The organism is Pseudomonas sp. GD03862, from assembly GCF_029840855.1.
Classification (GTDB): Bacteria; Pseudomonadota; Gammaproteobacteria; order Pseudomonadales; family Pseudomonadaceae; genus Aquipseudomonas; species Aquipseudomonas alloputida.
The window spans coordinates 57,672-114,613 of sequence record NZ_JAOCDI010000011.1; the positions used below are offsets into that span (position 1 = coordinate 57,672).

At 63.7% G+C, this 56,942-nt stretch carries 50 protein-coding genes (2 of these 50 cut by a window edge); 24 read left to right on the top strand and 26 right to left on the bottom strand.

Annotated elements, in window-relative coordinates; genetic code table 11:
- The 5 genes from fabB to N5D53_RS09960 all read right to left on the bottom strand — a co-directional run.
- A protein-coding gene (gene fabB / locus N5D53_RS09940; protein ID WP_010954940.1) for a beta-ketoacyl-ACP synthase I crosses the window boundary here: on the bottom strand, window positions 1–334 show its 5' end (the start). 887 nt of this gene lie to the left of the window's left edge; the window shows 334 of its 1,221 coding nt (coding positions 1–334); it begins with the start codon at window positions 332–334; its stop codon lies beyond the left edge, outside the window.
- Between the two features lie 11 nt (window positions 335–345).
- The gene (fabA, locus tag N5D53_RS09945; protein WP_003251509.1) at window positions 346–861 is read right to left on the bottom strand and encodes a 3-hydroxyacyl-[acyl-carrier-protein] dehydratase FabA; all 516 of its coding nucleotides are present in this window, start codon (window positions 859–861) and stop codon (window positions 346–348) included.
- Between the two features lie 207 nt (window positions 862–1,068).
- Window positions 1,069–3,000 (bottom strand): response regulator, encoded by a 1,932-nt coding sequence (locus tag N5D53_RS09950; protein WP_104961122.1) that lies wholly within the window; start codon window positions 2,998–3,000, stop codon window positions 1,069–1,071.
- On the bottom strand, window positions 2,997–3,887 hold the full coding sequence (locus N5D53_RS09955; RefSeq protein WP_104961123.1) for an ABC transporter substrate-binding protein: 891 nt from the start codon (window positions 3,885–3,887) through the stop codon (window positions 2,997–2,999). The genes N5D53_RS09950 and N5D53_RS09955 overlap by 4 nt, the downstream gene beginning before the upstream one ends.
- The gene (locus tag N5D53_RS09960; protein WP_129933163.1) at window positions 3,887–6,001 is read right to left on the bottom strand and encodes a TonB-dependent receptor; all 2,115 of its coding nucleotides are present in this window, start codon (window positions 5,999–6,001) and stop codon (window positions 3,887–3,889) included. The genes N5D53_RS09955 and N5D53_RS09960 overlap by 1 nt, the downstream gene beginning before the upstream one ends.
- 226 nt (window positions 6,002–6,227) lie before the next feature.
- On the opposite strand from N5D53_RS09960, the gene N5D53_RS09965 reads away from it, so the two are divergent.
- The 14 genes from N5D53_RS09965 to N5D53_RS10030 all read left to right on the top strand — a co-directional run bounded on the left by N5D53_RS09965 (window position 6,228) and on the right by N5D53_RS10030 (window position 20,490).
- A complete protein-coding gene (locus N5D53_RS09965; protein WP_010954935.1) occupies window positions 6,228–7,253 on the top strand; it encodes an NAD(P)H-dependent glycerol-3-phosphate dehydrogenase in 1,026 nt (341 codons plus the stop codon).
- 36 nt (window positions 7,254–7,289) lie between these two features.
- A complete protein-coding gene (locus N5D53_RS09970) occupies window positions 7,290–7,637 on the top strand; it encodes a DUF4389 domain-containing protein (protein WP_003251499.1) in 348 nt (115 codons plus the stop codon).
- Window positions 7,634–8,092 (top strand): phosphohistidine phosphatase SixA, encoded by a 459-nt coding sequence (sixA, locus tag N5D53_RS09975; protein WP_129933165.1) that lies wholly within the window; start codon window positions 7,634–7,636, stop codon window positions 8,090–8,092. Before N5D53_RS09970 ends, sixA begins: the two co-directional genes overlap by 4 nt.
- A gap of 162 nt (window positions 8,093–8,254) precedes the next feature.
- The gene (locus N5D53_RS09980) at window positions 8,255–8,629 is read left to right on the top strand and encodes a hypothetical protein (RefSeq protein ID WP_017148204.1); all 375 of its coding nucleotides are present in this window, start codon (window positions 8,255–8,257) and stop codon (window positions 8,627–8,629) included.
- Window positions 8,630–8,721: 92 nt separating this feature from the next.
- Window positions 8,722–9,510 (top strand): alpha/beta hydrolase, encoded by a 789-nt coding sequence (locus N5D53_RS09985; RefSeq protein ID WP_049588223.1) that lies wholly within the window; start codon window positions 8,722–8,724, stop codon window positions 9,508–9,510.
- Window positions 9,507–10,361, top strand: coding sequence for an alpha/beta hydrolase (locus N5D53_RS09990; protein ID WP_279840238.1), 855 nt, complete (start codon window positions 9,507–9,509; stop codon window positions 10,359–10,361). The genes N5D53_RS09985 and N5D53_RS09990 overlap by 4 nt, the downstream gene beginning before the upstream one ends.
- 109 nt (window positions 10,362–10,470) lie before the next feature.
- Entirely contained in the window at window positions 10,471–11,265 is a 795-nt protein-coding gene (locus tag N5D53_RS09995; RefSeq protein WP_279840239.1) for a DUF4892 domain-containing protein, read from the top strand.
- Between the two features lie 12 nt (window positions 11,266–11,277).
- Window positions 11,278–12,330, top strand: a complete 1,053-nt coding sequence (locus tag N5D53_RS10000; RefSeq protein WP_104961128.1) for an AI-2E family transporter — start codon at window positions 11,278–11,280, stop codon at window positions 12,328–12,330.
- 238 nt (window positions 12,331–12,568) lie between these two features.
- Window positions 12,569–12,658 (top strand): K(+)-transporting ATPase subunit F, encoded by a 90-nt coding sequence (kdpF, locus tag N5D53_RS10005; protein ID WP_003251485.1) that lies wholly within the window; start codon window positions 12,569–12,571, stop codon window positions 12,656–12,658.
- Window positions 12,659–12,667: 9 nt separating this feature from the next.
- The gene (gene kdpA / locus N5D53_RS10010) at window positions 12,668–14,362 is read left to right on the top strand and encodes a potassium-transporting ATPase subunit KdpA (protein WP_190869583.1); all 1,695 of its coding nucleotides are present in this window, start codon (window positions 12,668–12,670) and stop codon (window positions 14,360–14,362) included.
- A 9-nt stretch (window positions 14,363–14,371) separates the two neighbouring features.
- On the top strand, window positions 14,372–16,426 hold the full coding sequence (kdpB, locus tag N5D53_RS10015; RefSeq protein ID WP_279840241.1) for a potassium-transporting ATPase subunit KdpB: 2,055 nt from the start codon (window positions 14,372–14,374) through the stop codon (window positions 16,424–16,426).
- Between the two features lie 10 nt (window positions 16,427–16,436).
- Window positions 16,437–16,994 carry a potassium-transporting ATPase subunit KdpC gene (kdpC, locus tag N5D53_RS10020; RefSeq protein ID WP_003251480.1) on the top strand — a complete coding sequence of 186 codons (558 nt, stop codon included), beginning with the start codon at window positions 16,437–16,439 and terminating at the stop codon, window positions 16,992–16,994.
- A gap of 149 nt (window positions 16,995–17,143) precedes the next feature.
- A complete protein-coding gene (locus tag N5D53_RS10025; protein WP_279840242.1) occupies window positions 17,144–19,798 on the top strand; it encodes a sensor histidine kinase KdpD in 2,655 nt (884 codons plus the stop codon).
- A complete protein-coding gene (locus tag N5D53_RS10030) occupies window positions 19,795–20,490 on the top strand; it encodes a response regulator (protein WP_003251475.1) in 696 nt (231 codons plus the stop codon). Before N5D53_RS10025 ends, N5D53_RS10030 begins: the two co-directional genes overlap by 4 nt.
- Before the next feature lie 60 nt (window positions 20,491–20,550).
- Here the strand turns inward: N5D53_RS10030 and N5D53_RS10035 are convergent, their stop codons facing one another.
- Window positions 20,551–21,456, bottom strand: coding sequence for a LysR family transcriptional regulator (locus N5D53_RS10035; RefSeq protein WP_104961134.1), 906 nt, complete (start codon window positions 21,454–21,456; stop codon window positions 20,551–20,553).
- 77 nt (window positions 21,457–21,533) lie between these two features.
- On the opposite strand from N5D53_RS10035, the gene N5D53_RS10040 reads away from it, so the two are divergent.
- Entirely contained in the window at window positions 21,534–22,769 is a 1,236-nt protein-coding gene (locus N5D53_RS10040) for an FAD-dependent oxidoreductase (RefSeq protein WP_266024370.1), read from the top strand.
- Window positions 22,770–22,772: 3 nt separating this feature from the next.
- Here the strand turns inward: N5D53_RS10040 and N5D53_RS10045 are convergent, their stop codons facing one another.
- From N5D53_RS10045 to gloB, 8 genes are all read right to left on the bottom strand, one after another.
- Window positions 22,773–25,703: an aminotransferase gene (locus N5D53_RS10045; protein ID WP_190869580.1), complete on the bottom strand. Its 2,931-nt coding sequence runs from the start codon at window positions 25,701–25,703 to the stop codon at window positions 22,773–22,775.
- Window positions 25,704–26,110: 407 nt separating this feature from the next.
- On the bottom strand, window positions 26,111–27,718 hold the full coding sequence (locus N5D53_RS10050; RefSeq protein WP_190869579.1) for an ABC transporter ATP-binding protein: 1,608 nt from the start codon (window positions 27,716–27,718) through the stop codon (window positions 26,111–26,113).
- A 1-nt stretch (window position 27,719) separates the two neighbouring features.
- The gene (locus N5D53_RS10055) at window positions 27,720–28,739 is read right to left on the bottom strand and encodes an ABC transporter permease (RefSeq protein ID WP_003251467.1); all 1,020 of its coding nucleotides are present in this window, start codon (window positions 28,737–28,739) and stop codon (window positions 27,720–27,722) included.
- Window position 28,740: 1 nt separating this feature from the next.
- Complete coding sequence (locus tag N5D53_RS10060) at window positions 28,741–29,814, bottom strand: microcin C ABC transporter permease YejB (RefSeq protein ID WP_010954918.1); 1,074 nt, start codon at window positions 29,812–29,814, stop codon at window positions 28,741–28,743.
- A 1-nt stretch (window position 29,815) separates the two neighbouring features.
- On the bottom strand, window positions 29,816–31,651 hold the full coding sequence (locus N5D53_RS10065) for an extracellular solute-binding protein (RefSeq protein ID WP_019437936.1): 1,836 nt from the start codon (window positions 31,649–31,651) through the stop codon (window positions 29,816–29,818).
- The gene (locus tag N5D53_RS10070) at window positions 31,648–33,477 is read right to left on the bottom strand and encodes an extracellular solute-binding protein (RefSeq protein ID WP_190869578.1); all 1,830 of its coding nucleotides are present in this window, start codon (window positions 33,475–33,477) and stop codon (window positions 31,648–31,650) included. Before N5D53_RS10070 ends, N5D53_RS10065 begins: the two co-directional genes overlap by 4 nt.
- Before the next feature lie 220 nt (window positions 33,478–33,697).
- Window positions 33,698–35,128 (bottom strand): lytic transglycosylase domain-containing protein, encoded by a 1,431-nt coding sequence (locus N5D53_RS10075; protein ID WP_104961139.1) that lies wholly within the window; start codon window positions 35,126–35,128, stop codon window positions 33,698–33,700.
- 100 nt (window positions 35,129–35,228) lie between these two features.
- The gene (gloB, locus tag N5D53_RS10080) at window positions 35,229–36,008 is read right to left on the bottom strand and encodes a hydroxyacylglutathione hydrolase (RefSeq protein ID WP_279840247.1); all 780 of its coding nucleotides are present in this window, start codon (window positions 36,006–36,008) and stop codon (window positions 35,229–35,231) included.
- 85 nt (window positions 36,009–36,093) lie between these two features.
- On the opposite strand from gloB, the gene N5D53_RS10085 reads away from it, so the two are divergent.
- The 4 genes from N5D53_RS10085 to N5D53_RS10100 all read left to right on the top strand — a co-directional run bounded on the left by N5D53_RS10085 (window position 36,094) and on the right by N5D53_RS10100 (window position 40,653).
- Complete coding sequence (locus N5D53_RS10085) at window positions 36,094–36,867, top strand: methyltransferase domain-containing protein (protein ID WP_003251461.1); 774 nt, start codon at window positions 36,094–36,096, stop codon at window positions 36,865–36,867.
- A gap of 15 nt (window positions 36,868–36,882) precedes the next feature.
- Entirely contained in the window at window positions 36,883–37,329 is a 447-nt protein-coding gene (rnhA, locus tag N5D53_RS10090; RefSeq protein ID WP_003251460.1) for a ribonuclease HI, read from the top strand.
- A gap of 50 nt (window positions 37,330–37,379) precedes the next feature.
- Window positions 37,380–38,138 (top strand): DNA polymerase III subunit epsilon, encoded by a 759-nt coding sequence (gene dnaQ, locus N5D53_RS10095; RefSeq protein ID WP_010954912.1) that lies wholly within the window; start codon window positions 37,380–37,382, stop codon window positions 38,136–38,138.
- 265 nt (window positions 38,139–38,403) lie between these two features.
- On the top strand, window positions 38,404–40,653 hold the full coding sequence (locus tag N5D53_RS10100) for an Orn/Lys/Arg decarboxylase N-terminal domain-containing protein (RefSeq protein WP_049588234.1): 2,250 nt from the start codon (window positions 38,404–38,406) through the stop codon (window positions 40,651–40,653).
- Here N5D53_RS10100 and N5D53_RS10105 read toward each other — a convergent pair.
- Window positions 40,637–40,855 carry a hypothetical protein gene (locus N5D53_RS10105; protein ID WP_010954911.1) on the bottom strand — a complete coding sequence of 73 codons (219 nt, stop codon included), beginning with the start codon at window positions 40,853–40,855 and terminating at the stop codon, window positions 40,637–40,639. The two genes, N5D53_RS10100 and N5D53_RS10105, sit on opposite strands and share 17 nt — an antisense overlap.
- Window positions 40,856–41,011: 156 nt before the next feature.
- On the opposite strand from N5D53_RS10105, the gene chrR reads away from it, so the two are divergent.
- On the top strand, window positions 41,012–41,572 hold the full coding sequence (gene chrR, locus N5D53_RS10110) for a class I chromate reductase ChrR (protein WP_003251456.1): 561 nt from the start codon (window positions 41,012–41,014) through the stop codon (window positions 41,570–41,572).
- Between the two features lie 103 nt (window positions 41,573–41,675).
- On the opposite strand, the gene N5D53_RS10115 is transcribed toward chrR, so the two are convergent.
- Complete coding sequence (locus N5D53_RS10115) at window positions 41,676–43,739, bottom strand: TonB-dependent receptor (protein ID WP_279840251.1); 2,064 nt, start codon at window positions 43,737–43,739, stop codon at window positions 41,676–41,678.
- Window positions 43,740–43,959: 220 nt separating this feature from the next.
- Between N5D53_RS10115 and N5D53_RS10120 the strand changes: the two genes are divergently transcribed.
- Genes N5D53_RS10120 through N5D53_RS10130 form a run of 3 tightly spaced genes read left to right on the top strand, consistent with a single transcriptional unit; the run spans window position 43,960 to window position 44,922 of the window.
- Complete coding sequence (locus N5D53_RS10120) at window positions 43,960–44,208, top strand: helix-turn-helix domain-containing protein (protein WP_003251454.1); 249 nt, start codon at window positions 43,960–43,962, stop codon at window positions 44,206–44,208.
- An 11-nt stretch (window positions 44,209–44,219) separates the two neighbouring features.
- Window positions 44,220–44,567 carry a head completion/stabilization protein gene (locus N5D53_RS10125; RefSeq protein WP_064493164.1) on the top strand — a complete coding sequence of 116 codons (348 nt, stop codon included), beginning with the start codon at window positions 44,220–44,222 and terminating at the stop codon, window positions 44,565–44,567.
- A complete protein-coding gene (locus N5D53_RS10130; protein ID WP_014590308.1) occupies window positions 44,560–44,922 on the top strand; it encodes a hypothetical protein in 363 nt (120 codons plus the stop codon). Before N5D53_RS10125 ends, N5D53_RS10130 begins: the two co-directional genes overlap by 8 nt.
- On the opposite strand, the gene N5D53_RS10135 is transcribed toward N5D53_RS10130, so the two are convergent.
- Window positions 44,919–45,299, bottom strand: coding sequence for a helix-turn-helix domain-containing protein (locus N5D53_RS10135; RefSeq protein WP_014861245.1), 381 nt, complete (start codon window positions 45,297–45,299; stop codon window positions 44,919–44,921). The genes N5D53_RS10130 and N5D53_RS10135 overlap by 4 nt on opposite strands.
- Window positions 45,300–45,478: 179 nt before the next feature.
- Here N5D53_RS10135 and N5D53_RS10140 point away from each other — a divergent pair, with 179 nt between their 5' ends.
- Complete coding sequence (locus N5D53_RS10140; protein WP_004576942.1) at window positions 45,479–45,742, top strand: ogr/Delta-like zinc finger family protein; 264 nt, start codon at window positions 45,479–45,481, stop codon at window positions 45,740–45,742.
- A 90-nt stretch (window positions 45,743–45,832) separates the two neighbouring features.
- On the opposite strand, the gene nuoN is transcribed toward N5D53_RS10140, so the two are convergent.
- The 9 genes from nuoN to nuoF form a co-directional block, all read right to left on the bottom strand.
- A complete protein-coding gene (gene nuoN, locus N5D53_RS10145; protein WP_279840253.1) occupies window positions 45,833–47,302 on the bottom strand; it encodes an NADH-quinone oxidoreductase subunit NuoN in 1,470 nt (489 codons plus the stop codon).
- 7 nt (window positions 47,303–47,309) lie between these two features.
- Window positions 47,310–48,842, bottom strand: a complete 1,533-nt coding sequence (nuoM, locus tag N5D53_RS10150; RefSeq protein ID WP_020190104.1) for an NADH-quinone oxidoreductase subunit M — start codon at window positions 48,840–48,842, stop codon at window positions 47,310–47,312.
- A 40-nt stretch (window positions 48,843–48,882) separates the two neighbouring features.
- Window positions 48,883–50,736 carry an NADH-quinone oxidoreductase subunit L gene (gene nuoL / locus N5D53_RS10155; RefSeq protein ID WP_014590311.1) on the bottom strand — a complete coding sequence of 618 codons (1,854 nt, stop codon included), beginning with the start codon at window positions 50,734–50,736 and terminating at the stop codon, window positions 48,883–48,885.
- Window positions 50,733–51,041, bottom strand: coding sequence for an NADH-quinone oxidoreductase subunit NuoK (gene nuoK, locus N5D53_RS10160; protein ID WP_003251446.1), 309 nt, complete (start codon window positions 51,039–51,041; stop codon window positions 50,733–50,735). The genes nuoL and nuoK overlap by 4 nt, the downstream gene beginning before the upstream one ends.
- 3 nt (window positions 51,042–51,044) lie before the next feature.
- Window positions 51,045–51,545: an NADH-quinone oxidoreductase subunit J gene (gene nuoJ / locus N5D53_RS10165; protein WP_019438098.1), complete on the bottom strand. Its 501-nt coding sequence runs from the start codon at window positions 51,543–51,545 to the stop codon at window positions 51,045–51,047.
- A 10-nt stretch (window positions 51,546–51,555) separates the two neighbouring features.
- Window positions 51,556–52,104, bottom strand: a complete 549-nt coding sequence (nuoI, locus tag N5D53_RS10170) for an NADH-quinone oxidoreductase subunit NuoI (protein WP_003251442.1) — start codon at window positions 52,102–52,104, stop codon at window positions 51,556–51,558.
- An 11-nt stretch (window positions 52,105–52,115) separates the two neighbouring features.
- On the bottom strand, window positions 52,116–53,123 hold the full coding sequence (gene nuoH / locus N5D53_RS10175) for an NADH-quinone oxidoreductase subunit NuoH (RefSeq protein WP_003251440.1): 1,008 nt from the start codon (window positions 53,121–53,123) through the stop codon (window positions 52,116–52,118).
- Window positions 53,120–55,834, bottom strand: coding sequence for an NADH-quinone oxidoreductase subunit NuoG (gene nuoG, locus N5D53_RS10180; RefSeq protein ID WP_020192001.1), 2,715 nt, complete (start codon window positions 55,832–55,834; stop codon window positions 53,120–53,122). Before nuoG ends, nuoH begins: the two co-directional genes overlap by 4 nt.
- A gap of 132 nt (window positions 55,835–55,966) precedes the next feature.
- Window positions 55,967–56,942, bottom strand: the 3' portion of a protein-coding gene (gene nuoF, locus N5D53_RS10185; RefSeq protein WP_020192000.1) for an NADH-quinone oxidoreductase subunit NuoF. Its footprint extends 386 nt past the window's final position; only the last 976 of its 1,362 coding nucleotides appear in the window; its start codon lies beyond the right edge, outside the window; its stop codon occupies window positions 55,967–55,969.

Sequence of the window (56,942 nt, forward strand, 5' to 3'; positions counted from 1 at the left end):
GGTTCAGGGTCGAGGCGCCGCCGGAACCCGCCACCAGGCCGGTACGCGGGTTGGAAACCTGCTCTTCGGTCAGGCCAGCGTCCTTGATCGCGTCCTGCATGGCCAGGTAGGCGTAGGCAGCCGCATGGCCGACGAAGCGGTAAACCTTGCGGTCGATCAGTTCTTCGAGGTTGAGGTCGATGGACCCGGAAACCTGGCTACGCAGCCCCATTTCCTTGTATTCCGGGTTGAAACGGATACCCGGACGGCTGTTGCGCAGGTTTTCGGTGACGGTAGCTTTGTCATTGCCCAGGCACGATACGATGCCCAGACCAGTGATAACGACGCGGCGCATGCGAATAACCCTTAGAAATTGTCAGTGGAGGTGAACACGCCGACCCGCAGGCCTTCGGCAGTGTAGATCTCGCGGCCGTCGACGCTGACCGAACCATCGGCGATGGCCATGTTCAGCTTGCCCTTCAGGACGCGCTTGATGTGAATGTTGTACGTGACTTTCTTGGCTTCAGGCAGTACCTGGCCAAAGAATTTCACCTCGCCCGAACCCAGGGCGCGGCCACGGCCCGGCAGGCCCTGCCAGCCGAGGAAGAAGCCAACCAGCTGCCACATGGCGTCGAGGCCCAGGCAGCCCGGCATTACCGGATCGCCTTCGAAATGGCAGGCGAAGAACCACAGGTCCGGGTTGATATCCAGCTCGGCGACCAATTCACCTTTGCCGTACTTGCCGCCTTCTTCGCTGATATGGGTGATGCGATCGACCATCAGCATGTTCGGCGCGGGCAGTTGCGCATTACCTGGGCCGAACAGCTCACCGCGACTGCAGCGCAGCAGGTCTTCCCGAGTAAAGGCGTGTTGTTTGGTCATGCGAGCTCCTCAATAACCCCCTGCGGCAGGGGATGAATCTTCCCGGCCGGCCCGAAAACAAAGCGCTTCGAGACGGCAGCCTACAGGTAGACTATTGCGTTGTGGTGAAAGTCACAGCGCACCTGGTGAAAGAAGTACAGGTGTGCACTGAAACGTCTATTTTCAGGTCCGATGAAGGTCCTGTCCAGTGTTTAAGACTGCCGCACTTTAGCATTTATCGCCAGTCGCGGTTGTCTGACCGGGTAACCAGCGCTGCAGCACCTGCTGCAATTCGGTACGGCGCAAGGGTTTGCTCAGGTAATCGTCCATACCGGCGGCCATGCAACGTTCACGGTCGCCCTGCAACGCGTTGGCGGTTAGGGCGATGATCGGTAGCCCGGCGCCGTTGGGCAACTGGCGGATGCGTCGGGTGGCTTCATAGCCGTCCAGGTGCGGCAGGCGGCAATCCATCAGCACGGCAGCAAAGCGCTGCTGGCCGACCAGCTCGACGGCTTCAAGGCCATCTTCTGCCGTGCATACTGCCAGCCCCAGGCTGCGCAGCATGGCTTCCACGACGCTCCGGTTGACCGGATTGTCCTCCACCAGCAGTACCTGATCATTGTCCGGCACCGTCGTTCGTACAGTCGTTGGCGGCGTCAACGGGACGGGGGCAGGATTGGCAAGGGCCAACGGCATCTCCAGGGTGAAGGTCGAACCCAGGCCCTCACGGCTTTCACCGCGTAGCTTGCCGCCCATGCGCTCGGCCAGGGTACGAGCGATCGACAGCCCCAGCCCGGTGCCGCCATAACGACGGGAAATCGAGCTGTCGGCCTGCTGGAAGGCGACGAACATCATTTCCAGGCGGTCGCTGTCGATGCCGATGCCGGTGTCGCGCACGCTGCAGGTCAGCCAGATCAACTGCCGGTCGAGCACCTGCCAGCGTGCGTCGACTTGCACCTGGCCGCGTTCGGTGAACTTCAGGGCGTTGCCTATCAGGTTCAGCAGAATCTGGCGGATGCGCGTGGGGTCGCCGTTCACCTGCAACTGCTCGATGCCGGCCGGCAGTTGCAGGTGCAGGCCCAGGCCGCGTTGCTGGGCGCTGTGCTGGAACGACTGGACACTGTTGGTGATCAGCTCGCCCAGGTTGAAGTCGATGTGCTCCAGCTGCAGCGCGGCGCGTTCGATGCGCGAAAAATCGAGGATGTCGTTGATGACCTTGAGCAAATGCCCGGTGGACTCGCTGGCCACTGCCGTGTAATCGGCCTGTTCACTGCTCAGCGGTGTGGTTTCCAGCAGTTGCAGCATGCCCAGCACGCCATTCATCGGGGTGCGCAACTCATGGCTCATCATCGCCAGGAAATCCGATTTGGCACGGTTGGCCTGTTCGGCCTCCTCGCGGGCCTGGATCAGTTCGGCGATGGCCTGCTTCTGTTCATCGCTGGCCTGTTCCAGGGCGCTGGCCAGGTTATTGATGTGGCGGGCCAAGTGGCCCAGCTCGCTGTCGTCGACGACCGGCAAGGGGGTGTTGTACTCGCCTTGCTGAATCGCCTTGACCGCATGGCCCATGTCGCTGATCGGCTTGGCCAGGCTCAGGGCCAGGCGGCGTGCCAGCAAGAAGGTGAACAGCAGGGCGAACAACGCCAGGATCCCGGCCTTGATCACGATTTCCTGCTGGCGCTGACTGAAGGCGTCATCGGACATGCCGACGATCACGCGGCCCAGGTAGTCGTCACCGATGGCCGGGGTGGTGGCTTTGCCCTGTTGCAGGAAGTCGTTGTCCAGGCGGATTTGCTGCAGGCGAATGGGCGCCTGGAACACCTCGACCTGTTGCGCACGGTTGGCACTTTCGTCGGACTGCTCGACGTACACCAGAATGTGGTTGCGGCTGTCCTGCACTTCCAGAAAGCGCACGTGCGGGATGCTGAGGGTGGCACGCATCAGCCCTTCAAGCACTTCGTTGTTGCCCGAAATCACCCCATATTCCGACGCCGGTGCCAACTGGTTGGCGATCAGTTGCCCGGTGTGGTTGAGTTCCTGGCGCAGGTCCTGGATGCGTACGAAGGTAAAGAAGCTGATCAAGAGCAAGGTCAGTAGCAGGGCGGGGCCGAGACTGATGATCTGCGTGCGGGTATGAATGTCCCAGCTCAAGCGTTTGCTCATTGGGTGGGTTCTCCCTCGGCCAGGGCCTTGACGGCGGCGTTCTGATCGATTGGTTCAAGACCCAGGGCACGGGCCACCTGCTGGTTGCCACTGACGCCGTAACGCACCGGGTACAGGCTTCGCGGCCAGCGCGTCGGCGGCTGGTCGAGCAACTGGTCGAGCACCCACAGCCAGTCGTCCTGGTCGCTGTAGGTACTGGCCAGGGCGCCGGCGCGAACGAAGCCGGCGTTCGGGCCGATCAGTGCCATCTGCCGGCCATAACTGCTCAACAGCAGGTTCTTTGCAGTCTTGGAGTTGTACAAGTCAGGGTCGTCCAGGCCCAGGAGCACATCGCTGTTGCCCAGCAGGTGCTGCAGGGGCCTGTTGTCACGCGGGTCGGACCAGTCCTGGGCCACGATCTCCAGGCCTAGCGGCCGCGCAGCATGGCGCAGTTCGTCCAGCAGAAAGCTGCTGTGCTCGCCGTACAGCACGCCAACGCGCCTGGCCTGCGGCAACAGGTAACGTGCCAGGCGCAGTTGCCGTCCCAGCGGTGCGTCGCTCCACAGCAGTGTGAGGAACGCGGGGCGCGACTTTCCCAGGCGCTGTTCAGCCTGTACCCGGCTGACCCGCATGACCAGCGCCGGCGGGCCGGCGGTTTCCCCCAGGCGCCATTCCAGTGCTGCGTTGTCGAGCAGGATCAGGCGTTGGTCGGCTTTGAGCTTGCCTGGGCGCGGCAGGTTGGCGGTGGTTTGAAACTGCACATGATCGTGCGGCCGGCGGCTTTCCAGGGCGGCGATGAAGCTGCGGACACCGGGCTGGTCCTCAGCCCCCACCAGCAGGACTTCGCTGGCGGACAAAGGCCCCAACGGCCACAGGCAGAGCAGCAACAGGCGCAGCAGCAGGGCCATCAGAACTCCAGCTCCGCGCTCACGCTCAGGCGGTGACGGCTGTCGTAGCGGTTCTGCAGGGCCGAGGTGGGTTCATCGTCCAGGCGCTGCTGCCACAGCGCCGCCAGCTCCAGGGTGCTGCCATACACCCGAAAACGCTTGGCCAGGCGCAGGTCCAGACGCTCGTAGCGGTACTGGTTGAGGGCATCGTCGCCGTAGTAGAACAGCGCGCTCGACCAGCCGGCACCCCATTCGCGCATCCACCCGGCCGAGCCGCTGTTACGGGCGCTAAGGCGACGGTCGTCGGGGTTGCTGGCCCAGGCATCGACGTAGGCATAGGTCAGGCGCAGGCGGTCGCGCAGGGTGGGGCGCCAGTCCATTTGCGCCTCGCTGCCGCTGAAACGGGCCTTGTTGGCGTTGCTGGCGATGTACTGGTTGTTCCTCAGAGGCTCGCTGATCATGCCGGTGATCTCGTCGTAGAACAGCTTCACATCCAGGCTCAGGTCGAGGTCGCTGAAGTAGCCGTTGTAGCCTAGCTCGCGCGAGCGCATGCGCTCCTGTTCAAGGTCGCCAGGGCCACGGGTCTTGACGAAGTACTCACCGTTTTGCAGGCCGAATGAATTGGGGGTGAGGTTCTTGACCGTGTAACTCCAGTTGACGTTGTTCTCGAACATGTCGGGCGAGCGCACCGCTTCGGAGTACACCGCACGCAGGCCGTGGCGCGGGGTGATCAGGTAGTTGACCGCAACGCGCGGGGTCAGCGAACTGCCAGACAGGCGCGAGTCTTCGAACATGGCCCCACCTTGCAGTATCCAGTGCTCGTCGGCCCGCCATTCCAGCTGGCCGAACAGGCGCCAGGTCTGGTCGTCGATGCTGCCGTTGAAGTAGGTCTGCGAGTCGGCGCGATCATAGCGGTAGTTCATGCCACTGAGCAGACGCAGGCTGTCGGTCAGGCTCAGGGTGTCCTGGATTTCCAGGTCATAGCGGGTTTCACGGGTGCTCTGATCGACATCGCCGCAGACCTGCTCCTGTCCTCCCTGCTCCCATTGCTGCTGCACTTTCTGCAGAAGCCCTTTCAGGGCAGGGTCGTCAGTGGAAAGGGGGGCGCCAGTCGCAATGCCGCGCGCCACTTTTTCGGCGAAGTCGGGGTTCATCTGCCAGAGCTGGGTCAGTTCGGGGCTGAACGACTGCAAGGCATCACAGGCGCGCCACACTTGCTGGCGATCAAAATGCTGGGCTGAACCCTGGATATAAAGGCTGTGTTCAGCGCTGAAGTCCTTGGTCCAGCGCAACGAGCCCGCATAGTCCTTGGCGTTGACGTCGGCATTGTTCCCGGACTCGTACTGCTGGAACACCGGCTGGTAGGTGTAGGGCCGCTGATTGCTGCCTTCCTTGGCCGCCAGTTGCCACTCCAGGGTCTGGTCGACTGCCAGGTTGTGGTTGGCGCTGAGGTTGAAGCGGGTCAGGCGGCGGCTGTCGCGGTAGTCCTGGCCGAACTGGTTCTCATCGAAGCCGTCGTCCTGTTGGCCCGACAGCGACAGGCGCATGTCGCCACCGTCCCAACCCAAGCCGTGGCTGGCATAGAAGTCGTTGATACCGTCCTGGCCGCGTGTCACTTTCAGCCGCGTACCATGGCTGTCGGCGGGTTTGCGGGTGAGGATGTTGACCACCGCCATCAGCGCGTTGGCGCCATAACTGACGGTGTTCGGGCCGCGGAACACCTCGATGCGCTCGATGTCCTCCATGGCCAAGGGGATGTCGCTCCAGTCCACCGTGGCCAGGCCTGCGCGGTATACCGAGCGGCCATCGATCAATACCTGCATGCGCCGTGCGTCGTTGACGTTGCTGCCGTGGTAGTTGACCGTGGGTTGATTACCGGCACCGTAGCCGATCATCATGCCCGGTACCAGGCGCAGCAGTTCGGGGATGTCACGGGCACCGCTGGCGCGAATCAGTTCGCTGTCGAGTACGGTCATGCTGCCCGGGACAGCGGCGGGGGATTGTTTCAGGCGTGTGGCGGTCAGAACCTGTGGCAGGTCGGTGTTGTCGATGAACAGGTCGTCGGCCACGGCCTGACCGCCGAGCAGGGCGGTCAATAACAGCAGGCGCGGGTACGGGGGCGTGCCAGGGAACACGGAGCGGCCTTTGTTTCAGGATTGAAACAGGCATGGTAACTGACCGTGGGGGTTTTGCCAGTGGGTGTCGGGCGTACGTCTTGAAAAGTACCGCGTGGCGGCGCTCGATCTCGACGGCTCCGAAAATGCCATGGCAAATACTGCAAACGCCCAGACACTGGTTCTGTAGCAGGCGAGCCGTATAATGGCGGGGTCGCCACTTACTTTTGGCTTTAATGGATTGGATATGACTGAACAGCAACCTGTTGCGGTTCTGGGCGGCGGCAGCTTCGGCACCGCCGTGGCGAACCTGCTGGCGGAAAACGGTGTGCCGGTGCGCCAATGGATGCGCGACCCGGCGCAGGCCGAGGCCATGCGTGTGAATCGCGAGAATCCGCGCTACCTCAAGGGTATCCGCCTGCACGATGGGGTTGAGCCGGTCAACGACTTGCTGGCCACCCTGCAGGCCAGCGAGCTGATCTTCGTTGCCCTGCCATCGAGTGCCTTGCGCAGCGTGCTGGCACCGCATGCCGAGCTGCTGCGCGGCAAAGGCCTGGTCAGCCTGACCAAGGGCATCGAAGCGCAAAGCTTCAAGCTGATGAGCCAGATCCTCGAAGAGATCGCCCCCGAGGCGCGCATCGGCGTTTTGTCGGGGCCCAACCTGGCGCGCGAAATCGCCGAACATGCGCTGACTGCCACAGTGGTGGCCAGTGAGCACGAAGACCTGTGCCAGCAGGTACAGGCCGTGCTGCACGGGCGCACCTTCCGCGTCTACGCCAGTGCCGACCGTTTCGGTGTCGAACTGGGCGGTGCACTGAAGAACGTCTACGCGATCATCGCCGGCATGGCGGTGGCCTTGGGGATGGGCGAGAACACCAAGAGCATGCTGATTACCCGGGCCTTGGCCGAGATGACCCGTTTCGCCGTCAGCCAGGGCGCCAACCCCATGACGTTCCTCGGCCTGGCCGGTGTCGGTGACCTGATCGTCACCTGCTCCTCGCCCAAGAGCCGCAACTATCAGGTTGGCTACGCACTGGGGCAGGGCCAAAGCCTGGAAGAGGCGGTCAACCGCCTGGGCGAAGTGGCCGAGGGGGTCAACACGCTCAAGGTGCTCAAGACCAAGGCCCAGCAAGTGCAGGTGTACATGCCGCTGGTGGCTGGCCTGCATGCCATCCTGTTCGAAGGGCGCACGCTGAACCAGGTGATCGAGCACCTGATGCGCGCCGAGCCCAAGACCGATGTCGATTTCATTTCCATCAGCGGTTTCAACTGAGCCCTTGGCGGCTCTGACACGAGCAAGGAGCAACACATGAACGATACGCCCGAACGCGCCCAGCGCGAGTCGATCATCCTGCGGGTGCTGTGGATGCTGGTGTTCCTGGTGGTCTGGCAACTGGCCGAGTTGCTGTTGGGTGGCCTGGTGCTGGTACAGCTGATCTACCGACTGGTGTATGGCGCGCCCAGCGCCAGCCTGATGAACTTCGGCGACAGCCTGAGCCAGTACCTGGCACAGATCGGCCGCTTCGGCAGTTTCCACAGCGACCAGAAGCCGTGGCCGTTCGCAGACTGGCCGGCCCCGCGTGCGCCGGAAGGTGAAGCAGCGCACGCCGTGGCACCGGCCGCGCATCCGGTGCGTGACGAGGAACCCAAGCTGTGAAGCTGTGGGTGCTGCGCCACGGTGAAGCTGAGCCGCGGGCCAAGACGGATGCCGAGCGCCGTCTGACTGCCCATGGTCGCGAGCAGGTGCTGCACAGTGCGGCTTACCTGATCGGGCAGCCATTGCAGGCTATTGTTGCCAGCCCTTACGTACGCGCCCAGCAGACCGCCGCGCTGGTGCATGACACCCTGGGCTTCGCCGAACCGGTGCGCACCGTGCCCTGGCTGACGCCCGAGGGTGATGTACAGCAGGTCATCGGCGAAATCGAGCGACTGGGGCTTGAGCATGTGCTGCTGGTCAGCCACCAGCCGCTGGTAGGTACCTTGGTCGGTGCGCTGGAGCACGGCCACAGGCAACAGCCGGCAGCCATGAGCACTGCCAGCCTGGCAGAGATGGAAGGGGAGTGGCCGCTGGCCGGGTTGATGACGCTTCGGGCCATCCACTCACCCGCGTGAACCTCCCATGGCTTGTGCAGGCCACTGTTTCGCTCGCGTCTGAATGCTGGCATGGGTAAAGAGCAATAAGGCAACTGGCATTTTTGTCAGTTGTCGCACTTCACCACCGCTTGTTAGCGTTGCCACATGGCAAACATCAGGGAACGGCGAATGAGGGGTGAAATGCTGGAGCTGTTGCGCTCCCTGGACCTGCAACCCACCCTGGAACAGGTTGACCAAGGTACTTCGCTGGATTTCGCCCAATACAGCCTGCTGCGTGAATCGGCCGATGCCAAGCTTTACCACCTGATGCGCAAGGTGAACGACAACCCCGGGCTGGACCCTGTTGCGAGGCAACAATGCGAGCAGGACCTGCGGACGCTGCAGGACGCCTGCCTGCGGGTCTCGCACCTGCTGCAAACCAGTTGTCTGGCCTTGCGCCGCCTGCAACTGGACTACCAGGACCAGCGTCTGGCCCGCGAGGCGCTGGAGAGCCAGGTGGCCTACATGCAGGCCTGCCTGCGTCGGTCGCTGAGCAGTTTCGACCGCTCGGCATGACCTGATCCCCCTCGCCGATGACCTTTATGGACATTGCCGAACCGCCCCGCGATGCCGACAATGGGCCATCATTCCGGTCCGGACCAGGCGCCATGTCGCAGCAGATCTTCTTCGCCCATGCCAACGGTTTCCCATCGGCCACCTACGGCAAGCTGTTTGCAGCGCTGGCGCCGGACTATCAGGTGCAGCACCTGGCCCAGCACGCGCATGACCCGCGCTTTCCCGTGGACGAAAACTGGCAAAGCCTGGTCGATGAATTGTTGCATCACCTGGCGCAGCAGGACCAGCCGGTCTGGGGCGTTGGCCATTCGCTGGGTGGCGTGTTGCATCTGCACGCGGCATTGCGCTGCCCCGAGTACTACCGGGGGCTGGTGATGCTCGACTCTCCGGTGCTCACCCGCGCTGATCAATGGCTGCTGCGCACAGCCAAGCGCTTTGGTTTCATCGACCGCATCACACCGGCCGGGCGCACCCTGGGGCGTCGCGAAACGTTCAATGACCGCGACAGCGCCCGTGACTATTTCGCTGGCAAATCACTGTTCCGCCATTTCGATCCCGATTGCCTCGACGCTTATGTGGAACATGGCCTGCAGGTGGTGGGGCAAGGGCTGCAGTTGCGCTTCGACCCTGCCACTGAAATCAGCATCTACCGCAGCATCCCGCATACCAGCCCCGCCCCCGCGCGCCAGTTGCAGGTGCCGCTGGCCATGGTGCGCGGCAACCGCAGCAACGTCATTCGTCGCCACCACACCTTGGCTGTGCGCGGTATGCCCAAAGGTGAATACCACAGTGTACCGGGTGGGCACATGTTCCCGCTGGAGCGCCCGGCCGACACTGCCAGCCTGATCAAGGGCCTGTTCGACCGCTGGAGCCAGGCATGAGCGCACACGTTGAGGAAATTCGTCTGAGCCTGGGCCATATCGAACTGGCTGCACACCTGTTCGGCCCCGAAGACGGGCTGCCGGTGATTGCCCTGCATGGCTGGCTGGACAACGCCAACAGCTTTGCTCGCCTGGCACCGCAACTGAAAGGTCTGCGCCTCGTCGCCCTGGACCTGGCCGGCCATGGTTATTCGGAGCACCGCCCGCTCGGCGCCGGGTATGCCCTGGCCGACTATGCCCATGACGTGCTGCGCGTGGCCGAGCAACTGGGTTGGCCGCGTTTTGCCCTGCTGGGGCATTCGCTGGGCGCGATCATTTCGGTGCAACTGGCCGGTGCATTGCCCGATCGGGTCAGTCACCTGGCGCTTATCGATGGCGTCATCCCGCCGACCGGTGCCGAGCAGGACGCAGGCGAGCGTTTGGGGATGGCGCTGCAAGCCCAGTTGCGGCTGGATGGCAAGCGCAAGTCGGTGTATGCGACATTGGAAGCAGGGGTGCAAGCCCGGATGAAAGGCATGGTCGCGGTCAGCCGTGAAGCGGCCGAGCTGCTGGCCCAACGTGGCCTGATGCCGGTGCCCGGTGGCTACAGCTGGCGCAGCGACAGCCGGCTGACCCTGCCCTCGCCGGTGCGCCTGAGCGAGGCCCAGGCCATGGCCTATGTGCGGCGGGTGAGTTGCCCGGCGCTCTTGGTGGTGGCCGCCGACGGTATGCTGGCGCGCCACACCGGGTTGCTGGAGCAGCTACCCTTTGAACAGGTGACGCTGCCCGGCGGCCATCACCTGCACCTGAACGATGCGCAGGGCGCGTCCCTTGTTGCAGACTGTATCAATCGCTTCTTTGGCTTTGCTTGACTTGCACCGGACAAGTGTCGAGGCTTGGCGGGTTGAACAGGGAGACAACCATGCAACTGCCAGACATCCTGGAGCTTCAATTCGGCGCTGAGCGCCGCCTGGTTCGCCAATGAGCGTGCCTGATTCCATTCGCACTGCCTTGGCTGCCTGCCTGGTGCTCGCCACCCCCGTGTCGTGGGCCGGCAGCCTGCCGGTCCCGCAGGACGCCAAGGTGGTCGATCAACGCCCGGCGACGGAACAGGAGCGGGTCTACCCGATGGGCCCGCTACGCAAGATCAGTGGCCGCCTGCGGGTCGATGACAAAGTCGAGAGCCGCGGTCAGGTCAGCTCGGTGACCTACGAATTGCCCGTCGAGCGGACTGCACGCGAGGCCTTCACCAGTGCCCGCGAAGCACTTGTACGCGAGGGTGGCTACCCGTTGTTCTGGTGTCAGGGGCGTGATTGCGGTGAGGCCAGCCTGTGGGCCAATGATGTGTTCGCCAATGCCCGCCTCAACGGAGGCGACGAGCAGCAGGCGTTCATCCTGCTGCGCCGCTCGGCAGACGAGGCCGACACCCTGGTCGCGCTGTACAGCGTTACCCGTGGCAACCGTCGTGCCTATCTGCATGTGGAAGAGTTCATCTCAGGCAGCCCGCTGGGCGAGCTGCTGCCAACCGCCGCTACGGTGCTGCGCGAAATGCGTGACACCGGCAAGCTCGACTACCCTGACCTTGCTGCACCGCAAGACGCCTGGGTAAACCTGCTGGCCCGCAGCCTGAACCTTGACAGCACCTTGCGCGTCAGCCTCAGTGGCGCCCAGGCTGAGGCCTGGCGCGAGGCGCTGGTCAAGGCCGGGGTGCGCAATCGCCGTCTTGAAGTCGGCAGTGCGCCTACAGACGGCCTGCACCTTGAACTGATCCCTTGAACGAGCACCCTCATGGTTAACAATGATCGCCTGCTGGTCCAGATTCTGCTGGTGGCATTGCTGGGGGCCGGCCTGTGGGTGATGGCACCGTTCATATCGGCATTGCTGTGGGGGGCCATCCTGGCCTTTGCCAGTTGGCCGTTGATGCGCTTTCTTACGCGCCTGCTGGGCGGTCGCGAGACGCTGGCCGCCGGCCTGCTGACCATGGCCTGGATCCTGATCGTGGCACTGCCGCTGGTGTGGCTGGGGTTCAACCTGGCCGATCACATTCGCGACGCTACGGCGTTCGTGCGTGACGTGCAGGTCGACGGCCTGCCCGATGCACCGGCCTGGCTGGGTGGCATTCCTTTCGTTGGCGAGCGTCTGGTCAACGGTTGGCAATCGCTGGACCAGCAAGGCGCAGCCTTGCTTACCTCGATCAAGCCTTACTTTGGGCAGGTGGGCAACTGGTTGCTGGCGCGCAGCGCGCAGATCGGCAGCGGCGTGCTGGAACTGACCCTGAGCCTGGTGTTCGTGTTCTTCTTCTACCGCGACGGGCCACGCTTGGCGGCATTCGTGCTGCGTTTGCTGCACCGGCTGGTGGGCGAGCGCGCCGAGTATTACCTGGACCTGGTAGCCGCTACCGTGCAGCGGGTGGTCAACGGGGTGATCGGCACGGCGGCCGCGCAGGCCCTGCTGGCACTGATCGGCTTCCTGATCGCCGGGGTGCCCGGGGCGATCGTGCTGGGGTTGGTGACCTTCATGCTCAGCCTGATCCCCATGGGGCCGCCACTGGCCTGGATCCCGGCCACCGCTTGGCTGGTGTGGAAGGGCGAATACGGCATGGCGGTGTTCCTGGGTGCGTGGGGCACGTTCGTCATCAGCGGCGTGGACAACGTGCTCAAACCGTACCTGATCAGCCGTGGCGGCAACCTGCCGCTGGTGATCGTGCTGCTGGGCGTGTTCGGCGGCTTGCTTGCCTTTGGCTTCATTGGCCTTTTCATCGGGCCGACCTTGCTGGCGGTAGGCTACAGCCTGCTGCTGGACTGGAGCCGTAACGCGGCGCAGCAGCCGCCACAACAATAAGCCTGTAACGGCCCTTTCGCGGGCTTGCCCGCTCCCACAGGTACCACACAGGCCTTGAAGGCTGTGCAGTACCTGTGGGACCGGGCAAGCCCGCGAAGAGGCCGTTACAGGCAGACCACAACGCTGATTTTTACGCATTCTTTATACCCACCCCCACCCCCCGATCTCGCCCCTTTACGCCTCTCCCTCGGACAATTTCACCAAAGCGGCCCAAGCCGTAACACGGGGAGATCCACACATGAACATGCTCGACGGGCTGTCACTGCTGCTGGCAGTGGCATTGGCGTTTTATCTGCTGGTGGCGCTGCTGCGCGCCGATCGCAGCTAGGGAGCGGCCATGCACAGTTACGATTTCGCCTTGCTCTTGGCATTCTTTGTCATCGTGCTGCTACCGGCACCCTGGCTCGGGCGGTTCTACTACAAGGTCATGGAAGGCCAGCGTACCTGGCTGACCCCTGTGCTGGGGCCGGTCGAGCAGGGCTGTTACCGGCTGGCGGGTGTGAACGCCAGCCAGGAGCAGAACTGGCGGCAATACGCCCTGGCCCTGTTGGCGTTCAACCTGGTCGGTTTCCTGCTGCTGTTCGCCGTGCTGCTGTTGCAGGGCTACCTGCCACTCAACCCTCAGCACCTGCCTGGCCAGGAATGGTCACTGGCGTTCAACACCGCCGTCAGTTTCGTTACCAACACCAACTGGCAGGCCTACAGCGGTGAGGCGTCGGTCAGCTACCTGAGCCAGATGCTTGGCCTGACCGTGCAGAACTTTGTCAGCCCTGCCACCGGTCTGGCCGTACTGGTTGTCCTGTGCCGCGGTATCGCTCGGCGCAGCGCGACGACGCTGGGCAACTTCTGGGTCGACATGACCCGTGCCACCCTCTACGGCCTGCTGCCGCTGTGCTTGCTGCTGGCGCTGCTGCTGGTATGGCAGGGCGTACCGCAGACCTTTGCCGACTACGCCCACGCGCTGACCTTGCAAGGGGCCGACCAGACCATTCCGCTGGGGCCGGCCGCCAGCCAGATCGCCATCAAGCAGCTGGGTACCAATGGCGGTGGCTTCTTCGGCGTCAACTCGGCGCACCCGTTCGAAAACCCAACGGCCTGGAGCAACCTGTTCGAGGTGGCATCGATCATCCTCATTCCGGTGGCATTGGTGTTCACCTTCGGTCACTACGTGAAGGACCTGCGTCAGAGCCGCGCCATCCTCGCCTGCATGCTTGCCCTGTTCCTGATCGGTGGCAGCACGGCGCTGTGGTCCGAGCATCAGCCGAACCCGGCCCTGGAAAGCACGCAGGTGCAACAGACCGCCCCTCTGGAGGGCAAGGAAAGCCGCTTCGGCACCACTGGTTCGGTGCTGTGGGCGGTCACCACCACCGCCGCCTCCAACGGTTCGGTCAACGCCATGCACGACAGCCTGAACCCGCTGACCGGTATGGTGGCGATGGTCAACATGATGGTCGGCGAGGTGATATTCGGCGGCGTCGGCGCGGGCCTCTACGGCATGCTGCTGTTCGTCCTTATCGCGGTGTTCCTGGCCGGACTGATGATTGGCCGTACACCGGAATACCTGGGCAAGAAGCTGCAGGCCCGTGAAGTGCAGCTTCTGGTGGCAACCCTGCTGGTGATGCCGGTTGGCGTGCTGGTACTTGGCGCCATCGCCGCCAGCCTGCCCGGCCCGGCCGGGGCGGTCACCAACCCGGGGGCGCATGGTTTCAGCCAGTTGCTGTACGCCTATACCTCGGGCTCGGCCAACAACGGCTCTGCTTTTGCCGGCTTTGGCGCCAACACCGTGTACCACAACCTGATGATCGGCCTGGCCATGCTCATCGGCCGCTTCGGCTACATCCTGCCGATACTGGCGTTGGCCGGCAGCCTGGCGGCGAAAAAAAGCGCGCCGCTGGGGCAGAACAGCTTCCCGACTCACGGCCCGCTGTTCACCGGCCTGCTGCTGGTGACCATCCTGCTGGTCGGTGGCCTGACCTTCCTGCCGTCCCTGGCCCTTGGGCCAATCGCCGAACACCTTAGCCTGGGTTTTTGAGGACCGATCATGAACATGCCCATCCCTGAAGTGAATAGCCGGCACAGTGCCAAGGACCAGACCCGCTTCGCCGCGCTGTGGCGCCCGGCGCTGGTGCAGGCGTTCGTCAAGCTCGACCCGCGTCAGCTCAAGCGCTCCCCGGTAATGCTGGTGGTGGCCCTGACCGCGGTGCTGACCACCGTGCTGTGTTTTGCCCCCGGCGGCGGCGTGAGCACCGGTGTTGCGGTGCAGATTGCCCTGTGGCTGTGGTTCACCGTGTTGTTCGCCAACTTCGCCGAGGCGTTGGCCGAAGGCCGTGGCAAGGCCCGCGCCGACAGCCTCAAGGCCGGCAGCCAGGGCCTGACCGCCCAGCGTCGTCTGCGTGATGGCAGCTACGAGACGGTAGCTGCCAGCGCGCTGCGCAAGGACGACGTGGTACGTGTGGTCGCCGGCGAAATGATCCCCGGCGACGGTGAGGTGATTGAAGGCATCGCGGCCGTCAACGAGGCCGCCATTACCGGCGAATCCGCGCCGGTAATACGCGAATCAGGTGGCGACCGCTCGGCGGTGACCGGTAATACGCGGCTGGTCTCCGACTGGCTGCTTGTCCGCATCACCAGCAACCCGGGCGAGTCGACCCTGGACCGCATGATCGCCCTGGTCGAAGGTGCCAAGCGGCAGAAGACGCCGAACGAAATCGCCCTCGACATCCTGCTGATCGGCCTGACCCTGATTTTCCTGATCGTGGTGGTGACCTTGCAGCCGTTCGCCCACTTCGCGGGTGGCAGCCTGCCGCTGATCTTCCTGGCCGCGCTGCTGGTGACGCTGATCCCGACCACCATCGGCGGCCTGCTATCGGCCATCGGTATCGCCGGCATGGACAGACTGGTACGGCTGAATGTCATTGCCCGCTCGGGCCGCGCCGTCGAGGCGGCCGGGGACGTGCATACGCTGATGCTCGACAAGACCGGCACCATCACCTTCGGTAACCGCCGCTGCAGCGCACTGCATGCTGCACCGGGCATTACCGCCAAGGAACTGGGGGAGGGCGCCTTGCTGGCCTCGCTGGCCGACGACACCGCCGAAGGCAAGTCGATTGTCGAATACCTGCGCCAGTTGCACGACTTCGTCGACCCGCCTGCCGGGCAGTTCGAAGCGGTGGCTTTCAGTGCCGAGACACGCCTGTCGGGTATCGACTTCGAGCAGCACCGCTACCGCAAGGGCGCCGTCGATGCGGTGCTGGCATTCGTCGGTATGCAACGCCTGGAAATGCCGGCGGCGCTGGCCCGTGAAGTCGAACGCATCGCGCAGAGTGGCGGCACACCGTTGCTGGTGTGCGTCGACAAGCGTTTGCTTGGCGTGATCCACCTCAAGGACGTGGTCAAGCCTGGTATCCGCGAGCGCTTCGCCGAGCTGCGCAAGCTGGGCATCCGCACGGTGATGGTGACCGGCGACAACCCGTTGACTGCGGCCGCCATCGCCGCCGAAGCGGGGGTCGATGACGTGCTGGCCGAGGCCACGCCCGAGAAGAAGCTGGCGCGCATTCGCCAGGAGCAGAATGAAGGCCGCCTGGTTGCCATGTGTGGCGACGGTGCCAACGACGCCCCGGCACTGGCCCAGGCTGACGTAGGCATGGCCATGAACGACGGCACTCAGGCTGCGCGGGAGGCCGCGAACATGGTCGACCTGGACAGCGACCCGACCAAGCTGCTGGACGTAGTCCAGGTCGGCAAGGAGCTGCTGGTCACCCGCGGTGCGTTGACAACGTTCTCCATTGCCAACGACGTGGCCAAATACTTCGCCATCCTGCCGGCGCTGTTCGCTGCCATCTACCCGCAACTGGGTGTGCTCAACCTGATGCAACTGGCCAGCCCGCAGAGCGCGATCCTGTCGGCGATCGTGTTCAACGCGCTGATCATCATCGTGCTGATCCCGCTGGCGCTGCGTGGGGTGCGCGTGCAGGCGGCCAGTGCGGCGCACCTGTTGCGGCGCAACCTGCTGATCTACGGGCTGGGTGGCATTGTGGTGCCGTTTGCCGGGATCAAGCTGATCGACCTGCTGCTCAACGCCCTGAACCTGGTCTGAGGAGGCCGCCATGACTGCTTATCTACGCCCGGCATTGAGCCTGGCTTTGTTGATGACCCTGGTGACGGGCGCCCTGTATCCGCTGGCGGTGACCGGTATTGCCCAAGTCGCTTTCCCGAACCAGGCCAACGGTAGCCTGGTACGCGATGCGCAAGGCCAGGTGCGGGGTTCGGCATTGATCGCCCAGGACTTCCAGGGCGATGGCTGGTTCCACTCGCGGCCCTCGGCAGGTGCCTACGCGACCGTGGCCAGCGGCGCCAGCAACCTGTCGCCGAGCAACCCGGCGCTGGCTGAGCGGGTAAAGGGCGATGCGGCCACGTTGTATCAGGCGCAGCAGGGGCCAGTGCCGCAGGCGCTGCTGACCACCTCGGGCAGCGGCCTGGACCCGCACTTGCCACCGGAGGCCTTGGCCTATCAGATCCCGCGAGTGGCGGCGGCACGGCAGCTGCCGGTCGAGCGCTTGCAAGCCTTGCTGGAACAGGCCACCCTCCACCCATTGATCGGCCCGCCGGTGGTCAACGTGCTGGCGTTGAACCAGGCCTTGGAAAAGCTCGCCATTGTCAGGTAATCGAAGCGCTGGCAGGAAGCCTGTAGGAGCGGGTTCACCCGCGAATGCGGTGGTGGTGCCACTGACGTATTCGCGGGTAAACCCGCTCCTACACGTTAAGGGGGCTTTCCCTGAAGTGGCCGACTGTTGGACAAAGTAAAGGATGAAACATGAGTGACTCCGCCCGCGCCGATGCGCTGTTGGCCAACCTCCCACGCACCGGCCGGGGCCGGCTGAAGGTGTTCCTTGGCGCTGCCCCCGGCGTCGGCAAGACCTTCGCCATGCTCCAGGCCGCACACGCCCAGCAACGCCAGGGCGTGCAGGTGTTGGCCGGGGTGGTCGAAACCCATGGCCGCGCCGAAACCGAAGCGTTGCTCGGAGGGCTGCATCAGCAGCCCTTGTTGCGTAGCCAGTACCGTGGCGTCACCCTCGAGGAAATGGACCTTGACGGCCTGCTGCGTGCCGCGCCGGCCTTGGCCCTGGTGGACGAACTGGCCCACACGAACGCCCCCGGCAGCCGCCACGCCAAACGCTGGCAGGACGTGCAAGAACTCTTGGCCGCGGGCATCGACGTGTACACCACGGTCAACGTCCAGCACCTGGAAAGCCTCAACGACAAGGTCCGCGACATTACCGGCGTGCAAGTGCGCGAGACCCTGCCGGACTGGGTGCTGCAGGAAGCGTTCGAGCTGGTGCTGATCGACCTGCCTCCGCGAGAGCTGCTCGAACGCCTGCGTGAAGGCAAGGTGTACGTGCCCGAGCAGGCTAGGGCGGCCATCGATGCGTATTTTTCACAAACCAATCTCACCGCCCTGCGCGAGCTGGCCATGCAGACCGCCGCTGCTCAGGTCGATGCCGACCTGGCCCACGGCTATCGTCAGCGCGGCCAGGAGGCGCCGGCCTTGCGCGGCCGGTTGCTGGTGGGCATAGACGGTGACGACCAGGCCGAACGCCTGGTGCGCCATGCCAGCCGCGTGGCCCAGCGCCGCCACCTGCCCTGGAGCCTGGTGCATGTGGACAACGGCCGCCTGCGTGACGAAACCGCACGGCATCGTTTGCAAGCCGCGCAGCAACTGGCCGAGCGACTGGGCGGGGAGGTGGTGCTCCTGCGGGCTGGGGAAGTGGCCCGCACGCTGATCCAGCATGCTGTCGAGCGGCGGGCCAGCCTGGTGCTGGTCGGGCAATCCCGCAACCGCCTGCATCGGCGTTTGTTCGGCGCGGGTGTGGCGGCGCGGCTGCTGCGCGAAAGCCGTGGCCTGGAAATCAACGTGCTGGACCGCGACGTGCAGCCGCCAGCGCCGCGTTCAGCCGTGCGGCGGGTGTGGGTGTGGCGTCATTACCTGCTGGCGCTGCTGGCCACCGTGATGGCTGCGGGTCTGGCCTGGGCGGTGTCCAGTGTGCTCGCGTTGCCCAATATCTCGCTGGTGTTCCTGGCGGCGGTGTTGCTGGTCGCGGTGCGCAGTAGCCTGGGACCTGCGCTGGCTTGCGCCGCGCTGTCGTTCCTGGTCTATGACTTCCTGTTCATACCGCCCAACTTCTCGTTCACCATCCAGCGCGAAGAAGACGTGCTGACACTGGTGTTCTTTCTGTTGATGGCTGCGCTCACCGGCAACCTGGCCGCGCGCCAGCGTCGCCAGTTGCAGGCGCTGCGCGAGACCCAGGCGCAGACCAGCCAGTTGCTCGACCTGTCGCGCCGGTTGACGGTAGCCACCGACCGCCAAGCCATATTCAAGGCTGCCGGCCAGCACCTGGACGGCTGGCAGGACGCCCAGGTGTGCTTGCTGGAGCGCAACGCCGAGGGCCAGTTGCAAGTGGCCAGCGGGGAAGCCTGCACCTTCAGCGACACCGAACGGGCGGCTGCCGATTGGGCCTGGCAGCATGGGCAGGCCGCCGGCCACGGCAGCGATACCCTGCCTGATGGCCGCTGGTGGTGGTGGCCATTGGCGGTGGACGATCAGCCGCTGGCGCTGCTGGGTGTGCGCCCGCGCAACGGGCAGCCGCTCAGCGACCCACGCCGGCGCCTGCTCACCGCCCTAGGCCAGCCCCTGGCCCAGGCCCTGGCCCGCGCACGCCTGGCCGAACAGCTGGAAGCCGCACGCCTGCACGGCGAAACCGAGCAACTGCGCAGCGCCCTGCTGGCTTCCGTATCCCATGACTTGCGCACGCCGTTGACCGCCATGCGTGGCAGCATCGACAGCCTGCTGGCGTTGGGCGATGCGATCCCGGCGGAAGACCGCCGCGAGCTGCTGGAGGGCACCCGCAACGAGGCCGAACGCCTTGATCGCTACATCCAGAACCTGCTGGACATGACCCGCCTGGGCCATGGCGGCCTCAAGCTGGCCCGCGACTGGGTGGCCCCGGCGGACATCGTCGGCAGTGCGCTCAACCGCCTGCGGGTGGTGCTGGCGCCGCTGCGTGTGCACACGGACGTGCCGGCCGAGTTGCCATTGCTGTTCGTGCATGCGGCGTTGATCGAGCAAGCGTTGGTCAACGTGCTGGAAAACGCCGCACGCTTTTCGCCGGCCAATGGTCGGCTTGAGCTGCAGGTGGCGGTGCATGACGACCAACTGCGCTTGACCGTCAGCGACCAGGGCCCCGGCATTCCCGAAGCCGACCGCGAGAAAATCTTCGACATGTTCTACACCGCCGCCCGTGGCGACCGCGGCGGGCAGGGTACCGGGCTGGGCCTGGCGATCTGCCAGGGCATGATCGGTGCCCATGGCGGGCAGATTCTGGTGGGCGAAGGCATTGATGGCCAAGGCACCAGCATCACTCTATGCTTGCCGCTGCCTCCTCAACCTGAAGCCGAAAGCGAAACCCCATGAGCCACTCCGCCACCCTGTTGGTCATCGACGATGAACCGCAGATCCGCAAGTTCCTGCGTATCAGCCTGGCCTCGCAAGGCTACAAGGTGCTGGAGGCCGCCACCGGTGCCGAAGGGTTGGCCCAGGCGGCACTGGGCAAGCCGGACCTGGTGGTGCTCGACCTGGGGCTGCCGGACATGGACGGCCAGCAGGTACTGCGTGAGTTGCGCGAATGGAGTGCAGTGCCGGTGATGGTGTTGTCGGTGCGTGCCAGTGAAGTGCAGAAGGTCGATGCGCTGGATGGTGGTGCCAATGACTATGTGACCAAGCCGTTCGGTATTCAGGAGTTTCTCGCGCGCGTGCGGGCGTTGCTGCGCCAGGTGCCACAAGCCGGCGGCTCGGAAGTGGCAGCCAGCTTTGGGCCGCTGACGGTGGATTTTGCCTTCCGCCGGGTGACGCTCGACGGTGTGGAGGTGGCATTGACACGCAAGGAGTATGCTTTGCTGGCGCTATTGGCCGGGCACCCCGGGCGGGTGATTACCCAGCAGCAGTTGCTCAAGGATATCTGGGGGCCGACCCATGCGGAGGATACCCACTACCTGCGCATCGTGGTCGGGCATCTGCGACAGAAGCTGGGCGATGACCCCACGGCGCCGCGGTTCATCATTACCGAGGCGGGGGTTGGCTACAGGTTGGTGGCGCCGACAGCATAACCCGCACACAGCCCAAAGGGCTGGGCGAACGCCTGCAGGGCCTGGACGCGCGCAAGGGGGTCAGGCCCTGGGGGGCTCCTTCTCGAACAGCTGGCGCATGACTTCCAGGTAGCGTCGCGCGCCCAGGCCCAACGGGCGCGACTTGATCCAGATGATGTCTACCCACAAGCGCAGGCGGCTGGCCATGTTGTCGAAGCGCACCTCGGCCAGTGCGCCCGAGGCAATCAGCGGTTCGACCAATGGCTGCGGCAGGTAGGCCCAGCCCAGCCCGGACTGCACCAGGTCCAGCGTGGCGAGGTAGCTGTCGGTCAGCCAGATGCGCCGGGACAGCACCATGCGTGGGTCCGATCCGGTGGCCTTGCCCGAAGCCACGATGATCTGCCGTTGTTCGGCAAAGGCCTCTTCAGGCAATGGCGAACCGCTGTTCTGCCCGGCTGGATGGCGTGGTGAGGCAACGGCCACCAGCAGTTGGCTGCCTGCTTCGAGGAAGGATTCGCGCTCATCGATGCCGGGCCGTTCGAACACCAGGGCCAATTGCACACTGCCGTCATGCAGCAGGCGAATGGCTTCGGTCTGGGTGGCCGAACGTACCTCGACTTCCAGGCTGGGAAATGCCTGGGCGAGGATTTCCAGCGGCTGGCTCCAGCGGCCGGTCTGCAACTCGGGCGCCATGGCGATGGTCAGGCGCTTTTCCAGGCCTTTGTGCAACTGCAGGGCCTGGGCATCCAGCAGGTTGAGTTGGCAGATGACCTGCCTGGCCTGGGGCTCCAGCGCCAGGGCGGCGTTGGTGGGCAAGGCTTTGCGCGTGGCCCGGTCGAACAGGGGCAGGTCCAGTTCCGCTTCCAGTTGGGCGATTGCCATGCTCACGGCTGAAGGCACACGGCCCAGCTTGCGGGCGGCGGCGGAGAACGAGCCGGCATCGAGCACCGCGAGGAAAATCGCCAGGGAGTCGCTGGAAAAGGCCATTGTCAGTAAACCTGATGATGATCATCTTTTATTGCTAAAAATTATGAACATTAATGCACCAGCAGGACAGCCCCCTAATGGAGAAAAGCGTGCACAGACCAACCGCGTGGCATGTCACCCACTGGAGTAGCGACCCGTTCAGCCTCGGTGCCTACAGTGCCTTGCTGGCTGGCGGATCGCCGTTGCATCGAAGCGCCCTGGGCCAAGTGCTGCATGGGCGCTTGGTCATCGCTGGAGAAGCTTGTAATGCCAGCGCTCCGGCAATGACTCATGGTGCGTGGAATGATGGGCTGCGTGCCGCCGAGGCAGCCGTGAGTGCCGGTGCGAGCAAGGTGATCGTGATCGGTGCGGGGTGTGCAGGCTTGGCTGCCGCTCAACGCTTGCGGGAAAGGGGGGGCGATTGCACTGTGCTGGAGGCGCGTGGGCGAACGGGTGGGCGCACGCACACTGTCGAGTTGGGCGGCGTGAAAGCAGATGAAGGTGCGGCATGGCTTCAGCATTTTGCCGAGAACCCCTTGGCCGCTGTTGCACTTCAACATGGCTTGGCTTGCGTCGAGACCGATTTCAGTTGCCCGCTTGCAGCAGCACGCGGCGGGGCGTTGCCGGATATCGACGCCGCCTGGGATGCCTTGACCAGGCGTCTCGATCGGCAACAACCTTTGTCTGAGGCGATCGATGGCTACATGGCCACACTCGACCCCGCGCTCGCGCGTGCCACGCAGTTCGCCATCGACGCCAACCTTGTACTGGAAGCGTGTTTGCCCGTCGAGCAACTGTCGGCCTGTGCCTTGGATGAAGAGGGGGTCGGGCATGGTGATCGTATGCTGCCAGGCGGCTACAGCGAGCTTGTCGACTTGCTGTCGAAGCACCTGGATATCCGCCTGAACAGTCCTGTCACCCACGTCGACTGGTCGAGCGCGCGCGTCAAGGTAAATGAAGAGGTGTGCGACTTCTGCATTTGCACAGTCCCGGTGGGGGTTCTGAAAACGTTGCACTTTACCCCTGCGTTACCTGAAACACAGCAGGGAGCGTTGGCGCATCTGGGGATGGGCAAGCTGGAGAAAGTGATTCTGCAGTTCGATGAGCGATGGTGGCCGTGTTCACCCTCAGGCTACCTGCGCTGGTACGACGTACCCGCCAGTTGGGGGGAATGGCTGGACCTGACCGATGCTGTCGGCAAGCCCACCATTGCCGGGCTGATCGCCGCCGATGCGATCGAGCGGCAGTTCACCGGGCGCACCGATGAGCAGGTGGCCATGGCCGCGTGTGAGGCATTACAGGCGTGGGCCGCAGCCGTCGGGCCCACGCCTTGACACCTACAGACCTTCGCCCAGCACCCGGTCAATGCTGTCGACAAAGTAGTCCACGCTCGCACGGCTGGTGCACATCGGTGGCTTGATCTTGAGGATGTTCAGGTAGTCGCCGGTCGGCTGCATGAAGATGCCCAGATCACGCAGGCGATCGCACAGCATCATGGTTTCTTCGGTGGCCGGCTCCAGGGTGGTGCGGTCGCGCACCAGTTCCAGCCCCAGGTAGAAGCCCGAGCCATGTGCCGCGCCGGCCAGCGGGTGCTTGTCGACCAGCGCCTGCAGGCGTGCCTTGAAGTAGCGCCCGGTGTCACGGGCGTTGTCCCACAGGCCTTCCTCCTGCATGACATCCAGCACTGCCATGCCGATGCGGCAACTGACCGGGCTGCCACCGGCCGAGGAGAAGAAGTAGCCCTCGGCCTCCAGCGCCTCGGCGATTTCGCGACGGGTGATGACCACGCCCAGCGGCTGGCCGTTACCCATGCCCTTGGCCATGGTAATGATGTCCGGCACCACGCCCTGTTCCTCGAAACCCCAGAAGTACTCGCCCAGGCGGCCATAGCCCACCTGCACTTCGTCGGCGATGCACACCCCGCCGCGGGCGCGGACCTTGGCATAGGCTGCGCGCAGGTAGCCTGCGGGCAGCGAGATACCGCCGGCATTGCCGTACACCGGTTCGCAGATGATGCCCGCCAGCTGACGGCCACGGGCGTCGAGGTCAGCCAGCTTGGCATCGACGTCTTGCAGGTAGTCGGCGGCGCTGTCGGCCCCGCGGAAGCGGCCGCGGAAGGTGTTCGGTGCTTCGACCGGGTGAACCCAGTCCGGGCGGGTTTCCAGGGCTTGCGGGTTGTCGGCGATCGACGTGGAGATGGCATCGGTGGCCACCGACCAGCCGTGGTAGGCCTCCAGCACACTGAGCAGATCGCGCCCGCCACTGTAGGCCCAGGCCAGGCGAATCGCCAGGTCGTTGGCCTCGGTGCCGCTGTTGACCATGAACACCCGGTCGAAACCTTCGGGGGCCAGGTCCAGCAGGCGCTCGGAGAATTCGGTGATTGCTGCGTAATGGAAGCGCGAGTTGGTGTTCAGCAGCGACCACTGCCGCGCCGACTCGGCAACCATGCGTGGATGGCCATGGCCCAGCACTGCGACGTTGTTGAGCATGTCCAGGTAGGAACGGCCCTGCATGTCGATCAGGTAGTTGCGCCAGCCACGCTCAATGTGCGGCGGTTGCGCGTAGTAGTGCTTCTGCGAGCGGGCGAAGCTGGCGTCGCGGCGGGCCAGCAGGGCTTGCGGATCGGGTAGCGGCTCGGCATCGCAATCGAAGCCCAGCAGGGCGGCCGGTGACGGGCACAGGGCCAGCCAGGCGGCGGCTTGTGACGGCGTGGCGAAGAGCGGCGGCTGGATGCCATTGTCCAGGCATACCTGCACGCTGAGGAAGCCGCAGCTGCTGCCCAGGGCCTGGCCTTTTTCCACGGCCTGGCCGTCTGCCGGTGCGTCTTCCAGGCCTTGCAGCCACAAAGCCCAATGCGGGGTGCGCAGGCAGCCCCGGCCGTCGCCGCTGTGCTGCCAGGTGCCGGCTGCCGGCGCTTGCACCGGGCTGCCGTTGGGCACATGCAGCTCGACGCCAAGGGCGCAGGTGGCGGGCTCCTCGGGGCGATCGATATGGGTCTGCGACAGGCGATACTGCCCGTGCAGGCTGCAGGCCGGGGCGGCTTGCGAGGTCAGCAGATGCTGGTCATAACCGGGTTGTTCCCAGTTGCCGGCCTCGAAGTGTTTGCTGAGTACTCCCAGGTCCACCCGTGTGACAGCCTGCCCGGCCAGCTCGGGGAGCAGGGGGGCACAGTCGTTCCAGTCCGGCGCCGCGGGTTGCAGGCCCGCAGCCTGCAGGATGGCCGCCTCCATCAAGGCGAAAGGCACGGCGGTGGCCGTGTCGAAAATTTCCCATTCGTGGGCAATGTTGTCGCGGGTGTACTGGTTGCCCGGGTCGACGGTTAGCTGTTGTTCGCTGCTCAGCACCAGCACGGCAGCGCGGTTCAGCACCAGCGGCCACAGGGCGCGCAGTTCGGCCTCGGTCAGCGGGTTGAGCGCCTGGTAGGCCTGCACGGCTGGCAGGATGCGCAGGGGGTCGCCCTCGGCGTGGTGCAACAGCGCAGCGCAGGTCACCGACAGGTCGGCGATACGCCAGGTGCGCAGCAGGTCGCCGAAATCGATCACGCCTTGCAGTTGCCACTGACGCTGGGCATCACGGGTCCACACGGTGTTGTCGTCGGTGATGTCCAGGTGCACGGCCTGACTGGGCAGTTGATCGATCAGCGGCATCAGGTGCTCGTTGGCCTGTCGCGTGGCGTGTTCGATGCGGGCGCGCTGCCCGCCGTCCTGCAGCACCGGTAGCAGGTGATCGATCAGTGCCCCGGCATGCTGCGGGTCCCATTGCAAGGTGCGCGCAAGGCCCGGGTGATCGAAATGGGCAAGCGCCTTGTCCAGCTTTGCACAGAGCCCGCCCAGTTCAGCTATCAGGCGCGGCTCCATGTGCTTGAGGCGGGTCAGCGGTTGGCCTTCGATGTAATCGAGCAGGCGCAGGCGCAGTGGTTGCGCGTCGATGTCCAGTTCCAGCAACCCCATGCCGTTGTCGGCTGAGCGCACGGCGGGTACCGGCAAACCTTGATCGCGCAGGAAGGCCAGGGCGGCGTGCTGGGCTTCAAGCTCCAGTTGGGCGTAGCTGCCGTGGCAGGCCTTCAGCACATAGCCACCCTGCGGTGTGACCACGCGAAAGTTCAGGTCTTGCTGGCTGCCCAGTACCGAAAGGTTGCCGGCAAGGCCATAGTGGGCCTGCAGCACGGCGTGTGCCTGGGCTTCGCTCAGCGTTGGGCTGGGCAGGCCGGAGCGCTGGATCAGGGTGGCCAGGGCAGGGGAAGCGGGCTGGTGTTGTGGACTGGACATGGGCTCTACCGTGGGTACTGGGAGTTGACGGCGGAGAATTTATGCCCGATTCGGCTGATGATGGAAGACGATTATTGTCAGAAAAATTGATCACCGCTGCTTGATTCTGTTGGCGTGGCAAGCAGATGGGCTAATTTTCTCGGCTGCCTGGCCCGGCCCTTTCGCGGGCACGCCCGCTCCCACAGGTATTTGCAAGTCTTGAAGATTGTGGTGATCCCGTGGGAGCGGGCGTGCCCGCGAAAGGGGCGGCCCTCACGGCACATTAATCAACCTTGATGCGAAGTCCCGAGGTCATCATCAGGATCGAAGCGGTGATTTGGGTTGCCGCTTCAACGCCTTATGCACCACGCTCGCGGCGCTCGATCTCAAACACGCCGCATGAATCAAGGCGAACACGCCCCCTTTCCCTACGAACCCCCAACCTCCAAAAACGCCGCCTCCAGCAACTGTCGGGTATACGGATGCTGCGGCGCATGGAAGATCGCCTGCGCGTCCCCTTGCTCCACCACATGCCCATGCTTGATCACCATCAACTGGTGACTCAACGCCTTCACCACCGCCAGGTCATGGCTGATGAACAGGTAGGTCAGGTTGTACTTTTGCTGCAGGTTACGCAGCAATTCCACCACTTGGCGCTGTACGGTGCGGTCCAGTGCGGACGTGGGTTCATCCAGCAGAATCAGTGCTGGCTTCAACACCAGCGCCCGGGCAATGGCAATGCGCTGGCGCTGCCCGCCGGAAAACTCATGGGGGTAGCGATGGCGCGTGCGCGGGTCCAGGCCTACTTCCTCCAGGGCCGCGATAATCGCCGCTTCCTGTTCCTGCGCGGTGCCAATGCGGTGAATGCGCAGCCCTTCACCGACAATGTCCGCCACGCACATGCGCGGGCTCAGGCTGCCAAACGGGTCCTGGAACACCACCTGCATTTCCCGCCGCAGGGGGCGCACGGCTTTCTGGTTCAGCCCTTCGAGGTTCTGCCCATGAAAGCGAATGCCGCCCTGGCTGGAAATCAGCCGCAGGATCGCCAGGCCCAATGTGGACTTGCCCGACCCGGATTCGCCAACAATGCCCAGCGTCTGGCCCTGGGGCAAGCTGAAGTTGACCCCATCCACCGCCTTCACATGGTCGACCGTGCGCTGCAGAAAGCCCTTCTTGATCGGGAACCAGACCTTGAGGTCATCCACCTCCAGCAACGGCGCGCCCACCGGGTTGTGCGCCGGCAGCCCGCTGGGCTCGGCATTGATCAGCATCTGGGTGTAGTGGTGCTGTGGCGAGCTGAACAGCGTGGCGCATTCGGCTTGCTCGACAATTTGCCCACGCTGCATCACGCACACGCGGTGAGCGATGCGGCGCACCAGGTTCAGGTCATGGCTGATCAGCAACAGGGCCATGCCCATACGCGCCTGCAATTCCTTGAGCAGCTCGAGGATCTTCAGCTGCACGGTCACATCCAGCGCCGTGGTCGGCTCGTCGGCAATCAGCAGCTCGGGCTCGTTGGCCAGCGCCATGGCGATCATTACCCGCTGGCGCTGCCCGCCCGACAATTCGTGGGGCAGGGCCTTGAGGCGCTTGTGCGGCTCTGGAATGCCGACCATATCCAGCAACTCCAGGGTACGCGCAGTCGCTTCCTTGCCGGTCAGGCCCTTGTGCAGCAGGAGGATTTCGTTGATCTGCTTCTCGATGCAATGCAGCGGGTTGAGCGAGGTCATCGGCTCCTGGAAGATCATCGCAATGCGGTTGCCGCGAATGCGCTGCAGGGTCTTCTCATTCTGCTGCAGCAGGTCCTTGCCTTCGTAGCGGATGCTGCCGCTGGGGTGCCGGGCCAGGGGATAGGGCAGCAGGCGCAGGATCGAGTGCGCGGTGACCGATTTGCCCGAGCCACTTTCGCCCACCAGGGCCAGTGTCTCGCCTTTGCGAATATCGAAGCTGACGCCGTCAACCACCCGGTTGACCTGGTCCCCGGTCACGAACTCCACGGCCAGGTCCCGCACTTCGATCAGGTTCTGTTCACTCATGTCACTTCCTCGGGTCGAAGGCGTCGCGGGCGGATTCGCCGATGAACACCAGCAGGCTCAGCATCAGCGCCAGCACGGCAAAGGCGCTGATGCCCAGCCATGGCGCTTGCAGATTGGACTTGCCCTGCGCCACCAGTTCGCCCAGCGAGGGCGAACCGGCGGGCAGGCCGAAGCCGAGGAAGTCCAGGGCGGTGAGGGTGCCGATGGCGCCGGTGAGGATGAACGGCATGAAGGTCATGGTCGAGATCATCGCGTTGGGCAGGATGTGCCGGTACATGATTGCGCCGTTGCGCATGCCAAGGGCGCGTGCGGCGCGCACGTATTCCAGGTTGCGCCCGCGCAGGAACTCGGCGCGTACCACATCCACCAGGCTCATCCACGAGAACAGCAACATGATGCCCAGCAGCCACCAGAAGTTGGGTTGCACGAAGCTGGCCAGGATGATCAGCAGGTACAGCACAGGCAGGCCGGACCAGATTTCCAGAAAGCGTTGCCCGGCCAGGTCGACCCAGCCACCGTAGAACCCCTGCAGGGCGCCTGCGATGACGCCGATAATGGAGCTGGCCACGGTCAAGGTGAGGGCGAACAGAACCGAAATGCGGAAGCCGTAGATCACCCGCGCCAGCACGTCGCGGCCCTGGTCGTCGGTGCCCAGCCAGTTGTCCGCCGAAGGTGGGGCGGGGGCGGGGACACGCAGGTCATAGTTGATGCTCTGGTAGCTGAACGGGATGGGCGCCCACAGCACGAAGCTGTCTTTCTTCGCCAGCAGTTCGCGGATGTAGGGGCTCTTGTAGTTGGCTTCCAGCGGGAATTCCCCGCCGAAGGTGGTTTCCGGGTAACGCTTGAACGCCGGGAAGTACCATTGGCCGTCGTAACGTACGGCGATCGGTTTGTCGTTGGCGATCAGTTCGGCGCCCAGGCTCAGCCCGAACAGAATCAGGAACAGCCACAGCGACCACCAGCCACGGCGGTTGGCCTTGAAACGCTCGAAGCGCCGGCGGTTGAGGGGGGACAAGGCCATGTCAGTGCTCCCGGCTGGCAAAGTCGATGCGCGGATCGACCAAGGTGTAGGTCAGGTCGCCGATCAGTTTCACCACCAGCCCTAGCAGGGTGAAGATGAACAGGGTGCCGAAGACCACCGGGTAGTCGCGGTTGATGGCCGCTTCGAAACTCATCAGGCCCAGGCCGTCGAGGCTGAAGATCACCTCGATCAGCAAGGAGCCTGTGAAGAAGATGCCGATGAACGCCGAAGGGAAGCCGGCGATCACCAGCAGCATGGCGTTGCGGAACACGTGGCCGTACAGCACCCGTGATCGGCTCAGGCCCTTGGCCTTGGCGGTGACCACGTACTGTTTGTTGATTTCGTCGAGGAAGCTGTTCTTGGTCAGCAGGGTCATGGTGGCGAAGTTGCCGATGACCAGCGCGGTGATCGGCAGCACCAGGTGCCAGAAGTAGTCCAGCACCTTGCCGGTGGTGCTCAGTTCGTCGAAGTTGTTGGAGGTGAGGCCACGCAGCGGGAACCAGTCGAAGTAGCTGCCACCGGCGAAAAGCACGATCAGCAGTATGGCGAACAGGAACGCCGGGATGGCGTAGCCGACGATGATCGCCGAGCTGGTCCACACGTCGAAGTGGCTGCCGTGGCGCACGGCCTTGGCGATCCCCAGCGGGATCGACACCAGGTACATGATCAGCGTGCTCCACAGCCCCAGCGAGATCGAAACCGGCATCTTCTCGGCGATCAGGTCGATCACCTTGGCGTCGCGGAAGAAGCTGTCGCCGAAGTCCAGCTGGGCGTAGTTCTTGACCATGATCCACAGGCGCTCGGGCGGCGACTTGTCGAAGCCGTACATGCGCTCGATTTCAGCGATCAGCGCCGGGTCCAGGCCCTGGGCGCCGCGGTAGCTGGAGCCGGCCACGGAAACCTCGGCACCGCCACCGGCAATGCGGCTGGTGGCGCCTTCGAAGCCTTCGAGCTTGGCGATCATTTGCTCGACCGGGCCACCGGGGGCGGCCTGGACGATGATGAAGTTGATGATGAGGATGCCGAACAGGGTCGGGATGATCAGCAGCAGGCGGCGCAGGATGTAGGCCAGCATCTTAGTTGGCCTCGTCCGCAGGCGCTTCGCTGACCGCCGGGGTTACATCGGGCTTGATCCACCAGGTGTCGATGCCGATGTCGTACTTGGGCGACACGTTCGGGTGGCCGATGTGGTTCCAGTAGGCCACACGCCAGGTCTTGATGTGCCAGTTGGGGATCACGTAATAGCCCCACAGCAGCACGCGGTCGAGGGCGCGGCAGTGGTCGATCAGGCTCTGCCGAGAGTCGGCGTTGATCAGCTGGTCCACCAGTTGGTCGATGGCCGGGTCGCGCAGGCCGATGAAGTTGCGGCTGCCGGGGTTGTCGGCGGCGGCGCTGGACCAGAACTCGCGCTGCTCGTTGCCTGGCGAGTTGGATTGCGGGTAGCCGCCAACGATCATGTCGTAGTCACGCGAGCGCAGGCGGGTTATGTACTGCGAAACGTCGACGCGGCGAATGTTCAGCTCGATACCGAGGTCGGCAAGGTTGCGCTTGAACGGCAGCAGAATGCGTTCGAACTCGGTCTGCGCCAGCAGGAACTCGATGCTTGCCGGCTTGCCTTGGGCGTCGACCATCTTGTCGTCGACGATTTTCCAGCCGGCTTCCTGCAACAGTTTGTAGGCCTGGCGCTGTTGCTCGCGGATCATGCCGCTGCCGTCACTGACCGGGTTGTGGAAGACCTCGGTAAATACTTGCTCGGGCACTTTGCCGCGCAGTGGTTCGAGGATTTTCAGCTCGTTGGGGCTGGGCAGGCCGCGGGCGGCCATTTCCGAGTTCTCGAAGTAGCTGCCGGTACGGGTGTAGGCACCGTTGAACAGCTGCTTGTTGGTCCACTCGTAGTCCAGCAGCAGGCTCAGGGCCTGGCGCACACGCACATCCTGGAAAACCGGGCGGCGGATGTTGAAAATGAAGCCCTGCATACCGGTGGGGTTGCCGTTGGGCAGCTCTTCCTTGATCAGGCGACCTTCGCGCACGGCGGGCACGTTGTAAGCGGTGGCCCAGTTCTTGGCACTGACTTCCAGGCCATAGTCGAATGCCCCAGCCTTGAGGGCCTCCAGGGCGACGGTGGTGTCGCGGTAGGAGTCGAACGTCATGGCATCGAAGTTGTAGAAGCCGCGGTTGATGGGCAGGTCCTTGGCCCAGTAGTCCTTGACCCGTTCGTAGCGCACCGAGCGCCCGGCCTTGACCTTGGCGACCTTGTACGGGCCGCTGCCCAACGGGATTTCCAGGTTGCCGCGGTTGAACTCGCGGTTTTCGTACCAGTGCTTGGGCAGTACCGGCAGCTGGCCGAGAATCAGTGGCAGCTCGCGGTTGTTCTTGTGCTTGAACTTGAACAGCACCTTCAGCGGTTCTTCGGCGACCACTTCGGCGACGTCGGCGTAGTACTGGCGGTACAGTGGGGCGCCGTCCTTGATCAGGGCGTTGAACGTGAACACCACGTCGTCGGCGCGCATCGGATGGCCGTCATGGAAGCGCGCTTCGGGGCGCAGGTAGAAGCGCACCCAGCTGTTGTCCGGGGCCTTTTCGATCTTGCCGGCAACCAGGCCGTATTCGGTGAACGGTTCATCCTGGCTCTGGCGCATCAGGGTGTCGTAGATAATCCCGATATTTTCGGCCGCCACGCCTTTGTTGATGAACGGGTTGAGGCTGTCGAAGCCGCCGAAGCTGGACTGGCGGAAGGTGCCGCCTTTGGGCGCATCCGGGTTGACGTAGTCGAAGTGCTTGAAGTCGGCGGGATACTTGGGTGGCTCATCGTAAAGGGTGAGCGCGTGCTGCGGTGCGGCCAGCGCGGGAAGGCTCAGGCAGGCGAGCAACAGGCTGCCTGCCAGCCGGCGCAGACGGTGCGTTGGCGTCATTGGGCTTTCTCCGAAGTCTTGATCCACCAGCTATTCAGCCCAAGGGTGTAGGCCGGCGTGGTGACGAAGGCGAACCGGTTGCGGTAGGCCAGGCGATGGTTGTCGAGGTACCAGTTGGGGATCATGTAGTAGTGCCATGAGAGCACGCGGTCCAGGGCGCGGGCAGCGGCGACCTGGTCATCGCGGGTGCGGGCGGTGAGCAGGGTGTCGAGCAGGTGGTCGACCACCGGGTCCTTGACCCCAGCATAGTTCTTGCTGCCCTTTGTCGCGGCCTGGCTGGAATGGAAATACAGCCATTGTTCGAGGCCGGGGCTGAGGGTCTGGTTCAGGGTCATCAGAATCATGTCGAAATCGAACTGGTCCAGACGTTGTTTGTACTGGGCACGGTCCACGGTGCGCAAGCGCGCATCGATGCCGATGCTGGACAGGTTTTCGACATAAGGTTGCAGGATGCGTTCAAGGTTGGGGTTTACCAGCAGCAGTTCCATGCGCAACTGCTGGCCCTTGCTGTCGACCAGGCGCTGGCCGTGCAGCTTCCAGCCGGCCTCGGCGAGCAGGCCCAGGGCCTGGCGCAGGGTCTGGCGGCTGATACCCCGACCATCGGTGTGGCTGACCTTGTACGGTTCGCTGAACAGCTTGGCCGGCAACTGGTCACGGAATGGCGCCAGCAGCAGCCACTCCTTGCCGGTGGGCAGGCCGCTGGCGGCGAACTCGCTGTTTGGGTAGTAGCTGGTCGAGCGGCGGTAGGCGCTGCTGAACAGCGCGCGGTTGGTCCACTCGAAGTCCAGCATCAGCCCCAGCGCCTGGCGTACCCGCGGGTCACTGAACGCGGCCCGGCGGCTGTTCATGAACAGGCCCTGTGTTTGCGTGGGGATGCTATGCGGGATTTGTGCCTTGATCACTTCACCCCGGCGCACGGCAGGGAAGTTGTAACCGTTGGCCCAGTTTTTTGCCTGGTGCTCGATATAGATGTCGAACTCGCCGGCCTTGAAGGCTTCGAAGGCCACCGTCGCGTCACGATAGAACTCGTATTCGACCCGATTGAAATTGTACTTGCCACGGTTGACCGCCAGGTCTTTGCCCCAGTAGTTCTTCACCCGTTCGAACACCAGTCGTCGTCCGGGTTGTACCTGGGTGATGCGGTAGGGGCCGCTGCCCAAGGGGGGCTCGAAGGTGGTGGCCTTGAAGTCGCGCTTCTGCCAGTAGTGTTTGGGCAGCACCGGCATTTCGCCCAGACGCAGGATCAGCAGCGGGTTGCCGGCGCGTTTGAACACGAAGCGGATGCGTAGCGGGCCGAGGATGTCTACCCGCTGCACTTCCTGCAGGTTGGTGCGGTAGATCGGGTGGCCATCCTTGAGCAGCGTGCGGTACGAGAAGGCCACGTCAGCCGAGGTGATGGGCTGGCCGTCATGCCAGCGGGCTTCGGGGCGCAGGTTGAACACCACCCAGCTGCGGTCCTCGCTGTACTCCACCGAGCGGGCGATCAGGCCATAGCTGGAGGTTGGCTCGTCACCGGACGGGTCGTACTGGCCTGTGCCGACCATCAGTGGCTCGTTCAGCTCGCTGATGCCGTACTGCTGGAAATTGGGCGTGGTAATCGGGCTCGACCCTTTGAAGGTGTAGGGGTTGAGCGTGTCGAAGGTACCAAAAGCCATGGCCCGCAACGTGCCGCCCTTGGGCGCTTGCGGGTTGACCCAGTCGAAGTGGGTGAAGGTGGCTGGGTACTTGAGCGTGCCGAACTGCGCGTATCCGTGGCTTTCGCTCACGATCGCGGCTGCGGGAAAGCTCAAGGCCAGGCTGAGTGACAGCAGGAGGGGACGTATCAAATCGGCATCCGATCCAGAGGCGTTGGGCTTTGATCGGGTACAGTAACAGCTTGGTGGGGTTGGAAAAAGAGAGGGGCTGGGGTTTTCCAGTGGCTGGGTTTTCAGGCCCATTCGCGGGCACGCCCGCTCCCACAGGTACGGCACCGGCTTTGAGGACTGTGAAAAACCTCTGGGAGTGGGCGTGCCCGCGAATGGGCTGCAAAGCAGCCCCTGTAACGACTCAATGCCCGAGGTAGACGGTCAGGGTCTGGCCTGGCTTGAGGGCGTGGCCGCTGCGTGGATTCCAGCGCTTGAGGTGCTTCATTTCCACATTGAAGCGCTTGGCCACCAGGTACAGAGAATCGCCCTTGCGGACCTTGTATTGCGTGGAGCGCTTCCCGGAGGCAGCAACCCGGTTGCCGGCGGCGCTTGGCGCACTGCCACCACGCAGGGCCAGAACCTGGCCAGCGCGTAGACTGTTGCCGGACAAACGGTTCCAGCGCTTGATGTCCTTGACCGATACACGGTTGGCCTTGGCGATGACGCTCAGGTTATCGCCACGCTTGACCCGGTAGCTGCGTGCCCCCACCGGTGCCTTGGCTTCGGCCACGGCCCGGGCAAACGCTGCTTTCGGGGGTTGCAGGCTGACCAGTTGCTCCGGGTTGAGGTTGGACAGGCTGGCACTGAGCAACTGCGCCTTGGCGGTGGGCACCAGCAGCTGTTTCGGGCCATCGACGGTCATGCGCTTCTTGAATGCCGGGTTGAGCTGGATCAGCTCGTCCTCGTCGATGTTGGCAAAGGCCGCGACCCGGGAAAGGTCCAGACGGTCATTGATCGCCACCGCTTCGAAGTACGGTTCGTTGGCGATCGGGGTGAGATTGACACCATAGGCTTCTGGCGTGGACACCACCTGCGACAGTGCCAGCAACTTGGGCACGTAGTCGCGGGTTTCCTGTGGCAGCGGCAGGTTCCAGTAGTCGGTCGGCAGGCCGAGCCTTTCGTTGCGCTCGATGGCTCGGCTGACGGTGCCTTCGCCGGCATTGTAGGCCGCCAGGGCCAACAGCCAGTCGCCGTTGAACATGTCGTGCAGGCGGGTCAGGTAGTCCAGCGCGGCGTTGGTCGACGCGGTGACATCGCGGCGGCCGTCATAGAAGTTGGTCTGGCGCAGGTTGAAGTGGCGACCGGTAGCCGGCATGAACTGCCACATGCCGGCAGCGCTGGCGCGTGAGTAGGCCATGGGGTTGTAGGCACTTTCGATGGCTGGCAGCAGGGCCAGTTCCAGCGGCATGTCGCGTTCTTCAAGGCGCTCGACGATGTAGTGCAGGTAGAGGCTGCCACGTTCCCCGGCGCTTTCGATGAAGGTCGGGTTGCTGGCGAACCACAAGCGCTGCTGCTCGATGCGCGGGTTGACGTCGATGCTGTCCTGCAGGGCGAAGCCCTGGCGCATGCGCTCCCAGACATCCTGCGGCGCCTGTTCGGCCGGCTTGACCAGCAGCGGGGAAGGTTTGTGCTTGATCCGTGCCTGGTAGTTGTGCGCGCGAACGCTATCGGATTCGTCGAGCTGACGGGTGCTCTGGCAGCCCACCAGCGTGGCTGCCAGGGCCAGCGCGCTGATTTGGGCCAGGCGCGTCAGGGCGGCGGAATGAGAGGTTCTGCGGCTACGGGAAGACATCGGCTGACACAGGTATCCGGGCGAAAAATTTCGGCGATTCTAGAAACCGCTCCGGCCCGGGTCAACCTTCGGCCCTCACTTGCGATATATCTTGCGGTTATCAGAAGGTGTCCTTCCAAGACCTCAAGGCAGCAAAAACAGCGACATGCGAGGTGTTTGAATGTCCCTTCCATTCGTCTGCTTTTTGTTTAACTAATGTTTCAGCGGTACGCAGAAAGGGGTTGGTCAGGCGCTCCAGGCCGATCGTTGAGGGCAAGCTGATGCGATTTTCGGCGCGCAAACGGGTAACGTCCTCGAAGCGTTGCTGAACGTGCGGGTTGGTCGGTTCCACAGCCTTGGCGAAGCGCAGGTTGCTGAGGGTGTATTCATGGGCGCAGTACACTTGTGTCTGCTCTGGCAGGGCCGCCAGGCGGGCGAGGGCGGGCTGCATCTGTTCGGGTGTACCTTCGAACATGCGCCCGCAACCGGCGGCGAACAGGGTGTCGCCACTGAACAGGATGGGCGTTGCTGGCTGGTCGCTGAAGAAGGCGATATGCCCCAGGGTGTGGCCGGGTACCGCCAGTACCTGGAACGTCACACCCAGCACGTCCACCCTGTCGCCTTCGTCCAGTGCCAGGTCGCGGCCGGGAATGCGCTCGTTGGCAGGGCCACAGACCCGTGCGCCGGTCAATTGCCTGAGCCGTTCCACCCCACCGACATGGTCATTGTGGTGGTGGGTGACGAGGATGTCGCTCAGCACCCATTCGGGGTTGGCAGCCAGCCAGCGCTCCACTGGGCCGGCATCGCCCGGGTCGACCACCGCACAACGGCGTTTGGCAGTATCCTGTAACAACCAGATGTAGTTGTCGGAGAAAGCGGGGAGAGCTTCGATCTGTATCATGGTGCGGATCCGATTCGCCTAGCGTGGCACATGAGGGCATCTTAGCCGCGATGGCGCGGTGGGAGAACCTTCGAGGGAGAGCGCAATGACCGACCAAGCCTTTGCCCAGGCCGACCCGGACTGGGTCGAGCTGATCAGCCTGGCCCGTGAGTGGTTCAACGGCCCACTTGGGCAACTGATGCTCAAGGAGGAGGACAAACTGCTGGAAGAAGAGCTCGGGCGCTTCTTTGGCGGTTATCTCGTGCATTACGGGCCCTGTGCCGAGCCACCGCCCAGAGCCCCCCAGGTGCAGCGTAACGTGCGCCTTGGTGCGCCCTTGCCGGGTGTGGAGATTGTCTGCGAAGAACAAGCCTGGCCGTTGAGCGAGCACGCTGCCGACGTGGTGGTGCTGCAGCATGGCCTGGACTTCTGCCTGTCGCCCCATGGCCTGCTGCGCGAGGCCGCCAGTGCCGTACGCCCGGGCGGGCACCTGCTGATCGTGGGGATCAACCCCTGGAGCAGCTGGGGCATGCGCCATTTCTTCAGTCACGGTGCTCTGCGCAAGGCGCGCTGCATCTCGCCGTCACGGGTGGGCGACTGGCTCAACCTGCTGGGCTTCGCGCTGGAGAAACGCCGCTTCGGGTGCTATCGTCCGCCGCTTGCCTCACCAGCCTGGCAGCAACGCCTGGAGGGCTGGGAACGACTGGCCGGCGGCTGGCAGGGCTCCGGTGGCGGGGTGTACCTGCTGGTGGCGCGCAAGATGGTGGTAGGCCTGCGGCCTTTGCGGCCGGAACGCCGCGAGCCAATGGGCAAGCTGCTGCCGCTGCCACTGGCGAAGGTCAACCGCACCGCAGCCAACCCCGAAACTGACAAGCACTGAATTCAAGAGTGGTACATGAGCGATAGCGTCGAGATGTTTACTGATGGTGCCTGCAAGGGCAACCCTGGCCCGGGTGGCTGGGGCGTGCTGATGATCTACAAGGGCGTCGAGAAGGAACTGTGGGGCGGCGAACGTGAGACCACCAACAACCGCATGGAGCTGATGGCCGCAATCCAGGGCCTGATGTCGCTCAAGCGTGAATGCGAGGTGGTGCTGACCACCGACTCGCAGTACGTGATGAAGGGCATCAACGAATGGATGGTCAACTGGAAGAAGCGCGGCTGGAAGACCGCCGCCAAGGAGCCGGTGAAGAACGCTGACTTGTGGCAGCAGCTCGATGAGCAGGTCAACCGGCACAAGGTGACCTGGAAGTGGGTGCGCGGCCATATTGGCCACCCCGGCAACGAACGCGCCGACCAGCTGGCCAACCGTGGGGTCGATGAGGTGCGCGCCCAGCGTTGAGCTGGGGTACAATCGCGGCCTTTGTAACGGATGCAAGTTGGAGCGCCCGCGTGGAGCAGCAGCAAGATAAACGGTTCGTCATTCTCGATACCGAAACCACGGGTATGCCGGTTGGCGAAGGCCACCGGATCATCGAGATCGGCTGTGTCGAGGTCATCGGCCGGCGCCTGACCGGGCGGCACTTCCACGTCTACCTGCAGCCCGACCGCGAGAGTGACGAGGGCGCGATCAACGTTCACGGCATCACGGATGCCTTCCTGGTCGGCAAGCCACGTTTTGGCGATGTCGCCGAGGAGTTCTTCCAGTTCATCCAGGGCGCCACGCTGGTCATCCACAACGCGGCGTTCGACGTTGGCTTCATCAACAACGAATTCGCCTTGCTGGGCCAGCAGGACCGCGCTGACATTTCGCAGCACTGCACCATTCTGGACACCCTGCTGCTGGCACGTTCGCGCCACCCGGGGCAGCGCAACAGCCTGGATGCGCTGTGCAAACGCTACGACATCGACAACTCGGGCCGTGAGTTGCACGGCGCACTGCTCGACTCGGAACTGCTGGCCGACGTTTACCTGGCAATGACCGGTGGCCAGACCAGCCTGTCGTTGGCTGGGAATGGCGCAGATACCGAAGAGGACGGGCAGGGCGCTGGCGGCAGCGAGATCCGCCGGATTGTCGGGCGTGCGCCAGGGCGGGTGATCATGGCCAGCGCTGAAGAGCTGGAGGCACATGCCGAGCGGCTGGCGGCCATTGCCAAGTCGGCGGGTGGGCCTTCGCTGTGGCAGGCCCTGACTGAGACACCAGCCGGCTGATCTTTCGCCCTGCAACAGAAGTGGAGATCGTTGTAGGGGCGGGTTTACCTGCCGAATACGGTGGCGGCTGCGGCGGTGAATGGCGGGGGCAGATTGGCCAGCAGGCCCGGCCCTTTCGCGGGTAAACCCGCTGCTGCTGGGCACCGGTCGGTGATTGGACACAGGCCGTCGTAGGAGCGGGTTCACCCGCGAAAGGGCCAGTACACGCAATACAAGGCTCAACTACCCTGAAATGGACGCCATGTCCTTCGGAGGTAGCCACCTGATGTACAAGGACCTCAAGTTCCCGATCCTCATTGTCCACCGCGCCATCAAGGCCGACAGTGTTGCCGGCGAACGCGTGCGGGGTATCGCCGAGGAACTGCGCCAGGATGGCTTTGCCATTCTCGCCGCAGCCGACCACGCCGAAGCGCGCCTGGTCGCCGCCACCCACCATGGCCTGGCCTGCATGCTGATTGCCGCCGAAGGCGCTGGCGAGAACACCCATTTACTGCAGAACATGGCCGAGCTGATCCGCCTGGCCCGTCTGCGCGCACCCAACCTGCCGATCTTCGCCCTGGGCGAGCAGGTGACCTTGGAAAATGCCCCCGCCGAAGCCATGAGCGAGCTCAACCAGCTGCGTGGCATCCTCTACCTGTTCGAAGACACCGTGCCGTTTCTCGCCCGCCAGGTGGCGCGAGCCGCACACACCTACCTCGATGGCCTGCTGCCGCCGTTCTTCAAGGCGCTGGTACAGCACACCGCGCAGTCCAACTATTCCTGGCACACCCCGGGCCATGGTGGCGGTGTGGCCTATCATAAAAGCCCGGTAGGCCAAGCCTTTCACCAGTTCTTCGGGGAAAACACCCTGCGCTCGGACCTGTCCGTTTCCGTGCCGGAGCTGGGTTCGCTGCTCGACCACACAGGCCCGCTGGCCGAAGCCGAGGCCAGGGCGGCGCGCAACTTCGGCGCCGACCACACCTTCTTCGTCATCAACGGTACCTCCACGGCCAACAAGATCGTCTGGCACGCCATGGTCGGTCGTGACGACCTGGTGCTGGTGGACCGCAACTGCCACAAGTCGGTGGTGCACGCGATCATCATGACGGGTGCCATCCCGTTGTACCTGTGCCCGGAGCGCAACGAACTGGGCATCATTGGCCCGATCCCGCTCAGCGAGTTCAGCCCCGAGGCGATCGCCGCGAAGATTCAGGCCAACCCCCTTGCCCGTGATCGTGGGCAGCGTATCAAGCTGGCGGTAGTGACCAACTCCACCTACGACGGGCTGTGTTACCACGCCGGGCTGATCAAGCAGGCCCTGGGTGCCAGTGTCGAGGTGCTGCACTTCGATGAGGCCTGGTTTGCCTATGCCGCGTTCCACGACTTTTTCACCGGGCGCTACGCCATGGGCACCGCCTGCGCGGCAGACAGCCCGCTGGTGTTCAGTACCCACTCCACCCACAAGCTTCTGGCGGCGTTCAGCCAGGCCTCGATGATTCATGTGCAGGACGGTGCCAGGCGGCAGCTGGACCGGGACCGTTTCAACGAAGCGTTCATGATGCACATCTCTACCTCGCCGCAGTACAGCATTCTCGCCTCGCTGGATGTGGCTTCGACCATGATGGAAGGGCCGGCCGGGCGCTCGCTGCTGCAGGAGATGTTCGACGAGGCGTTGAGTTTTCGTCGTGCCCTGGCCAACCTGCGTGAGCACATTGCCGCAGCGGACTGGTGGTTCAGCATCTGGCAGCCGCCAAGTGCCGAGGGCATCCCCCGTCTGGCCGCGCAGGACTGGCTGCTGCAGCCGGGGGCGCAATGGCATGGGTTTGGTGAAGTGGTGACCGACTATGTGCTGCTCGACCCGCTGAAGGTGACCTTGGTAATGCCGGGCCTGAGCGCAGACGGTGTGCTGGGCGCGCGCGGTATCCCGGCAGCGGTAGTCAGCAAGTTTCTCTGGGAGCGCGGGCTGGTGGTGGAAAAAACGGGCCTGTACAGCTTCCTGGTACTGTTTTCCATGGGCATCACCAAGGGCAAGTGGAGCACCCTGCTCACCGAGCTGCTGGAGTTCAAGCGCCACTATGACGGCAACACCCCACTCAGCAGCTGCCTGCCCAGTGTGGGGGCTGCCGACGCCTTGCGCTACCAGGGCATGGGCCTGCGTGACCTGTGCGACCAGTTACATGACTGCTACCGCGCCAATGCCACGGCCAAGCAGCTGAAGCGGCTGTTCACCCGTTTGCCGGAGGTGGCCGTCAGCCCGGCCCAGGCCTATGACAAGATGGTGCGTGGCGAAGTGGAGGCGGTGCCGATCGAGGCATTGCTGGGGCGTGTGGCGGCGGTGATGCTGGTGCCGTACCCGCCTGGCATCCCGTTGATCATGCCGGGTGAGCGGTTCACCGAGGCGACCCGCTCGATCCTTGATTACCTGGCATTCGCCCGAGCATTCAACCAGGGCTTTCCCGGGTTTGTCGCCGATGTGCACGGCCTGCAGCACGAAGGGGGCCGCTACACGGTGGATTGCATCACGGAATGCGCGTGATCTCGACGCCGGAGCGTGCCAGTTCGAAACGGTTTTCACCCAGGTGGTTGACCTTGTCGCCGATGGCCAGGCGGTAGGTGGTGATGGGGGCGCCCAGCGTGCTGCCGTCGAGTTGCAGGGTGGATTCCTGAAACTCGTGCACGGGGTAGATGCGGCCTTCGGCGTCACGGGCGTGGAATTGGCCGACCATTACTGCTGCCATTTGGGTGGAAACCTCTGAATTACGTAGGAAATGTATGAAGGCATAGACCGTGAAACTGACTCGGAAGTTTTCGCCCTGCGGAAAAAAAACTCAGGCGCCGGAGAACGGTCATCTATAACTACAACGTCTATTTAACCCGCAAAGGTTGGAATTGCCATGAGTCAGGTGTATTCGGTAGCAGTCGTCGTGGGCAGCTTGCGCAAGGAGTCCTACAACCGCAAGGTCGCCCGCGCACTTTCGGAGCTGGCGCCGTCCAGCCTTGCGCTGAAGATCGTCGAGATTGGCGACCTGCCGCTGTACAACGAAGATATCGAAGCCGAGGCACCGCCGGAAACCTGGAAGCGTTTTCGCGATGAAATCCGTCGCAGTGATGCGGTGTTGTTCGTCACCCCGGAATACAACCGCTCGGTGCCGGGCTGCCTGAAAAATGCCATCGATGTGGGTTCGCGTCCTTACGGGCAAAGTGCCTGGAGCGGCAAGCCGACGGCGGTTGTGAGTGTGTCGCCGGGGGCGATTGGAGGCTTTGGCGCCAACCATGCGGTACGCCAGTCGCTGGTGTTTCTTGACATGCCCTGCATGCAGATGCCCGAGGCTTACCTTGGCGGTGCGGCGAGCTTGTTCGAGGATTCGGGCAAGCTCAACGATAAGACGCGACCGTTCTTGCAGGCGTTTGTCGACAGGTTTGCTTCATGGGTGAAGTTGAACAGGGCGGTCTGAACCCCTAATCATGCTGTGCAGCGCCCCCCCGTAGGAGCGGGTTTACCCGCGAATGCGTCATTGAATTTGCCGACGCATTCGCGGGTAAACCCGCTCCTACCCGTCAGCGGAAGCTGTAGGAAACCCCCGCGTATACGCCAAACCCTTCGCCCGGTGTCGAACGGGCATTGTCCTTGCCGGCGTCGTTGTAGGCCGGCGTCACGGTCGCTGCATAGCGCTGGTTGGTCAGGTTGCGCAGGTCCAGCCAGGTCTGCCAGTCCTGTTTCGGTGAGTCCCAGCCAACGCGCGCACCGAGCAAGGCATATTCATCGGCGTGGTAGCTATTGGCATAGTCCACCTGCACCTTCGAGGCCATTTGTGTATTGACCCCGGCATAGAAGCCGTTCGGCCAGTCATAGCGCAGCTCGGCCTGGTAGTAGTGCATGGGGATGCCGGGCAGACGGTTGTCGCCAAACGTGTCGTCATCACGGTAGTGGAAGTCGCTGAAGGTGTAGGCCTGGCGCAAGCTCAGCTTGCCAGTGCCCGCGCGTTCCCACAGGGTGCTGTCGAGGCCGGCTTCCACGCCTTGGTGCACGGTAGCGCTGGCGTTGAATTCCTTGGCCGGGGCGCCTTGCACGATTTCCACCGCCAGCAATTCATGGCGAACCTGCGAGTAGTACCACGCTAGGTCCCAATGCCCCAATGCCGATTCGCCGCGTGTGCCCAATTCCAGTGTGGTGGCGGTCTGGTTTTGCATTTCGATCGGTTGGTTCGCTGTGGGCGCACTCCAGATCAGGGCCCAGGGATGGGGCGGCTCTACCGAGCGGCTCAGGTTGCCGTACACCTGCAAGTCCGGGCGGATGTCGTAGCGCAGCCCCAGGCGGGGGGCATAGTCCCAGTCATGCATGCTCACCTTTCCGCCTTCAGAGGGGTAGGTCACGTCACTTTCGCGGCGCGTGTAGATCATGGCCAGGCCGGTGCTCAGCCACAGGTTGGGGACCAGTTCCAGGTCGTTGCCAACATGCAGCACGGTGTCCGAGCCCTGGTAGGTGAAGTCACGGGTGCGCTCGCCAAACACATCGCCATTGCGGGTAAATTGCGAAGCGCCACTGTTGGGCAGGTGCTTGGTGGTACGCCAACCAACGGTGGTCTTGCTCTCGCGGCCGAACAGTGTGTCGCGGCGGAAATAGTTCAGCGTACCGCTGACATCGGTGTAGGCGACCTTCAGGCGCATGGGGCCTTCGCGCAGGTCCATCGGGTAGTCGTGATAGACCAGGCCGGCTTCCAGGCGTGCCTCGTCGTCGAGGTAGAAGGTCGTCTTGTTGCCCACCCAGGTGCTGCCTGGTTGCGGGCGGCTGTCGTCGCGTGCCAGATAGTTGGGGTTGGCCGCGCGCGGGTGGTGCTTGATCTGGTCCTTGGTCAGGCGGCCGGGCAGTTCGTTTTCAGTTTCCCGATAGCGCAGGTAGAAGCGGGTTTCCAGGTTGGGGTTGAAGCGGTAACCGGCATTGGCGGCAATGCCCTTGGCGCTGCCGCTGCTGTGCGCCTGGTAGCCGTCATATTCCGAATCGGTCAGGGCCACGTAATAGTCGAGGTTGCCCAGCACCTGGCCCGAACTGATGTGCCGATGCTGGTAGCCGCGGCTACCGACTTCGTAGCGTACTTGCAGTGCAGGCGCGTCGTAGCCGGTGTGGGTGACGTAGTTGATCGCACCGCCCAAGGCCAGGGAGCCTTGGTCAAAGCCATTGGCGCCACGCAGCACTTCGGCACGGCTCAGCCACAGCGGTTCGAACAGTTCGTAAGGCGTACCGCCCGGACCGGTCAACGGCAGGCCGTCGAACATGGTGTAGACACCGGAACCGTGCGCCCCCGGCGCACGGTTGATGCCCGAGCCGCGTATCGACAGCTTGATGCCGTCGTTGCCTGCCGATTGGGCGAACACCCCAGGCTGGTAGGCCAGTACGTCCTGGTTGCTGGCCACTCGGCCTTGCCCCACGCGCTGCATGTCCACCAGGTTGCTGGCCCCCGGTATTTCACGCAGGCGCTCGCTGGCTGCCGTCAGCTCGTTCTGCTCCTCATCGGTGATCAGCACCCGGCCCAATTCGACCGAGGATGCCCCCAGGGCGGGCTGAGTGGCAGCCAAGGCCGCCAGCAGACCGAGGCAGGACGAGAGGGGTAAATCGGAACGCATTGTACGACTCCAGGCGAAAGGCGAATGGACAACGGCGTTGAGACGAGCGAAATGCGGCTTGGAGCACGCAGAAAGTCAGCAAATCGTGCGTCACCTTCGTCATGCGGTCTTGTACGAAAGTTCTTTACAAACCATGGCGGTGGAGGTGGGTGGCCTGTGCTTCGTAAGGTGACTGCAAGTAGGCAGCAATGCCTCGCTCAATCACCCGTGGAGTTCAAACATGACTGACAACGCTCGACACTCGCAGCAACCCTTGGCGGACGCCCCGGTTCGCCTGACGCCACGTGAACAGCAAGTGCTGTTGTGGTGTGCTTATGGCAAGAGCTCGTGGGAGATCGGCCAGATCCTTGAATGCAAGGAGTCGACGGTGAACTTTCACGTGTCCAACATCCTGCGCAAATTCGAAGTGCCTACCCGGGTGGCTGCTGTGATCAAGGCCATTCGCTACGGCATGCTGGCCGAGCAGTAAGGGGGTAGCGCATGAGCAACGATCCTCGGCTACCGCGCTTTGCCGATTGCCATGACCCGTTCTGGCCGCGGGTGGATCTGGGCAGGTTGCGTGAGCACCTGCAACTGCCGCGGTCTGTCAGTGACGCGGCTTTGGAAGTGGCCGCGCGCTGCGCAGCCATCGAGGCAGCACGGGAATTCGCCCGCTGGCGTTCAGTGCTGCGAGAGCGGGGCTACAAGCGGCTCGAGGATGTGGCCGGGCATGATCATGGGCGTGCCTTGCGGGTGTGCTACATCCGTTTCGTCGAAGCGGCGGTCATGTATAGCCTGGGTTCAACCGCCTGCCTGCCTGTTCCGCGCGGAGGGCAAGTACATGCCTGAGCGATCTGTTTTCGACCACCTGGCCCCGGCATTGGTGACGTTCCTGGGGGTGGATGGCGATGTGCTGTTCGCCGCGCTGCTGGGAGCATTGTTGGTGAGCGCGGCACGCGATCGATTGATCACCAGTGAGGCCAGGCGCCTGACGTTGGCCAAGAAACTGCTGCTGCTATTCGTGACCGTGGGCGTGGGCCATCTGTTCGAGCCACTGGTTTCGTCATTGGTGCCTTTGCTGACCCGGGGCATGGCGGCATTCGTGGCCGCTGTGGTGGTGATCCCCATCAGCCTCAAGGTCATGGTCTGGCTGGATACACTCGACCCGCGCGAGCTCATCCAGCGCTGGCGCCGTCGGGGTTAGCCATTGGTTGCGCCGCCGAGCTCGCTCAGTTGCTGTTCCAACTGCTGGATGCGCTGTTTGTCCTTGATGAACAGCAGGATGGCCTGGCGATCGCTGTGCGAGAGCGTGCGCAGCCGTTCGAGCATTTCGCACTCCCAGCCCGCATCACCTGGGTCGGCGGCGATGTGCTCGGCTTGACCCAGCAATAGCCAGTCCAGTGAGCATGCATGCTTTTTGGCGATGTCTATGCAAAGTGAGTAAGGAATGCTCTCGCGAACCTTCCAGCTGCTCAGCGTTTGCGGGCTGACCGACAGTGCACGTGACAGCTCGGCATCAGTGTTTGCGCCAGTGAGAAGCTTAAGGCGCGTGAGCACCTCAGCAAGTATGTGAGTACTCATAACAAATATCCATGACTGGTTTAATGATATTCCATGGGCTTAAACTACTCGTTATGAATACAGCCCTGCGTTTTAAGGAGCACTTCTGCAATGAGAACCATCAAATTGAAGAATACACCCACAGTTGCAGCCAATACTGACACACAGACTAGCCTGGGCAATGCTAGCAGGTACTTGCCGTGAGTACTTACAAGCTGGTTTGCCCGCATTGCCACAGCCGGATGCGCATACGTACTAGCGAAGGGCGCCATATTTTCCTGCGAATCGCTTATTTGCAATGCACTACCGAGGCGTGTGGCTGGTCAGTGCGCGCCGAATTCGAAATGACCCATGAACTCTCCCCCAGCGGCATGCCCAACCCGGAAGTGTACCTGCCTTCGGCCAATGGTGATTTGCGCAAGGCCGCCTTGCCGGGCGCAGGTCAGGGCTGCCCGAGTGAGTGAGGCACCCGTGGGCGCAGGTAGCAAAACGTGCAGATAAAAAAACACCCCGCCTAGGCGGGGTGTTTTCTGTTACCGGGGCTGCCGGGGTGATCAACCGACCAGTTGCAGGCCCGCTTGCTGAACCATTTCCAGCAGGGGCTGCGGGTACACACCCAGTACGAAAGCGAGAATGGCGATAGCCAGCAGCATGACGCCGCCGGTGCGCTGTTCCCACTTGAGCGGGGCGTCGTGACGACGCAGGTTCGGCTCGACCAGGTACAGGGTAACCATGACGCGCAGGTAATAGTACACGCCGATGGCGCTACCGATCACCAGCGCACCGACCAACCACCACAGGTGCGATTCGACGCCGGTAGCGATGATGTAGAACTTGCCGATGAAGCCAGCGGTCAGCGGGATACCCGCCAGCGACAGCATCATCACGGTCAGTACCGCTGTCAGGTACGGGCGGCGCCAGAACAGGCCGCGGTACTCGTACAGGGCATCGGCGTCACGGCCGCCGTACGGCGAGGACATCAGGGTGATGACACCGAAGGCGCCCAGGCTGGTGATCACGTAGGTGACCAGGTAAACGCCCATGGCTTCCAGGGCCAGGCCCTTGCTGGCGACCAACGCGATGACCAGGTAACCGAAGTGGGCGATGGACGAGTAACCCAGCAGACGCTTGAGGTTGCTCTGGGTCAGCGCCAGCAGGTTACCAATCAGGATCGAGGCTACGGCAATCACCGCCAGTACGGTGCTGAGCACGCCGCTGCTGGCAGCAGGGGAGAGCATGAACAGGCGTACGACAACGGCGAATACTGCCACCTTGCTGGCGGTTGCCAGGAACGCGGCGACCGGCGCCGGAGCGCCTTCGTACACGTCCGGGGTCCACAGATGGAACGGTACCAGCGACAGCTTGAAGGCCAGGCCAACCAGCATCATGCCCAGGCCCAGCTGGGCCACCAGGCTTGGCATGCTGGTGGTAGCCAGGGCCTTGCCGATCTGGTCGAAGCTCAGGCTGCCGGCGTCGGCGTACAGCAGGGCCATGCCGAACAGCAGGAAAGCCGAGCCTGCGGCCGACAGCACCATGTACTTGATGCCGGCTTCCAGCGATCGCTTGTTGAAGAAGGCATACGCCACCAGGCCATAGACCGGTACCGACAACAGCTCCAGGCCGATGAACAGGCCGGCCAGGTGGTTGGCGCTGACCAGCACCAGGCCACCGAGGGCTGACATCAGCAGCAACAGGTACAGTTCTTCACGGTTGCCCGGGAAACCCTTGGCGCCCTCGCCGAGGTAGGCGTGGGCGAGGGTGACGCAGGCCAGCGTCGCCACGAGGATGATCGCCATGTACAGGCAGGCGAACTTGTCGATGGTGATCAGCGATGTGACCGCCAGCGGCGCGACCTTCAGCGCCGGCAGGAGCGACAGCAGGGCCAGGTTCAGGCCCACGGTGGACAGCAGGAAGGTCTGCGAGTGGTTGCGCTTCCAGGCGATCGCCAGCATCACCACCACCGTGGTGATGGTGGTGATCAGCATCGGCGCCAATGCGATGAAGTGTTGAGTGGTGAATTCCATAGCGCTCTTACCGGGCCGAAGCGAGTTGAGTGAAAGCGGATCCGAGCCACTGCTGCACACCACTCATGGTGGCGGCAGAGGTGTCGAGGAACGGCTGCGGATACACGCCCAGCAGGATCAGCAATACCGCCAGACCCAGAACCATGACCAGTTCGCGACCGTCCATGCCGGCCAGCACGGTGTCGGTCTTGGCCGGGCCGAAGTAGGCACGGTGGATCATGATCAGCGAGTAAACAGAACCGAACACCAGGCCGGTAGTGGCGATCACGGTGATCCACGGCACGTGCACGAAGCTGCCGATCAGGATCAGGAACTCGCCGACGAAGTTGCCGGTGCCTGGCAGGCCCAGCGATGCCGCTGCGAAGAACAGGCTGATGGCCGGCAGGTAGGCGATGCGGTGCCACAGGCCACCCATCTGACGCATGTCACGGGTGTGCAGGCGCTCGTACAGCTGGCCGGACAGGATGAACAGCGCCGCAGCCGACAGGCCGTGGGCCAGCATCTGGATCACCGCACCTTGCAGGGCCTGCTGGCTGCCGGAGTAGATACCGATCAGCACGAAGCCCATGTGCGAGACGCTGGAGAAGGCGATCAGGCGCTTGATGTCGGTTTGTGCGAAGGCCAGGAAGGCACCGTAGAAGATACCGATCAGGCCCAGGGTCATGGCGATCGGCGCGAACTCGGCCGAGGCGTTCGGGAACAGCGGCAGGGCGAAGCGTAGCAGGCCGTAGGCCGCGGTCTTCAGCAAGATACCCGCCAGGTCCACCGAGCCTGCGGTCGGTGCCTGGGCGTGAGCGTCAGGCAGCCAGGAGTGGAACGGCACCACCGGCAGCTTCACCGCGAAGGCGATGAAGAAGCCCAGCATCAGCACGTACTCGATACCGGCTGGCAACTCGGCCTTGAGCAGGTCGCTGTAGTTGAAGGTGAGCACGCCAGTGGTGTTGTAGTTGACCAGCACCAGGCCCAGGATCGCCACCAGCATGATCAGGCCGCTGGCCTGGGTGAAGATGAAGAACTTGGTCGCCGCGTAGATCCGGGTCTTCTTGCCGTCTGCCGAGCTGTGACCCCAGAGCGCGATGAGGAAGTACATCGGCACCAGCATCATTTCCCAGAAGAAGAAGAACAGGAACAGGTCCAGGGCCAGGAACACACCGACCACGCCGCCGAGGATCCACATCAGGTTGAGGTGGAAGAAGCCGACGTGGCGCTGGATCTCTTTCCAGGAACACAGTACCGACAGCACACCGAGCAGGCCGGTGAGCAGGATCATCAGCAGCGACAGGCCGTCCAGGGCCAGGTGGATGCTGATGCCGAAACGCTTGATCCACTCGACTTTGTATTCGAGTGCCCAGGCCGGTTCGGCGCCCGGTGCGGGAGCAAGGGTGTAGTCGCCGGTACCCCACAGCCACAGGCCGATGCCAAGCAGCAGGGACATGGTAAGCAGCGCGATCCAGCGCGGCAGGGTGGCGCCGAAGCGCTCACCCAGCCAGCAGAGGAAGCCGCCGATGAAGGGGATCAGGATCAGCCAAGGCAAAATCATGACGGGTTGGTTTCCTTTGGCAAAGTCGCAAGATTCATAGTCATACCGCAGCCACTACCACGGCACCGAGTACCAGCACGGCGCCCACGGCGATAGAGGCGGTGTACCAGCGCAGTTGGCCAGTCTCGGTCTTGCTCATGGCCACGTGGCCACCACGCGCCATCCGAGGAATCAGGCCGATGGTGCGGTCAACCGGGTCCTTGCGCAGGATGTGGCTGATCAGCAGGTACGGTTTGACGAAAAGCTTGTCGTAGATCCAGTCGAAGCCCCAGGCAGCGAACCACCAGGCCGACAGGACGCGACCGATGCCACTGTTGGCGACGGCGCTGACGAAGCGGCGCTTGCCCAGGAACAGCAGGGCGGCCAGCAGGATACCGGCGATGGCGATGGCACCCGAGGTGATCTCCAGCGCGTGCTTGGCTTCGCCACCGGCATGGCCGGCGCTTTCCGGCAGCACACCGGCCAGCGGCGGGGTGATCCAGGCGCCGACGAAGGTCGACAGCACGATCAGCACGCCCAGCGGCAGCCAGTGGCTGATGCCGTGGCCCGCGTGGGCTTCGGTCTTGGCTTCGCCGTGGAAGGCGATGAAGATCAGGCGGAAGGTGTACAGCGAGGTCATGAACGCGCCTACCAGGCCGGCATACAGCAGGCCGGTGTTGCCGCTGGCGAAGGCTTCCCAGAGGATCTCGTCCTTGGAGTAGAAGCCTACGGTCACGATTGGCAGGGCCGCCAGTGCCGCGCCACCGACCACGAAGCTGGCGTAGGCCAGGGGCAGTTTCTTCCACAGGCCGCCCATCTTGAAGATGTTCTGCTCGTGGTGGCAGGCAACGATCACCGCACCGGAGGCAAGGAACAGCAGGGCCTTGAAGAAGGCGTGGGTCATCAGGTGGAAGATCGCCGCGTCCCAGGCACCCACGCCCAGGGCCAGGAACATGTAGCCGATCTGGCTCATGGTCGAGTAGGCGAGGATACGCTTGATATCGGTCTGTACCAGCGCAGCGAAGCCTGCCAGTACCAGGGTCACGCCACCGACCACACCTACAAGGTGCAGGATGTCCGGCGCCAGCAGGAACAGGCCGTTGGTACGGGCGATCAGGTACACGCCCGCGGTCACCATGGTTGCGGCGTGGATCAGTGCCGAAACCGGAGTCGGGCCCGCCATGGCGTCGGCCAGCCAGGTCTGCAGTGGCAGCTGTGCCGATTTACCGACCGCACCACCCAGCAGCATCAGCGTGGCCAGCACCATCCAGGTGTCGCCAGCCTGGAACTTCTGCGGTGCCAGCACCAGCAGTTCCTGCACGTTCAGGGTGCCCAGCTGGGCGAACAGGATGAACAGGCCGATGGCCATGAACACGTCGCCGATACGGGTGACGATGAATGCCTTGAGTGCCGCGTTACCGTTGTTGCGGTTGCTGTAGTAGAAACCGATCAACAGGTACGAGCACAGGCCCACGCCTTCCCAGCCGAAGTAGATGAACAGCAGGTTATCGCCGAGGACCAGGAACAGCATGCTGGCGATGAACAGGTTGGTGTACGAGAAGAAGCGCGAGTAGCCGGCTTCGCCACGCATGTACCAGGATGCGAACAGGTGGATCAGGAAGCCGACACCGGTCACCACGCCGAGCATGGTGACCGACAGGCCGTCCAGGTACAGGGTGAAGTTCGGCGCGAAGCCGTCCACCGACATCCACTGCCACAGCAGCTGGCTGTACGCACCGCCCTCAGGCGGGGCGACGTTGAACTGCCAGATGACGTAAGCGGCCGTGGCGGCCGACAGGCCTACCGAGCCGACGCCGATCAGGGCGGACAGGTTCTCCGAGAACCGTCCACGCGAGAACGACAGCAGCAGGAAGCCGACGAGGGGAAAGACGAAAGTCAGGAAGAGAAGGTTCATCCGCGCATCTCACTGGCAGCATCGATGTCGAGAGTGTGGAAGCGGCGATACAGCTGCAGCAGGATGGCCAGGCCAATGCTGGCCTCGGCGGCTGCCAGGCTGATCACCAGAATGAACATCACCTGGCCGTCGGGCTGGACCCAACGGGCACCGGCGACGACGAACGCCAGGGCAGAGGCGTTCATCATGACTTCCAGGCTCATGAGCACGAAGAGGATGTTGCGGCGGACCATCAGGCCAACCAGACCTAAGCAGAACAGGATGCCGGCGACCGCCAGACCATGTTCGAGAGGGATAGCACCCATGATTTACTCCTTCGCCTCGTTGCGGCCCAGGTGGAAGGCGGTGACGGCTGCAGCCAGCAGCAGCATCGACGCCAGTTCGACCACCAGCAGGTAAGGGCCGAACAGGCTGATGCCCACGGCTTTCGGGCCCACGGTGGTACCGCTGATGCCGGCGCCACTCGGGGTGACGAACAGCACGTACAGCAGCTCCGCCAGCAGCAGGGCGCCGAGGATTACCGGCCCGGCCCAGATGCCGGGCTTGAGCCAGCCCCGTTCCTGAGCGACCGAAGCCGGCCCGAGGTTGAGCATCATCACCACGAACACGAACAGCACCATGATGGCGCCGGCGTAGGCGATCACTTCCAGGGCGCCGGCAAACGGCGCACCCAGGGCGAAGAAGATCATGGCCACGGAAATCAGCGAAATGATCAGGTAAAGCAAGGCGTGCACGGGGTTGGTGCCAGTTACCACCCGAAGGGTGGAGACCACGGCGATCCCGGATGCGAAGTAGAAAGCGAATTCCATCTTTCTGTCCTTATGGGAGCAAGCTCTTCACGTTGATCGGCTCGGCTTCGTTCTGTGCAGAGCCCTTCGGCTTGCCAGCGATTGCCATACCCGCAACACGGTAGAAGTTGTAGTCAGGGTTCTTGCCGGGGCCGGAGATCAGCAGATCTTCTTTCTCGTACACCAGGTCCTGACGCTTGAACTCGGCCATTTCGAAATCCGGAGTCAGCTGGATCGCGGTGGTCGGGCACGCTTCTTCACACAGGCCGCAGAAAATGCAACGCGAGAAGTTGATGCGGAAGAACTCCGGGTACCAGCGGCCGTCCTCTGTCTCGGCCTTCTGCAGCGAAATGCAGCCAACCGGGCAGGCCACCGCGCAGAGGTTGCACGCTACGCAGCGCTCCTCGCCATCGGGGTCGCGGGTGAGGACGATGCGGCCGCGGTAGCGCGGCGGCAGGTACACGGGTTCTTCGGGGTACTGCAGGGTGTCGCGCTTGCGGAACCCGTGGGAGAACACCATTGCCAGGCTGCGCAGCTGGGTGCCGGTGCCCTTAACGATGTCGCCGATATACTTGAACATGGGTCAAATCCTCACTGGGCCGCGACGGCTGGCGTGTTGTAGAGCACGATCGCAGCGGTCACCAGCAAATTGATCAGGGTCAGCGGCAGGCAGAACTTCCAGCTGAAGTCCATCACCTGGTCATAGCGTGGGCGCGGGATCGAGGCGCGCAGCAGGATGAACAGCATGATGAAGAACGCGGTCTTCAGGGCGAACCACAGGAACGACAGTTGCGGCAGGATGCCGAACGGGCCGTGCCAGCCACCGAAGAACAGGGTTACCAGCAGCGCCGAGATGAGGATGATGCCGATGTACTCACCGACGAAGAACATGCCCCACTTCATGCCGGCATACTCGATGTGGTAGCCGTCGGCCAGTTCCTGTTCTGCTTCCGGCTGGTCGAACGGGTGACGGTGAGTCACGGCGACGCCAGCGATGAAGAAGGTGCAGAAGCCGAAGAACTGCGGAATGATGAACCACAGGTTCTGCGCCTGGTACTCAACGATGTCGCGCATGTTGAACGAACCCACCTGCACCACCACGCCCATCAGCGCCAGGCCCAGGAACACTTCGTACGACACGGTCTGTGCCGAAGCACGCAAGCTGCCCAGCAGGGCGTACTTGTTGTTCGACGACCAGCCGGCGAACAGCACCGCGTAGACCGACAGGCCGGCCATGGCGAAGAAGAACAGCAGGCCGATGTTCAGGTCGGCAACGCCCCAGGTCGGGGTGATCGGGATGACCACGAAGGCGATCAGCAGGGCGCTCATGGCCACTACCGGTGCCAGGGTGAAGATCACGCGATCGACGAAGGGTGGGTTCCAGTCTTCCTTGAAGAACATCTTCAGCATGTCGGCAGCGATCTGGAACATGCCGAACGGGCCGACGCGGTTCGGACCGTAACGGTCCTGCCACCAGCCCAGCAGGCGGCGCTCGACGAAGCTGAGCAGCGCACCGCAGACCACCACCGCCAGCAGGACCACGATGGCCCGCAGCACGGTGAGGATCACATCGATCACTTCGGGGGTGAACCAGCTCATTGTGCTGCCTCCTGCAGACCTTCGACGGATGCACCGAAGATGGCAGGCGGAATGCCAGCCAGGCCTTTCGGCAACGCGACCAGGCCAGCGCCCAGCTCTTCATTGATACGCAGCGGCAGACGCAGGGCCACACCGGCGACGTTCAGGCTCAGCAGGGCGCCTTCGTTGACGCCCAGGCGGTCGGCTTCGGACTTGGCCAGGGCCACGTAGGCAGCCGGGATGCGTTCTTGGACCGGAGCGGCGCGCGAGGAGCTTTCTTCGCTGCCGAACAGGTGGAAGAACGGCACGGCAGTCCAGGTGCCACGGGCTGGGTTGAAGGCCCCCGGAATGGCGTTGAACCAGTTCAGGCGGTCGCCTTGCGATTCGATCAGGCGTACACCTGGGTCACCGGCACGCAGGTGGCCACCGACCTCGTCCTGAAACTTGTTCCAGGCTTGTGGGGAGTTCCAGCCCGGCGACCAGGCGAACGGCACCTGCTGGCGCGGTTCGGCCGAACCCGAGTAGCCTTCCATGGAGAAGGCGAACGCGGTGTCCTTGTCTTGCGGGGTGCGCGGCTCGTGCACACTGATGTTGGCGCGCATGGCGGTACGGCCGGAGTAGCGCAGCGGCTCACGGGCCAGCTTCATGCCCTTGATGCGGAACGCAGCGCTCGGCGCGGCGTTGACGATGCCAGCCAGTTGCGGGGCGGCTTCGGCGCAGGCGCTGGTGACGTGGTCAAGCTGGGTCCAGTCGACCGGCTTGTTCAGCAGGGTGGCACGCAGGGCGTGCATCCAGCGCCAGCCTTCGTGGATCTGGATGCTGCTGTCCAGGTACTGCGGGTCGAACACCTGGAAGAAGCGCTGGGCACGGCCTTCCTGGCTGACCAGGGTACCGTCGCCTTCGGCGAACGAGGCGGCCGGCAGCACCAGATGGGCGCGGTCGACGGTGGCGGTTTTGGAGTGGTCGGCAACGATCACCACCTTGGCCGCAGCCAGGGCAGCATCGACCTTGGCGGCCGGTACGCGGGCGTACAGGTCGTTTTCCAGCACCACGATGGCATCGGCTTTGCCGCTGATGACCGCGTCCAGGGCGGCATCGACCGACTCGCCACCGAGCATGGCCAGGCCGAGGCTGTTGGCCTCAGGCACCACCAGGCTCAGCGAGCCGTTTTTCTCGCGCAGCTTCAGGGCCTTGGCGATGTTGGCAGCTGCTTCGATCAGCGCCGGGTCGGCCAGCGAAGTACCGGCTACGACCAGTGGGCGCTTGGCGGCGACCAGGGCGTCGGCGATGCGCTGGGCCAGGGCCTGGGCTTCGTCGTCCAGGCCGGCGACGGCAGGGGCGCTCGGGTCGATGGCGTGGGCCACGGCGAAACCGATGCGGGCCAGGTCGGCCGGCGCGGCGTGTACGCACTCTTCGGCGACGTCGTCGAGCTTGGTTTCAGCCAGGGATGCGATGAACAGCGGGTACAGCGCGTGCTGGCCAATGTTCTTCACGGCAGCGTCGAGCCAAGGCTGCACTTTCATCGCTTCGGCCATGGCCTCGGCCTTGCCTTTGGTGGCCTGGCGCACGGCCAGGGCAACGCGGGCAGCGGTCTGGGTCAGGTCTTCACCGAGCACGAACACGGCGTCGTGGTCTTCGATGTCGCGCAGGGTCGGCACGGGCAGCGGGCTGTTGTTCAGCACGTTCAGGGCCAGGCGTACGCGGGCCAGTTCGCCAGCTTCCATGCCCGAGTAGAAGTATTCGGCGCCGACCAGCTCACGCAGGCCGTAGTTGCTTTCGAGGCTGGCGCGTGGCGAGCCGATACCGACGATGGTACGGCCGCGCAGCAGGTCGGCGGCCTTGTCCAGGGCGGCGTCCAGGCCCAGCTTGGTGCCGTCGGCCAGTTGTGGCTGGCGTGGGCGGTCCTTGCGGTTGACGTAGCCGTAGCCGAAGCGGCCGCGGTCGCACAGGAAGTACTGGTTGACCGAACCGTTGAAGCGGTTTTCGATACGGCGCAGTTCGCCGTAGCGCTCACCCGGGCTGATGTTGCAGCCGCTGGAGCAGCCATGGCAGATGCTTGGGGCGAACTGCATGTCCCACTTGCGGTTGTAGCGCTCGGAGTGGGTCTTGTCGGTGAATACGCCGGTCGGGCAGACCTCGGTCAGGTTGCCGGAGAACTCGCTTTCCAGCACACCGTCTTCGACGCGGCCGAAGTACACGTTGTCGTGGGCGCCGTAGACGCCCAGGTCGGTACCACCGGCGTAGTCCTTGTAATAGCGCACGCAGCGGTAGCAGGCGATGCAGCGGTTCATCTCATGGGCGATGAACGGGCCGAGGTCCTGGTTCTGGTGGGTACGCTTGGTGAAACGGTAGCGGCGCTCGTTGTGGCCGGTCATTACCGTCATGTCCTGCAGGTGGCAGTGACCGCCTTCCTCGCACACCGGGCAGTCGTGCGGGTGGTTGGTCATCAGCCATTCGACGACGCTGGCGCGGAACGCCTTCGACTCTTCGTCGTCGATGGAGATCCAGGTGCCGTCGGAAGCAGGGGTCATGCAGGACATGACGATACGACCACGGGTGTCGTTCTCGTCGGTGTACTGCTTGACTGCGCACTGCCGGCAGGCGCCAACGCTACCAAGCGCCGGGTGCCAGCAGAAATAAGGGATGTCGAGGCCGAGCGACAGACACGCCTGTAACAGGTTGTCTGCACCGTTGACTTCGAGCGCTTTGCCGTCTACGTGGATAGTGGCCATTGTTCAAAGTTCTTCGTTGGCCCGCGTGAGCGGGCGTGGCTAATGGAAATCGGTGAGCTTGCGACACGCCTCGATTGCTCGGGCCTGCCGGTAAGCTGGCGAGTGGCACGGACCACCCGCCTAATCATCTTGTTATGCGCCGACCACGATCGGCTTCGCCAGGTCGGGGCGCAGGGTGGCAGCGCTTTCTGGCGCCACACCGGCCTCGAACTCCGAGCGGAAGTATTTGATGGCACTGCCCAGCGGCTCGACGGCACCCGGTGCGTGAGCACAGAAGGTACGGCCTGGGCCGAGGAAGTTGACCAGCCCCAGCAGCGTCTCGATGTCTTCGGCGCGGCCCTGGCCTCTTTCCAGTGCACGCAGCATCTTCACGCTCCACGGCAGGCCGTCACGGCATGGCGTGCACCAGCCGCACGACTCGCGGGCGAAGAACTCTTCCATGTTGCGCAGCAGCGACACCATGTTGATGCTGTCGTCGACCGCCATGGCCAGGCCGGTACCCATACGGGTCCCGACCTTGGCGATGCCACCGGCGTACATTTGCGCATCGAGGTGCTCAGGCAGGAGGAAGCCGGTACCGGCGCCGCCTGGCTGCCAGCACTTGAGCTTGAAGCCATCGCGCATGCCACCGGCGTAGTCTTCGAACAGTTCGCGCGCGGTAACGCCGAATGGCAGTTCCCACAGGCCTGGGTTCTTTACCTTGCCGGAGAAGCCCATCAGCTTGGTGCCATGGTCTTCGCTGCCTTCGCGGGCCAGCGACTTGTACCAGTCGTTGCCGTTGGCGACGATGGCCGGGACGTTGCACAGGGTTTCGACGTTGTTCACGCACGTCGGCTTGCCCCACACGCCAACGGCGGCAGGGAAGGGCGGCTTGGAGCGCGGGTTGGCGCGGCGGCCTTCCAGCGAGTTGATCAGTGCGGTTTCTTCACCGCAGATGTAGCGGCCTGCACCGGTGTGCACGAACAGCTCGAAATCGAAACCGCTGCCCAGGATGTTCTTGCCCAGCAGGCCGGCGGCCTTGGCTTCATCGATGGCGCGGTTGAGGTTCTTCGCTGCGGTGGTGTATTCGCCACGCAGGAAGATGTAGCCGCGATAGGCCTTGAGGGCG

Excerpts from the sequence above, each read along its gene's own strand:
- fabA (WP_003251509.1), bottom strand. The coding sequence starts at position 861 with ATGACCAAACAACACGCCTTTACTCGGGAAGACCTGCTGCGCTGCAGT.
- N5D53_RS09950 (WP_104961122.1), bottom strand. The coding sequence starts at position 3,000 with ATGAGCAAACGCTTGAGCTGGGACATTCATACCCGCACGCAGATCATC.
- N5D53_RS09955 (WP_104961123.1), bottom strand. The coding sequence starts at position 3,887 with ATGGCCCTGCTGCTGCGCCTGTTGCTGCTCTGCCTGTGGCCGTTGGGG.
- N5D53_RS09965 (WP_010954935.1), top strand. The coding sequence starts at position 6,228 with ATGACTGAACAGCAACCTGTTGCGGTTCTGGGCGGCGGCAGCTTCGGC.
- N5D53_RS09970 (WP_003251499.1), top strand. The coding sequence starts at position 7,290 with ATGAACGATACGCCCGAACGCGCCCAGCGCGAGTCGATCATCCTGCGG.
- N5D53_RS09980 (WP_017148204.1), top strand. The coding sequence starts at position 8,255 with ATGCTGGAGCTGTTGCGCTCCCTGGACCTGCAACCCACCCTGGAACAG.
- N5D53_RS09985 (WP_049588223.1), top strand. The coding sequence starts at position 8,722 with ATGTCGCAGCAGATCTTCTTCGCCCATGCCAACGGTTTCCCATCGGCC.
- N5D53_RS09990 (WP_279840238.1), top strand. The coding sequence starts at position 9,507 with ATGAGCGCACACGTTGAGGAAATTCGTCTGAGCCTGGGCCATATCGAA.
- N5D53_RS09995 (WP_279840239.1), top strand. The coding sequence starts at position 10,471 with ATGAGCGTGCCTGATTCCATTCGCACTGCCTTGGCTGCCTGCCTGGTG.
- N5D53_RS10000 (WP_104961128.1), top strand. The coding sequence starts at position 11,278 with ATGGTTAACAATGATCGCCTGCTGGTCCAGATTCTGCTGGTGGCATTG.
- kdpF (WP_003251485.1), top strand. The coding sequence starts at position 12,569 with ATGAACATGCTCGACGGGCTGTCACTGCTGCTGGCAGTGGCATTGGCG.
- kdpA (WP_190869583.1), top strand. The coding sequence starts at position 12,668 with ATGCACAGTTACGATTTCGCCTTGCTCTTGGCATTCTTTGTCATCGTG.
- kdpB (WP_279840241.1), top strand. The coding sequence starts at position 14,372 with ATGAACATGCCCATCCCTGAAGTGAATAGCCGGCACAGTGCCAAGGAC.
- kdpC (WP_003251480.1), top strand. The coding sequence starts at position 16,437 with ATGACTGCTTATCTACGCCCGGCATTGAGCCTGGCTTTGTTGATGACC.
- N5D53_RS10025 (WP_279840242.1), top strand. The coding sequence starts at position 17,144 with ATGAGTGACTCCGCCCGCGCCGATGCGCTGTTGGCCAACCTCCCACGC.
- N5D53_RS10030 (WP_003251475.1), top strand. The coding sequence starts at position 19,795 with ATGAGCCACTCCGCCACCCTGTTGGTCATCGACGATGAACCGCAGATC.
- N5D53_RS10035 (WP_104961134.1), bottom strand. The coding sequence starts at position 21,456 with ATGGCCTTTTCCAGCGACTCCCTGGCGATTTTCCTCGCGGTGCTCGAT.
- N5D53_RS10040 (WP_266024370.1), top strand. The coding sequence starts at position 21,534 with ATGGAGAAAAGCGTGCACAGACCAACCGCGTGGCATGTCACCCACTGG.
- N5D53_RS10045 (WP_190869580.1), bottom strand. The coding sequence starts at position 25,703 with ATGTCCAGTCCACAACACCAGCCCGCTTCCCCTGCCCTGGCCACCCTG.
- N5D53_RS10050 (WP_190869579.1), bottom strand. The coding sequence starts at position 27,718 with ATGAGTGAACAGAACCTGATCGAAGTGCGGGACCTGGCCGTGGAGTTC.
- N5D53_RS10055 (WP_003251467.1), bottom strand. The coding sequence starts at position 28,739 with ATGGCCTTGTCCCCCCTCAACCGCCGGCGCTTCGAGCGTTTCAAGGCC.
- N5D53_RS10060 (WP_010954918.1), bottom strand. The coding sequence starts at position 29,814 with ATGCTGGCCTACATCCTGCGCCGCCTGCTGCTGATCATCCCGACCCTG.
- N5D53_RS10065 (WP_019437936.1), bottom strand. The coding sequence starts at position 31,651 with ATGACGCCAACGCACCGTCTGCGCCGGCTGGCAGGCAGCCTGTTGCTC.
- N5D53_RS10075 (WP_104961139.1), bottom strand. The coding sequence starts at position 35,128 with ATGTCTTCCCGTAGCCGCAGAACCTCTCATTCCGCCGCCCTGACGCGC.
- gloB (WP_279840247.1), bottom strand. The coding sequence starts at position 36,008 with ATGATACAGATCGAAGCTCTCCCCGCTTTCTCCGACAACTACATCTGG.
- N5D53_RS10085 (WP_003251461.1), top strand. The coding sequence starts at position 36,094 with ATGACCGACCAAGCCTTTGCCCAGGCCGACCCGGACTGGGTCGAGCTG.
- rnhA (WP_003251460.1), top strand. The coding sequence starts at position 36,883 with ATGAGCGATAGCGTCGAGATGTTTACTGATGGTGCCTGCAAGGGCAAC.
- N5D53_RS10100 (WP_049588234.1), top strand. The coding sequence starts at position 38,404 with ATGTACAAGGACCTCAAGTTCCCGATCCTCATTGTCCACCGCGCCATC.
- N5D53_RS10105 (WP_010954911.1), bottom strand. The coding sequence starts at position 40,855 with ATGGCAGCAGTAATGGTCGGCCAATTCCACGCCCGTGACGCCGAAGGC.
- chrR (WP_003251456.1), top strand. The coding sequence starts at position 41,012 with ATGAGTCAGGTGTATTCGGTAGCAGTCGTCGTGGGCAGCTTGCGCAAG.
- N5D53_RS10115 (WP_279840251.1), bottom strand. The coding sequence starts at position 43,739 with ATGCGTTCCGATTTACCCCTCTCGTCCTGCCTCGGTCTGCTGGCGGCC.
- N5D53_RS10120 (WP_003251454.1), top strand. The coding sequence starts at position 43,960 with ATGACTGACAACGCTCGACACTCGCAGCAACCCTTGGCGGACGCCCCG.
- N5D53_RS10125 (WP_064493164.1), top strand. The coding sequence starts at position 44,220 with ATGAGCAACGATCCTCGGCTACCGCGCTTTGCCGATTGCCATGACCCG.
- N5D53_RS10130 (WP_014590308.1), top strand. The coding sequence starts at position 44,560 with ATGCCTGAGCGATCTGTTTTCGACCACCTGGCCCCGGCATTGGTGACG.
- N5D53_RS10135 (WP_014861245.1), bottom strand. The coding sequence starts at position 45,299 with ATGAGTACTCACATACTTGCTGAGGTGCTCACGCGCCTTAAGCTTCTC.
- nuoN (WP_279840253.1), bottom strand. The coding sequence starts at position 47,302 with ATGGAATTCACCACTCAACACTTCATCGCATTGGCGCCGATGCTGATC.
- nuoM (WP_020190104.1), bottom strand. The coding sequence starts at position 48,842 with ATGATTTTGCCTTGGCTGATCCTGATCCCCTTCATCGGCGGCTTCCTC.
- nuoL (WP_014590311.1), bottom strand. The coding sequence starts at position 50,736 with ATGAACCTTCTCTTCCTGACTTTCGTCTTTCCCCTCGTCGGCTTCCTG.
- nuoK (WP_003251446.1), bottom strand. The coding sequence starts at position 51,041 with ATGGGTGCTATCCCTCTCGAACATGGTCTGGCGGTCGCCGGCATCCTG.
- nuoJ (WP_019438098.1), bottom strand. The coding sequence starts at position 51,545 with ATGGAATTCGCTTTCTACTTCGCATCCGGGATCGCCGTGGTCTCCACC.
- nuoI (WP_003251442.1), bottom strand. The coding sequence starts at position 52,104 with ATGTTCAAGTATATCGGCGACATCGTTAAGGGCACCGGCACCCAGCTG.
- nuoH (WP_003251440.1), bottom strand. The coding sequence starts at position 53,123 with ATGAGCTGGTTCACCCCCGAAGTGATCGATGTGATCCTCACCGTGCTG.
- nuoG (WP_020192001.1), bottom strand. The coding sequence starts at position 55,834 with ATGGCCACTATCCACGTAGACGGCAAAGCGCTCGAAGTCAACGGTGCA.